Genomic DNA, 56,357 nt, shown 5'->3' on the forward strand with positions numbered 1-56,357 from the left:
GGGGGCGCGCCCGGCCCCGCGCCGGGGCGGCAACCAACTAATTGTGGGTCGCCCCCCGCGCCGCGGGCCCCCGCGGGGGTGGGGCGGGGGGGCGGCCGGGCCTCAGTCGAGGGACGGCGCGTTTTCGGTGATAGTGGCCAAGGTCGCCGCCACCGACATATCGGGCTCGATGACGAGGCCCTTCTCTCGAAGAAAGCCGTCGAACAACTGGACGACGGCATTGGTCGTCCGATCGACGAACAGTGCCGTCGGTTCCGGTCGCGGGACGGGATCGGTGTCGAGCCACAGGTCGGTGACGGCCATGACGAAACCGACGATGCCGCGCAGCAGATGATCGATACCGTCGGTATCGAGTGCGACCGAGGACAGCACGCTGCGGCTGCGCTCGGCCAGATCGTGCGAGAGGCGCCGACCGATGTCCAATGGCCGAGCGGACGGGTCGGCGCTCGACACGCTCTGGGTGAGGACGAGGAACCGGAACACATCGGGGTGCTCAGCGATGACCCCGGCGTAGGCAGTGAGGAACCGATGGATCGTGGCCCGTGGTGGCTGCATGATCAGCGAAAGATCCGGCGCGACGGCGGCGTAGATCTGCGCGACGAGCCAATCCGAGACCGCGCCGTCGAGTTCGGACTTATCGGCGAACATGCGGTACAGACGCGGTTTGGCAACACCCATCTCCCGGGCGAGCGTTTCCATGCTCACCTGGGGTCCATCGCGGTCGATGCACCGCACCGCACCCGCGATGACTTGTTCGCGGGTGAGCAACCGTACGGGCGACCGGCGAACCGGTCTAGACGATGTAGTCACTGTTCTCCCTGATCCGCCCTTCGCGTACGGCCAGGATAGCGGCGTTCGGCGATGGATCGGCCGCCGTATCGCGGGCGGACTCAGGGGTCCTGTTGACAGCGACCTTCCAGATCCTCAATATATTTCTGGTACCACGCGTACCAGACAATGGTACCGACGGTACTATTGATCGTGCACGGAGCAACGTAGCCCCGTGCGGAAGGAGTCTCGTATGACGCGCGAAACCGGTAACGACCATCCCGGGGCAGCGTCATCCAGAACACATCTGGTGCGCAACGGCGACATCTCGCTGGCGGTCTATGAATTCGGCCCCGAGGACGGCATTCCGGTCGTCCTCGTCCACGGCTGGCCCGACACCCACCACCTCTGGGACGGGGTCGTGGCGCTGTTGTCGGACAAATATCGGGTGATCTCCTACGACACCCGCGGTTATGGCGAGTCCAGCGCGCCGACCCAGGTCTCTGCCTACCAGCTGAGCAAGCTCGCGACCGACTTCTTCGCCGTGGTGGAGGCCGTGAGCCCCACCGAACCCGTGCACGTCGTGGCCCATGACTGGGGCTCGGTCCAGATCTGGGAAGCGGTGTGTGAGCCGGGCGCGAACCAGTACGTCGCGTCGTTCACCTCGATCTCGGGCCCGAACCTGGACCACCTGGCCACCTGGATGCGTCGTGGCGTGCTGTCGGGAACCCCGCGCGGGATCTGGGGCACGCTCAGCCAGTGCCTGTCCTCGGCCTACACCACGTTCTTCATGCTGCCGATCCTGCCGGGCCTGTTCTTCCGGCTCGTCGGCACCGAGAAGATCTGGAAGCTGTTCCTCCGCGTGGTCGAGGGCACGCCCGCTGATCAGATCTCGCTGGCACCGACGCTGAAGCAGGACATGATCTCGGGGCTGCGCTTCTACAAAGCCAACATCATCGCCCGCATGTTCGGGCCACGGGAACGCCGCACGACCGTGCCGGTGCAACTGCTGGTCAACACTCGTGACATCGCCGTGCGCTCCGCGAGCTACGACGACACCGCGAAGTGGGCCGATCAGGTCATCCGCCACGACCTGCCGCGCGGGCACTGGCTGCCCTACTCCGACCCCGCCGCGATCGCCGAATACGCCGACGCGTTCATCCAGGCCCAGCCCAAGTAACGACGAATGAGAGAAAAGCCAATGCTCGACTTCGACATCGTCATTACCGACGGACTCTGGTTCGACGGCACCGGAGCCGCGTCCGCACAGCGCAATATCGGCATCCGCGACGGCATCGTCGCGGCCGTCTCCGTCGATCCGCTGCCGATCGGCGCAGGCACCGAGGTGATCGACGCCGAGGGCAAATGGGTGCTGCCCGGTTTCGTCGATGTACACACCCACTACGACGCCGAGATGCTGATCAAGCCGGAGCTGTCGGAGTCGCTGCGCCACGGTGTCACGACAGTCGTCGTCGGTAACTGCTCGCTGTCGACCGTGCTGGCGTCCAACGCCGACTGCGCGGATCTGTTCAGCCGCGTCGAAGCCGTGCCGCGTGATGCGGTGCACGACGCCTTGGACAAGCACCGCACCTGGTCGGATCCGGGCGAGTACGCGAAGGCACTGGACTCGCTGCCATTGGGACCCAATGTCGCCGCGTTCCTCGGGCACTCCGATCTGCGCACCCATGTGCTCGGGCTCGGCCGCGCGGTCACCCGCGACACCAAACCCACCGCTGCCGAGATCGAGCAGATGACCACCCTGCTCGAATCGGCGGTCGACGCGGGCTTCCTCGGACTGTCGTCGATGACGAACAAACTCGACAAGATCGACGGCGACGAATACCGGTCGCGGTCGCTGCCGTCGACCTACACGCGCGGCAAAGAGGTGCGCGCGCTCAACAAGGTGCTGCGCAAGCGCGGCCGGGTTCTGCAGAGCGCCCCGACGGTCAGCCTGAATCCCAACATCGCCAAGTTCTTCCTCGCCAGTGCCGGCATCGGCAGGCCGAGGCTGCGCACCTCGCTGCTGTCGGCGGCCGATTCCAAGGCCTACCCGCCGCTGGTGTGGTTCATGCTCTACGCCGCGCCGCTGCTGAATCGGTTCGCCCGCACCAACTTCCGGTGGCAGCACCTGCCCGTGCCGTTCACCGTCTACGCCGACGGCATCGACCTGGTGGTGTTCGAGGAGTTCGGCGCCGGTGCCGCGGCCCTGCATCTGAAGGACCAGGTCGAACGCAACGAACTGCTCCAGAGCGAGCCGTACCGTCGCTGGTTCCGCAAGCAGTACGACAACAAGTTCACCCCCCGCATCTGGCACCGCAACTTCTTCGACGCCGAGATCATCGCCTGCCCTGACGAATCGGTGGTCGGCAAGTCGATCGGCCAGGTCGGCAAGGACCGTGGCCTGCACCCGGTCGACGCCTACCTCGACATGGTGGTCGCATACGGTCCCGCGCTGCGCTGGCGCACCACGATCGCCAACGACCGCCCCGACTATCTGAACAAGCTCGCCGCCAGCCCCGGCGTGCAGATGGGGTTCGGCGACGCGGGCGCGCACCTGCGCAACATGTCGTTCTACAACTTCCCGCTGCGCCTGCTCGAAAGGGTGCTGCGCGCACAGGAATCCGGCAAGCCGTTCCTGAGCACCGAACGTGCCGTCCACCGGCTCACCGGTGAGCTCGCCGACTGGTATCAGATCGATGCGGGCCACCTGCGTCAGGGCGACCGGGCAGACCTGGTCGTGATCGACCCCGCCGGGCTCGACGACGAGGTGCACCAGCTCCACGAAGCCGCACTGCCCGAGTTCGGGCTCGACCGCATGGTGAACCGCAACGACCGCGCTGTCGTCGCGACCGTCGTCAACGGCCGCCGGGTCTTCGGCGCGGGCGAAGTGACGCCCGGCATCGGCGCGGACTGGGGAACCGGACGGTTCCTGCGCGCCGGCCACGACAATTCCGCTCCCCTCGCACAGGAGACCCGATGAAACGCCCGTTCCGTCGCGCGCCCAGGACCGTGCGCGCACCTGATGTCGCCCTGCAGGCCCGCAATGTGAAGTTCGACTGGACCTCGGCACCACTGCACTGGATGCCGTCCGAGCCGATCGCCTCGCACCTGGTGAACTCGCTGAACCTACTGCTGCCCGAGGGCGAGCGGATGTTCTGCGCCACCTACCGCGATGCGCTGCCCTACGTGCGCGACGCCAAGGTACGCGAAGCCATGCTGGGGTTCATCGGCCAGGAGTCGATGCACGCCGAGACCCATGCCAAGGTGCTCGACCAGGTTTTCACGGCCCACCACATCGACACCGCGCCCTACACCCGCCAGATGGAATACGTCTTCCGTAACTCGCTCGGCGCGCGCGAGGGCACCCCACAGGCGACACAGACCCGCCTGGTCGAACGGCTGACGTTCATCGCCAGCCTCGAGCACTTCTTCGCCTGGCTCGGTGACTGGATTCTCAACGCCGACCTGGAATCCCACGGTGCCGAACCGCGCGTGCTCGACCTGTTCCGCTGGCACGGCGCCGAGGAGGTCGAACACCGCAGTGTCGCCCACGACGTCGCGATCTACTTCGGGGCCGGGTACCTGCGCCGTGCGGGGATGATGCTGATCGTCATTCCGATCCTGCTCAGTCTGCTTGTGCGCGGCACGAAATTCCTGGTCAATCAGGATCCCGAACTGCCGAACATGGGCTATCCCACACTGATCTGGAAGATCCTCGGGGCGATGTGGCGCGGGGCGCTGCCAGGTATTCCCGCGCTGCTGATCAGCGCCGGGTCCACGTTCAACCCGCGCTACGACCCGGCGTCGGTCGGGTCGACCGAACAGGCGATCGCCTATCTGGCCAAGTCGCCTGCGGCGAGGGCGGCGGCACAGTGACCGTTCATCCCGCGCCCACTGTGATCCCGCCGGACCTGTACGGCAAGCACGATCAGGATCCGACCACCAGGGCGATCGACGCCGTGGCCAACCTGCGCATTCGCTGGTCGACGTTGATCAATCGCCGTCCCATCCTCACCAGGACCGACGACGCTCGCTTCCCGGTGGTGGTCACCGACCGGCTGTTGGTGGCCGAGGATCAGGCCGTCATCAATCTGGGGTTGCGCGCCCCCGATGGTGCGCAGCTGCCCCGGTGGGCGCCGGGCGCGCACATCGACATCGAACTCCCGTCCGGCCGCCTACGGCAGTACTCGCTGTGCGGCGATCCGGCCGAGACCGGGGAGTACCGCATCGCGGTGCGTCGCATCCCGCACGGCGGCGGCGGGTCGATCGAGATCCATGACGAGCTGCCGATCGGGACCGAGCTGGTGATCCGCGGGCCACGCAACGCGTTCCCGTTCGCGCCGCCCGGGCGTGGGTCTTCGGCGAAACGGCTGCACTTCGTCGCGGGTGGCATCGGCATCACCCCGATCCTGGCGATGGCCCGTGCCGCCGACCGGCTCGGCATCGCCTGGACCCTGGTCTATTGCGGGCGAAGCCGCGACACCCTGCCGTTCCTCGACGAGCTCGCCGAACTCACCGGACACGTGGTGGTGCGGACCGACGACGAGCACGGAACCCCGAGTGCCACAGATCTTCTCGACGGCGTCGACCACGACACGGCGATCTACTGCTGTGGACCCACCCCGATGACGGCCGCCCTCGTCGCCGCGGTGCGCACGATGCCGGGCATCGAGTTCCACTCCGAGAGGTTCTCCCCCGCACCGGTTGTCGACGGCACCGCGTTCGAGGTGGAGCTGGCGAGCACCGGCGAGGTCGTCCCCGTCGCCGCCGACCAGACCATGCTCGACGCGCTGCTGGCGGTGCGCCCCGACCAGCCCTACTCGTGTCGCCAGGGCTTCTGCCGCACCTGCGTGGTCCGCGTCGTGGACGGCACACCCGACCATCGCGACGGCGCGCTGACCCCCGACGAACACGCCGCGGGAGTCACACTGGCGTGCGTCTCGCGCTGCGCGGGAAAACGCCTGGTCCTCGATCTCTGAGCAGCGACTCCACATCGGAGAACACCACTGTCCGCGTAGTGTGCGATGGGCTGGTCGCCGTGCTCCGGCTCAGCCGGCCAGCCCCTCCGGGTCGACGAGCAACCGCTTGAGCACCTTGCCGGTCTCGCCGCGTGGCAGCGCGTTGAGGAAGGTGACATCGCGCGGAACGGAGAAGCGGCTGAGGCGGTTCCGGACGTAGGTGCGCACCATCTCCGGATCGAGCCCCGAGCCTTCGTTCTTCACCAGGAACGCGGCCAGCCGCTGGCCGAATTCGTGGTCCGGCACGCCGACGACCGCGACATCGGTGACCTGCGGCAGATGCGCCAGCGCTTCCTCCACCGGCCGCGGGAAGACGTTCTCGCCGCCGGAGATGATCATCTCGTCGTCGCGCCCCGCCACGAACAGTCTGCCTTCGGCGTCGAGGTAGCCGAGATCGCCGGTGTCCATCATGCCGTCGGCTTCCTCGGGCGGTGAGTCGCTGACATAGCCGTCGAACAGCATGTGATTGCCGACGAAGATCCGCCCCACCACCCCGATCGGCACCGCTTTGTGCGCGGCGTCCAGGATCGCGATCTTGGTGCCGAGCGGCGGGCGTCCTGCCGTAGTCGGCGCGGCGCGCAGGTCGTCGGGCCCGGCCACGCTGGCCCAGGAGACCTCCGTGGAACCGTAGAGGTTGTAGAGGACGTCGCCGTAGTCGTCGAGGAACCGGTCGACGGTGACCGCCGCCAGCGGTGCGCCGCAACTGATCACCTGCCGCAGGCTGCTCAGGTCGTAGCGGTTTCGCACCTGCGCGGGCAGGTCGACCAGGCGCTGCACCATCGTGGGCACCGCGATGAGCGTGTGCACCCCGTGCTCGGCGACACGGCGCAGGCATTCCTCGGCGTCGAAGCCCTGCGTCAGCACGACCGTGGCCCGCACCGCGGTGCTCAATTGCAGCGCCGACAACCCCCAGGTGTGAAACAGCGGCGCCGGGATCATCATGGTGCTGCCCGCGTGGATCGGGATCATCGACAAGAGCGCGACCAGCGTGTCGAAGCCCTTCGGGTGCGGGCGCCTCGCCCCCTTGGGGGTGCCGCTGGTACCCGAGGTGAGCACGATCTGGCGTCCCGGCATCGTCGGGACGGGGAACTTCGTGTGGCGGGTCGCGATGAGGTCTTCGATCGTGATCCGGGTCGGGTCGGCGGGCGCGTCGTCGGTGAAGAAGCGTGGCAGATCGGTGTGCAGGTACTGCACGAGATGAGCCAGCTCGGTGTCGACGAACAATGCCGAAAGCCGGTGGCGCTGTACGACATCCTCGATCCGCCGCCCCGAGAGTCCCGAGTTCAGCAGCGCGACGTCGACACCGAGCTTGCCCGCCGCGACCATGGATTCGACCATGCCGCAATGGTTTCCGGCCAGCAGGCCCACCGCGTCACCCGCGCGCAACCCGACCTCGTACATCGCGCCCGCCAACGCGGTGGTCCGCTTGTCGGTTTCGCCGAAGGTGGCGGTGCTGCCGTCGTCGATCAGCGCGACCTGGTCCGGGCTGTGCGCGGCACCGGCGGCGTATCCGCCCGCCAGGTTGAATCCCCACCGGTACAGCGACCGCAGCTGCCGGGCCGAGGTCAGCGGCGGCGACACCTGACCGGAGTGCACCCACCAGCGCACGAGCTCGGACTTGCGCCGCAGCGGTGCCCGGTTGCCATTGGCCACCACCGAGGTGCGCGCGCCACCCACGACATCGGCCGCGCGCCGCAGACCGTCCTTGACCCACCCGATGACCACCGCGTTCGTCACGTCCGCCAGCGCCGGGTGCAGCCGCGGCGCCGCGAAGACGGTCACGCTCACCCGCGTGCGCTGCTCGTCCCCGGTGAGCCGGATCAGGGCGAAACCGCCGGATTCGGGATTGTGCAGTTCGAAACTCTCGTACCAGCGCCCGATGGTCAGGACCAGCCCGGTTCGCCGCACACCGACCGCCCGGTCACCGATCCTGACCTCCCACACGGTGCTCCCTTCGGGATTCAGCAGCCGATCACAACCCCCGATCCCGGCCCACAACCGCGGGTAACTCTGGGGCTCGAGCAGCACATCCCACAGCTCCCGGCGCGAGACGGAGAACTCCACGGACACATCGACGACATCACTCGGCATTGCTGCGCGCTTTCCTCGGCCCGGCCACACTGCCGGGTAGTGCCCGCTCGCCTCGGCCCCCGTGCCGTGACGGTGCCCGTCGTCAGGCACTGCACCAGAAGTCATCGTCGGCCTGCCTGCCCGTGGGCAAACGAAGTATCTGCGGATTTCTGGCAACCGGACGAACACCACACCCGGGAGCTGTGAGAGGTGCCAACGTGATGCCGCACGCACTGGTCGAGGTGTTCGCCCGAAGAACGGCACAATGGAGGTCGATGAAACCTTGGCAGCGCGATCCCAGCACCGGTGACAGCCCGCTCGGCAACGGCGAAGGCGTCGGCTTCGACGATCTGCGCGCGCTGCGCGAGCAGTTCGTCGACTTCATGCTCGGTTACAAGTTCGCGATCGACGAGGTGACCACCAAGATCAACATCTTGCGTGAGGACTTCAACAACACCCACGAGTACAACCCGATCGAGCACGTGGGCTCGCGGCTCAAATCGCCCGAAAGCGTCCTCGAGAAGGTCCGTCGCAAGAATTACGCGATGAATCTGGCCGCCATCAGGGAAAACGTGCTCGATATCGCCGGGGTCAGGGTGGTGTGCAGCTTCATCTCCGATATCGGCACGATCAGGGACATGCTGGCCGGTCAGGAAGACATCACGGTCCTCGAGGAGCGCGACTACATCACCAACCGCAAGCCGAACGGCTATCAGAGCATGCACTTGATCGTGTCGATCCCGGTGTTCCGCTCCGACCGCACCGAACGGATTCCGGTCGAGATCCAGATCCGCACCATCGCGATGGACTTCTGGGCCAGCCTCGAACACAAGATCTACTACAAATATCGCGGCGAGGTACCCCCGAACCTGCGCACCGACCTCGCCCAGGCAGCCGAGGTCGCCACCCAGCTCGACGAGAAGATGGAAGCCCTACACCGTCAGGTCGACCGCAGCGCACGCCCGAAGAAGCCGGCCACGGACGCACTCGACCTCAGCATCCTGTACAACAACCTCACCGCCGGGCACCCCGTCTACCTCCGTCCCACCGATCCGCCGACCTGAGCGGTCGATATCGAACTCACAACCTCTGCGACCCCACCGCATTTCCGCCGTCCCCGCATCGGCGATCGACGCTACTGTCCGAGCAGAGCCATCTCGAACAGCGTGGCGCGAAAGGAACCCGGTGTCGCTCTCACGTCGAACGTTGATCACCGCGGCCGCGGTCGGCGGCACCATGGCCGCGCTCGGAATGCCCGTGGGGCACGCTGAGCAGCGTGTGCTCGGTGCGGGTGAGTTCCAGTCGCTGGCCGCGCGCGGGTACAACCGGCGATTCCTGGCTCAACCGGCGAAGATCTATGCGCCGACCAGCGCCGAGGAGGTTCGTCGCGCGGTCGCCCAGGCGGTGGGCGAGGACTCGAGGATCGCGGCGCGCTCGGGCGGGCACTGTTTCGACGATTTCGTCGACAACGCGCAGACGCGTTCGATCATCGACCTCGGGCGGCTGAACGCGGTGTTCTGGGACGAGGACCACGGTGCGTTCTCGGTCGACGCAGGCGCCGACATCGGCACCGTATACCACGCACTGCACCGCTGGGGTGTCACGGTGCCGGGCGGGATCTGCCTCGGCGTCGGGATGGGCGGTCATGTCAGCGGTGGTGGCTATGGTCCGTTGTCGCGGCGATTCGGGCTGGTCGCCGATCATCTGGCCGGGGTGGAACTCGTCACCGTCGATGCCGATGGCACCGCGAAAGTGGTGGTCGCGACCAAGGACGGCCCCGACCACGACCTGTGGTGGGCGCACACCGGTGGTGGGGGCGGAAATTTCGGTGTGGTGACCCGGTTCCTGCTCCGCTCGCCGGACTCCGACGGCTCGGACCCGGCGCACGCCCTGCCGAAGCCGCCGGGCAGCATGCTGAACGCGCGACTGATCCTGCCCATCACGACCGAGGATTCGTTCGTCCGGTTGCTCGGTAACTACCTCGGGTTCTTCGAACGTCACAGTGCGCCCGGTAATGAATTCGCCGGTCTGTACGCGCCACTGATGATCCGGACGACCGGCACCGGCGCGGCCGAGATGCTGATCCTGTTGGATGCCGAAACACCTGACGCGCGAGCCCGTTTCGACGAATTCGTCGACGCGGTGAGCGACGGCGTTTTCCCGCCGGGAATACTCACCCCGGTCACCCAGCTGTCCTACCCGGACACCCTGGCCCAGGTGTATTACGCCAAGGGCGTGAACACGACACGGGTCAAAGTGAAAGCCGCCTATCTACGCAAGGCCTACTCCCCCGAACAACTCCGGATCTTCTACCGCTACATCACCGATCTCGGTTTCCTCGGCGAATCCCAGCTCGAATTCCTGCCTTTCGGCGGCGCGATCAATGCCGTCACCGCCGGCGCGACGGCGATGCCCGCGCGGGATTCGTTCATGAAGATGATGATCCACGCATCGTGGCGACTGCCCTTCGACGACGACCGCTATCTGCGCTGGGCTCGCGCGATGTATCGCGACGTCCATGCCGACACCGGCGGTGTCCCGGTGCCGAACGAGGCCTACGGCGGCAGTTACATCAACTATCCGGACCCGGATCTGGCCGATCCCGAGTGGAACACCTCCGGCCTACCGTGGCATGCCTTCTACTACGGCGACAACTATCGGCGACTGCTTCGGGTCAAGGCCGCCGCGGATCCGGGAAATGTTTTCCAGCACCGGCTTTCGATCGGTCGACCGGACTGGTGATGCCGGTCAGGTGAGCGCGAGCACCCGGCACGGTCCACCCGTGCCGCCCGCGTGTTTCGGCGCGCCGATGACGACCGTCGCCCCGCTCGGCGGTACCGCGGCGAGGTTGGCGAGCATCTCCACGCCGTAGCGACCCGCACCGAGAAGGGCGGTATGCGCACCGTATTCGGGATCGGCACCACAATCCAGGCTCAGCGTGTCGACACCGGCGCCGACGATCCCGCATTGCGCCACCAGGTATTCCGCGGCGTCGGCGGAGAAACCCGGCGCGTGCGGCATTCCGCGCTCGTCGAGATTGAGGAAGGTCGACGGTTGGGTGAGGCGGCGTTCCCACCCGGAATACATCGCGACAAAAGCCCGCTCCGGGAGGTCACCGTGCTGCGACCGCCAGCTGTCGATATCGGCAACGGTCACCACCGCATCGGCGTCGGCGGCGGCCTTGGCACTGATATCGATGACGACGAGCGGCGCGACGAGGTCGTCGACGGCGAGGGCCTCGGTCGTGGTGGCGCCGGGAATCCGATGGGCGGGCGCGTCGAGATGGGTTCCGGTGTGCTCCCAATACCCGAGCGCGTACTGCCCGAACCCACCCGACGCGTGCCAGGCCACCGGGACCATGACCATCGGCGGATTGCCCGGCCACACCGGCAGTTGCGGCGTCAGCGTGTGGGTGAGGTCGACGACGCCGGATCGCGGCGCGGCGACGGCGGGCGCGGGCGCCGCCACGGCCAGCGCGGTGAGCCCGGCGAGGCCGAGCACGGCCCGCCGACTCGGCTGTGGCGCACTCTCATGGGCGAGACGAACGATCTCGGGCGAGCACATCGGACTCAAGATAGCCGAGCGAACCGGTTCGGCGCAGGATCAGGGCCGATGCGGAAGGGCGGGATTTCCGGGTGGACGGCGCGACCGTCGCCGGACTACCTGTCGGCGCGCTGGTCGCGGTCGACGGCGGGTAGCGGACTGTCCGTCGGCGCGAGGGCTTGGTACAGGTTGGCGGGCCCCAGACCGCGGGACAGACCGAGAATCATGGCGGCGCACCCGAGCCCGGACAGCACGAGACCGGTGGCGAAGAGCGTGGGGTATCCGGCCAGCTCGCCGACGATGCCGGCGGCCATCCCCGCCACGCCTTGGACGACGACGATCGCGCAGGCGAGCAGGGTGTAGTCGCTGCCCGCGTGGTCGGGTTCGGAGGCGTCCATCATGAGGGCGAAGACAGCGACCGTGGCGGCACCGCCGAACACGTGCTCGGCCAGACTCGCGGTGACGAGAAGTTCGAACCCGCCGAGGCCGAGGGCGGCGAACAGATACAGCGCGATGCTCGCGGTCTGGGTGACACCGCCGATCAGCAGCGCCTTCCGCCGGCCGAACCGGTAGGCCAGCCAGCCACCCAGAGCCGCACCCGCCAGCGCGCCCGCCGAGGAGAGAACACCTTTGATCAGGGCGATCTCGCCGAGGTCGAGGCCCGCGTCGGACAGGAAGGGACCGGTGAGCGCCGCGGCCATCGAGTCACCGAATTTGAAGGCGCCGATCAACGCGATGAACGCGATGATGCCGGGGCGGCGCAATCTGGTCCACCAGGCGCCGAGCAGCCGCGCGGGCTTCACGCGTGGCGGACGGTCGACGACCCGCTCCCGTAGCAGCCACACCGGCACCGTGGTGAGCACGATCAGTGCCGCCATCGCGAGGAACAGCGCCCGCCAGCCCGCCAGCGCGTACAACCACAGCAGGGCGCCACCGCCGACGATCATCCCGACCCGATAGGCACCGACCTGGATGCCGTTGCCCAGTCCGCGCTGACGCGGACCCAGCAGCCGCACCGCCAAACCGTCGGTGGCCACGTCCTGGGTCGCCGAGAGCAGGTTCACCACGACGATGCCGACGAACATCCAGCGCAGCGAGGACGACAGATCCATGCAGGCCAGCACCATCGCCACCGCCGCCGACAGCAGTTGCAGCACCAGCAGCCAGGTGCGCCGGGTGCCGTACCGATCGACGTAGGGCGCCCAGAGGAACTTCAGCGCCCAAGGCAGGAACAGCACACCCGAGGCGCTGATCGCCACCAGCGAATAGCCCGATTCGCGCAGCACCACCGGCAGCGCCTGGGTGAAGAAGCCGAACGGCAGGCCCTGCGCGAAATACAGCGACGACAACAGAACCAGCGTGCCCGCGGTGATCACACCCGGTCGGGTGGTGGTGCTCATGGGCACATCGTCGCAGAGACTGCGTCCCGACGCCGGGCACGGGCTCGGCGATCGGCCGTCAGAGCGTGGGCTGTGGGCTGCGAATGTGCTCGAAGACCAGACTCGTCTCGGTCGACGCGAATTCGCGGGTCGCGCTGAGTTCCTGGGTCACGAACTCGCGCAACGCGTCCGGGGAGGCCGCCGACACCTGGATCAAGAAGTCGACGGTGCCCGCGAGGAAGTACACGTTCACCACACCGGGCAGCGCGGCGAGCTTGGCACTCAGCTCACCGATGCGTGCCCGAGCCGCCGGTTGCACCTGCACCGAGATCATCGCCTGGAGCGGCAGCCCCAGTGCCTCCGGGGCGATGTCGGTGTAGAAACCGCGGATCGCACCGAGTTCACGGAGCCTGCGCAGGCGCAGCGAACACGTCGACGCGGCGATGCCGACCCGCGCCGCCAGGACATTGTTGGGAACCCGCGCGTCTTCGGCGAGTTCGGCGAGCAGCCTGCGGTCGATGTCGTCGAGGTTCGACGGCAACCCCCGGAACGGCCGCACGGGTTGCGGGCGGTGTTGCTCTCGCGACGCCATGATCGCAGGATACTCGGCTCCGATATCGATATCCGCCGATTGTGCAGGAGTTATAGCCGATGGCCGTACTGATCCTCGATCCTCGGATCAGAACTCGATCATCCGTAAGGAGCAGCTCCCATGCGCATCGCTGTCCCCAAAGAAGTCAAGAACAACGAATTTCGCGTTGCGATCACGCCGATCGGTGTGCACGAACTGGTGTCGAACGGTCATCACGTGATCATCGAAGCCGACGCAGGGGTGGGATCGTCGATTCCCGACTCCGAATACCTCGCCGCAGGAGCACAGATCCTCGCCGAAGCCGACGCCGTCTGGGCCGAGGCGGAGCTGGTGTTGAAGGTCAAGGAACCCGTCGAACAGGAATATCACCGCTTGCGTGAAGGGCTGGTCCTGTTCACCTACCTGCATTTGGCGGCAGACCGGCCGTTGACCGAACAGCTACTGGCGCAACGGGTTACGGCGATCGCCTACGAGACCGTGCAACTGCCCTCCGGCACACTGCCGCTGCTGTACCCGATGTCGGAAGTCGCGGGTTGCCTTGCCCCGCAAGTGGGCGCGCACGCGCTGATGAAGCCCTACGGCGGTCGCGGGGTACTGCTCGGTGGCGTCGGCGGGGTCGACCAGGCCGAGGTGGTCATCATCGGGGCCGGAGTCGCGGGCCAGAACGCGGCCAACATCGCCTTGGGAATGGGCGCACATGTCACGCTTCTCGACACCGACCTCGACAAACTGCGAATGTCGTTCTGGCGCTACAACAACCGCGTGCGCGGGTTGGCATCGTCGAAGCTGGCGATCGCCGAGCAGGTCCGCGCGGCGGACATGGTGATCGGCGCGGTCCTTGTCCCCGGAGCCGCCGCGCCCAAGCTGGTGAGCAACGAGCTGGTAGCGCAGATGAAACCGGGTTCGGTGCTGGTCGATATCGCGGTCGACCAGGGTGGCTGCTTCGACGACACCCACCCGACCACCCACGCGGATCCGACCTATCAGGTCCACGGATCGACGTTCTATTGCGTGGCGAACATGCCGGGCTCGGTGCCGCACACCTCGACCTACGCACTGACCAATGCCACCTTGCCCTATGTGGTGGCCTTGGCAGGCAAGGGCTGGGAACGCGCCTGCGCGGAGGATCCCAGTCTCGGACTTGGCCTGAACACCCACGCGGGCAACGTCACCAACGCCCCGGTCGCCGCCGCGCACGACCTCCTGGCACAGGTCGGGTAGGGCACGCGCGGCGGCGACAGCCTTATCGCGGGCCGGGTATGTCGAGCAGATCCGCCAGGCGCGACCGATGAACGCCACCTGTGCCGAAGGCGATCTGGTCGGCCTTGGCACGCTTGAGGTACAGGTGTGCCGGGTGTTCCCAGGTCATGCCCATGCCGCCGTGCAGCTGCACTGCCTCCTCACCCGCGAGCACGGCGAGATCGCCGCAGAACGCCTGCGCCACACCGGCTGCCACCTGGGTGTCGGCGTCGCCCGCGGCGAGGGCTGCCGCGGCGTATCTGGCGGCGGCGTTGGCGGACTCGACCGCGGTGTAGAGGTCGGCCAGCCGGTGCTTGATCGCCTGGAAACCACCGACCACACGCCCGAACTGGCGCCGCTCCTTCAGGTAGTCCACGGTCTCGTCGAGACACCAACGGGCAATGCCGTATTGCTCCGAAGCCAGCAGGGCGGTGCCCGCCTCGAGCGCGCGACGCACCGAGGACTCTCCGTCGGAAACGATCTGCTCGCCCGCGACGCCATCGAAGGTGATGTCGGCCAGCTGCCGGGTCATGTCGAGCGAGATCACCGGGGTGATCTCGGCGTGCTCGGCCGAAACAGCATACACGGCAATGCCATCGGCAACGCTGACCGGAACCAGCAGCAGGTCGGCCTCGAGCGCACCGGCCACACTGGTGATGCTGCCGGTCAGGCCGTCCGGACCGAGGGACACGGTGGGAAACGCACCGTGGGCCGACGTTGACAGCGGTGTCACGAGGGCCGCGGTCCGCTCCCCCGCCGCCACCTGACCGAGCAACGGACCGTCGGTGTCGAGGAGCACGGTGGTCGCCACGACCGCGCTGGTCAAGAACGGCACCGGCGCGACGAAGCGGCCGAGTTCCTCGAGCACCACCGCGGCTTCCCGCGCCGACGCGCCCGCACCGCCGCGGTCCTCGGGGACCAGCAGCCCGGCCAGACCGAGGTCGACGGCGATGTTCTTCCACAGGCTTTCGACCAGCGACCGGTCACCGTCGTAGAAGGCCGTCACCGCGACCGGATCGCAGTGCGCGGCGAGCACAGCACGCACGACATTGCGCAGGTCGTCCTCGATGTCGGTGTAGAGCAGATCCAGGTCGGTCATCGGGCGACCTCCTTCCATGGTCGGTCCTTGTCGGTCCGTGGCTCGGGTGGCAGGCCGAGAATCCGCTCGGACACGATGTTGCGCAGAATCTCGGAGGTGCCACCTTCGATGGAGTTGCCCTTGGCGCGCAGGTAGCGGTAGCCCGCGTCGCGAGCGTTGAAATCGACCCGGTCGGGCCGCACCATGGTCCAGTCCGAGTAGCGCAAGCCTTCTTCGCCGAGTATCTCCAGTTCCAGACCGGACAGCTGCTGGGCGACCCGGGCGAAGGTCAGCTTCATCGCCGCCCCTTCCGGACCGGGTCGGCCCTGAGCCAGCTTCTGCCGCAGCCGCATACCGGTGAGCCGACCGACCTCGGCGTCGACCCACAGGCGCAACAGCCGGTCGTGCAATTCGGGCGTGCGCTGGTCGGGATGCGCGCGCCAGGTCTCGGTGACCACACCGACGATCCCGGACTCGCGGTCACTGGTTCTGCCGCCGATCGCCACCCGCTCGGTGTTGAGCGTCGCGTTGGCCACCCGCCACCCGTCACCTTCGCCACCGAGGCGCTGGGCGTCGGGAATCCGGACTTCGGTGAGGAAGACCTCGTTGAACTCGGCCTCCCCGGTGATCTGACGCAACGGCCGGACCTCCACCCCGGGATCGGTCATATCGCACAGGAAGTACGTCATGCCACGGTGTTTGGGCAGGCCGGTGTCGGTGCGGGCCAGGAGGATCGCGAACTGCGCGAGGTGCGCGCCCGAGGTCCACACCTTCTGCCCGTCGACGACCCAGCCCTCGCCGTCGCGCACCGCACGGGTGCTGACATTGGCCAGATCAGAGCCCGCGCCCGGCTCACTGAAGAGCTGGCACCAGATCTCCTCGCCGGTCCACAGCGGCCGCAGAAAACGTCGCTTCTGCTCGTCGGTCCCGTAGGCCAGGATCGTCGGCGCGGCCATGCCGAGCCCGATCCCGTTGCCATTGGGGTTGTTGTCGGGTGCGCCCGCCTCCTCGAACGCACGGTCCACCTCGACCTGCCTGGCATGCGGCAGACCGAGCCCGCCGTGGCCGGGCGGGAAGTACACCCAGGCCAGCCCCGCGTCGTAGCGGGCGCGCAGGAAGTCCAGGCGCTCGGTGGTGGCCGGGTCATGGGCGGCGAGGAACTCCTCGATCTTGCGCCCGAGTTCGTCGACTGTCATCGTGCCTCCCGTTCACCGCGCGGCTCGCTGCCGGCTGGAGTGTTCTCGTCGACCTCGAAACGTAGTGCGGCGAGGCCGGTTTCGAGCAACGGTTCGACCGCGGCGCCGATGGTCTCGAAGCCCGCGCCCACGGTCTGGCCGTGTAGGTAGCGGTAGTGCACGCCCTCGAGGATCGCGGCGAGCTTGAAGGCCGCCAGCCCCAGGTAGAAGCCGAAGCGGGACATGTCGCGGTCGCTGCGTGCGGTGTAGCGCGCGATGATCTCGGCTTCGGACAGGAAGCCGGGCGCGACGGACGCGTCCGCCACGTTCGCGCTGCTCGAGGTGCCGGCTGCGAGGCGGCCGTAGACGATCATCAACGCCAGGTCGGTGAGTGGGTCGCCGAGCGTGGCCATCTCCCAGTCGATGACGGCGGCGGGTCGGTCGTCGGCATCGGTCAGCACGTTGTCGAGGCGGAAGTCGCCGTGCACGATCCCGACGGCCGACTCGGCGGGGACGTCGGCGGCGAGGCGCGCGTGGAGCTCGACGGCCGCGGGCAGCTCGCGCGTGTGCGATGCGTCGAGCTGCTTGCGCCATCGGGCCACTTGGCGAGCGAGAAAACCTGCCGGCCTGCCGAAGTCCGCCAGCCCGACCGCCGCCGGGTCGACAGCGTGCAGCGCGGCGAGGGTGTCGACCAGACCGGTCGAGATCGCCCTGGTCCGTTCGGGTCCCAGCGCGACCAGCTCCGCGGCATCCCGGTACGGCGTGCCGTCGACCCGCTCCATCACGTAGAACGGCGCGCCGAGAACGTCCTCGTCACGGCACAGCGCGTACATCTCGGGCACTGGGACGGCGGTCGGCGCCAGCGCCGCCATCACCCGGTACTCGCGCGCCATGTCGTGTGCGGTCGCCAGCACATGTCCCAGCGGCGGACGCCGCACGATCCATCGCCGGGTGCCGTCGGTGACCTCATAGGTCAGGTTCGACTTCCCGCCTGCGATCAGCTCACCGCTGATCGGCGAGTCGACGCCGGGGATTTCGCTACGCATCCACGACGAGAAGCGACCGAGATCGAGCCCGGGGAGTTCCGTCTGAATCGCCATCAGGTCACCACGAGCGACACGGTCTCGACCACACACGCCGGCTTGTCGCCGCCTTCGCGTTCGACGGTGACCTTCGCGGTGACCAGATGTCCGCCACGGCCGGGCTCGACCGAGAGCAGCTCGACACCGGCGCGAACCTTCGAGTCGACCGGCACCGGGGCCGGGAACCGAAGCTTGTTGGCGCCGTAGTTGACACCCATTGTGACGCCCTCGACCCGGTAGATCTGCCCGACGAGGTCCGGCACGAGCGACAGCGTCAGATAGCCGTGCGCGATGGTGCTGCCGAAGGGGCCCTCTGCCGCCTTCGCCGGATCGACATGGATCCACTGGTGATCGCCGGTGGCATCCGCGAAAGTATCGATCTGGGCCTGGGCGACGGTGTGCCATTCGGAGTAGCCGAGATGTGTGCCGACAGCGGCTTCGAGCTCGGCGACGCCATGGAAGGTCCTCATGCCTTCGGCCCACCCGCCACGTAGAGCACCTGTCCGGAGACGAAACCGGCGCCCTCGCTGACGAAGAACGACACCGCGTGCGCGATGTCGTCGGGCACACCGGTGCGAGCGACGGGGATCTCCGCAGCAGTCCCTGCCTTGAGGTCCTCGAACGAGATACCAACGCGCGCGGCCGTCGCGGCGGTCATCTCGGTTTCGATGAAACCGGGCGCGACCGCATTGGCGGTGATGCCGAACTTGCCGAGCTCGAAGGCGAGGGTCTTGGTGAACCCCTGCAACCCGGCCTTGGCGGCCGCGTAGTTGGCCTGGCCGCGGTTGCCGAGCGCCGAGGTGCTCGACAGGTTGACGATGCGTCCGAAACGGGCTGCGGTCATGTGCTTCTGGACCGCCCGGCTCATCAGGAACGACCCGCGCAGGTGCACGTTCATCACCGTGTCCCAGTCGTCGGCGGTCATCCGGAACAGCAGGTTGTCGCGCAGGACACCGGCGTTGTTGACCAGCACGGTGGGCGCGCCGAGCTCAGCGGTGACCCGCTCGACAGCGGCTTCCACGGCAGCTTCGTCGGCGACGTCGGCGCCGATCGCGATCGCACGTCCACCGGCGGCCTCGATCTCGGCGACCACCGGCTTGCCCGCGGCTTCGTCGAGATCGATGACGGCCACGGCGAATCCGTCCGCGGCGAGGCGGCGGGCCACGGCAGCGCCGATTCCGCGGGCAGCACCGGTGACGATGGCGGTGTTGGTGGTACTCATCGAGTCATTCCTCCTTGGTTCGATATGTCTTCGGCTGTCCGAGCCGATATGTCAGACGCCGCCGGTCAGGGTCACGCCACCGTCGACGACCAGCAGCTGGCCGGTGATCCAGGCGGCGTCGGCGGAGAGCAGGAACGCCACCGCGCCGGCGATGTCCTCGGGCACGCCGAGCCGTTTGAGCGGGTAGGTGTCGGCGACTTCCTGCTCGCGGCCTTCGTAGAGCGCGGTGGCGAACTTCGTCTTCACCACCGCGGGTGCCACGGCGTTGACCCGGATGTTCGGGCCGAGTTCCACGGCCAGCTCCTGGGTGATGTAGGTGAGCATCGCCTTGCTGGCACCGTAGAAACCGATGCCCGGCGCGGGCCGCAACCCGGCGACCGAGGAGACGTTGACGATCGAGCCGCCGTGCTCGTCCATCCACGCCTTGTGCACCTGCTGAGCCCACGACAGCGCGGCGAGGCAGTTGACCTCGATGATCTTGCGGGCAGCCTGGAGGTCCATCTCGATCATCGGCCCGTACACCGGGTTGATGCCGGTGTTGTTGACCAGCAGATCGACGCTGCCGAACGCCTCGATCGCACGACCGACCACGTCGGCCTGGTGCTCGATGTCGTCGGCGCGTCCGGCCACGCCGAGCGCACGCCCAGCACCGCCCAACTGCTCGACCGCGTCATCGAGCGCGTCCTGTTTGCGCGCGGTGATCACGACGGTCGCCCCGTCGGCCACCAGTCGCTCGGCGATGCCGAACCCGATGCCCCGGCTCGCCCCGGTCACAATCGCGGTCTTGCCCGCGAATCGGCCGGTCACGACAGACGCTCCAGCACCATCGCCATACCCTGGCCGCCGCCGACGCACATGGTCTCGAGGCCGAACTGCTTGTCGTGGTAGCGCAGTGAGTTGATCAGGGTGCTGGTGATCCGCGCACCGGTCATGCCGAACGGATGTCCCACCGCGATCGCGCCGCCGTTGATATTGAGTTTGTCCTCGGGAATGCCGAGCTCGCGGGCCGAGCCGATCACCTGCACCGCGAAGGCCTCGTTGATCTCCACCAGGTCGATGTCGTCGATGGTGAGACCGGCCCGCAGCAACGCCTTCTTCGACGCTTCGATCGGGCCCAGCCCCATGATCTCGGGAGACAGCGCCGAGACACCGGTGCTGACGACCCGGGCCAACGGGGTGAGCCCGAGCTCCTTCGCCCGGGTGTCGGACATGATCACCAGGGCGGCCGCGCCGTCGTTGAGGGCACAACAGTTGCCCGCGGTGACCGTGCCGTCGGGCCGGAACACCGGCTTCAGCGTCGAGACCGCTTCCAGGGTGACCCCCGCGCGCGGACCGTCATCCGTGCTGACCACGGTGCCGTCCGGCAACGTCACCGGTGTGATGTCGGTGGCCCAGAAACCATTGGCGATCGCCTTCTCCGCCAGATTCTGCGACCGCACACCGAACGCGTCCTGCTCGGCGCGGGTGATGCCGGTGTGCTGGGCGACGTTCTCCGCCGTCTGCCCCATCGCGATGTACACATCGGGAACCAGTCCATCGATGCGCGGATCACCCCACGTCGAGCCACCCGCCGCCCGTCCTTCGGTGCGCGTCACGGCCTCGGCGAAGAACGGATTCTGGGTGTCGGGCAGACCGTCGGCGTTGCCCTTGACATAGCGGCTCACGGTCTCGACTCCGGCCGAGATGAAGACATCGCCCTCCCCGGCCTTGATCGCGTGCAGCGCCATCCGGGTGCTCTGCAAGCTCGACGAGCAATAGCGGTTGACCGTCGTGCCCGGCACCGCGTCGAGACCGGCCAGTACCGCGACCACCCGGGCCATGTTGAAGCCCGACTCCCCCGCGGGCTGCCCGCAGCCGAGCACCAGGTCCTCGATCTCGGCGGGATCCAGCGCCGGTACCTGCGCCAATGCGGCCTGCACCATCTGGGCGGTCAGATCATCAGGGCGCATGTCTTTGAGCGACCCCTTACCTGCCCGGCCTATCGGGGAACGGGCAGCGGCGACGATCACGGCTTCCGGCATCGAATCTCCTCAATTAAGTAAGCGCTTGCTTAGTCAGCATGGTGCAACAGTCCGGCGACGGACGTCAATATGCGAACACTTGTAATCCACGTCACACCACCTGATCCGAGGGATGCGATTACGGGGCGAGATAATGAGCCCGCGATGACCGACATGACAGAAGCCCGCTCCGATGCGACCCGTGCGCGTCTACTCGAGGCAGCCATCGCCGCATTCGCCGAGAAGGGCTTCAACGGCACCACCACGCGCGATATCGCCGCGGCCGCGGGCTTGAGCCCCGCCGCGGTGTACGTCCATCACAAATCCAAGGAAGAGCTGCTCTATCTGATCTCGCGATCCGGGCACGAAGCCACGCTCGACCTCGTACTGAGGGGGGTCGAGTCGTCCGGCGAACCGGCCACCGCGCTGCGAAATGTGGTGCGCGCCTTCGCTGTTCACCATGCCAGAGGGCACACCGGCGCCAGGATCGTGAACTACGAACTGTCCGCGCTCACCCCCGAGCACTACGCCGAGATCCTCGATATCCGCCACCGGATCGACCGCGAGATTCGCGCACTCGTCGAGCGCGGCGTCGCGGCAGGCGTCTTCGACACCCCCAGCCCCCGCATGGCCGGGGTCGCCCTGCTCTCGCTCGGCATCGACATCGCCCGCTGGTACCGCGACGAGGGCGACTGGAGCCCCGAGGACATCGGCGACGCCTACGCCGACATGGCCCTACGCATCGTCGGGGCCCGCTGAGCTGACGCGGTTCAGCGATCCAACGGGTTCAGCGCGATCGCTACCCGCATGCCCGAGTACCAGAGCGTCGCCGCTGTCGAACGCGGCCGGACGCGCGCCTCGTGTCGCATGGCCGCAGTGAACTCCGCGGCGAATCCGTTCCTGCTGTGGCGGGCGTCGATGGCGGCGAGCTGACGCGAATCCAATTGGTAGGCACGCAAACCCGTGACATCCAGATGGGCGGCGTCGTGCAGCAACGCCGCTTCCGCGCCACGGTCACGCGGAGTCGCCGGGTCGAGGTGGCGCGCGATGGCGGTATGGACGCACTCCCCCAGCTCAGGCGTGGCGCCACGGTCGAGGACGAACGTGCGGGCCCGGTGCGCGCCGAGCAGAGCGAAACACCCCACCGTGGGGTCGGCGGGCTCGCCCACGGCGACGTCGTGCAGCACGCAGGCGAGGTAGAGCGCCTCGGGGTCGGGCCGCAGATCGTCCACTTCCGCCAAGGCGATGCCGAACTCCCAGCATCGCAAGCTGTGGGCGAGCAGCGCGGGAGAGAGCGTCTCGGTGGCTTCTTCCAGCGCCGACCGACACAGTCGTGAATCCGGCGGCATCGGCGCCACCCAGCCCGAACCGTCTCCCTCTCGACGCAGCCCCCGGATCAGACGCGGCAGGGCCACTGTCTGTACACCCAATGCCGAACCCACAGTGCGGATCTGCCGCAGTCGGCTCAGTTCGCCTTCACGCCTCATGGTCATCTCCTACGTGGGAAAGCAGATCGGCTCGGGCGATGCCGAGCATGGCTCGCAGGGTTGTCTCGTCGACCATCCGGCGCTGGAACAGCGAGTAGGCACCGTTCACCGCGGCCCACGAAACCATCACCAGCGCCTGGGGTTCGACGTCACAGCCCACCAGTCGCACCGCGGCGGCGAAGGTTTCGATCAACCCGCCGAGTGCGTCGTCGATTCGCACCTTCGCTGTCGTCGCCAGTTCGGATTCACTGACGTCGACGTCGGTCAGCGCGAGGATCCGCAACGCGAGTGGGTTCTCCCGATGGAAGGCGACGTAGCGGTCGAAGATGGCGGCGACGTCGCCGCGTGGGGTCGATCCACGGCCGATCGGTGCGGACATCGCTTCCGTGTGGTGGGTTGCTGTGCGCCAAGCCAGCGCGGCGTACACGTCGGCCTTGCCCTCGCGGAAATTGGCGTAGATCGAGCTGACCGCCACGTCGGCCTCGGCGGCGAGCATGTCGATGGTGGTGCCGCGGTAGCCCTCTCGAAGGAACAGGACCTGCGCGGCGTCGAGCACGGCGGTGTGGGTCCGGCGTTTGCGTCGGTCGGTCGGGGGTTCCAACGTCATACAAATACCGTAATTGTGTTCCGATATCGTAGTCAAACTCTGATAGAGGCCGGATGACCGGCGGGATCCGGTACTGCGGGCACCCCGCCCAGCACCTGGCACACCGCCGAACATCGGGCCTAACCTCGACATCATGGAGTCCCGCAATACCGCGTTTCTCGTCGCGTCCGCCTTCGCTGTCGCCGTGCTGTGCGCATGCGCCCCGAGCGACTCCTCCGAGCAGCCGAGCACCCGGACCGGCTCCTCCGAGCGCAACTCGACCGTCACCGATGAGCTCGATGCCCCGTGGTCGATCGCTTTCCACGGCACCACCGCACTGGTGAGCGAGCGCGACAGCGCCCGCATTCTCGAAATCGGTGCCGACGGAACGCAACACGAGGTGGGCAGGATCGACGATGTCGAGGCCGTCGGCGAAGGCGGCCTCCTCGGCATCGCGGTGCGTGGGGAGCAGTTGTTCGCTTACTACACCGCCGACGACGACAACCGCATCGAACGATTCGACCTCACCGGACAGCCGGGCAACCTCGCTCTCGGCGGTGGCACGACGATCCTCACCGGGCTGCCTGCCGCGGCCAACCACAACGGCGGCCGGATCGCCTTCGGTCCCGACGGGATGCTGTATGCCACCGCCGGCGATGCGGGCGACCGACGCACCGCCCAGGATCGCGCCATTCTCGCTGGAAAGATCCTGCGCATGACACCGGACGGGCAAGCACCAGCCGATAATCCCGTCCCGGGCTCACTCGTCTACAGCTACGGTCACCGGAATCCGCAGGGCATCACCTGGGCGCCCGACGGCAGGATGTTCGCCAGCGAATTCGGCCAGAACACCTGGGACGAACTCAATCTCATCGAACCCGGCGGCAATTACGGCTGGCCCGAGGTCGAGGGCATCGCCAACCGAGCGGGCTTCATCGACCCCGTTCAGCAGTGGCGACCGTCCGAGGCCAGCCCGAGTGGGATGACGAACACCGGCGGGTCGCTCTACATCGCGAATCTGCGCGGCGAGCGACTGTTTCGAGTCCCGCTCGACAACCTCACCGAATCGACCGAATATCTGGTCGGCGAGTACGGACGCCTCCGCGACATCGCCGTGGCGCCCGACGGAGCACTCTGGCTGCTGACGAACAACACCGACGGTCGCGGCGACCCGAACCCCGGAGACGACCGCATCATCCGCCTCGAACTCGACCGATAGCCGTCAACCTCGAACCGAACAGTGCTGCAAGCATTTACCGCTGCGGATGCAATACCAATACGGTGATCTCACTCGGCGCGAACACCCGCATCGGCGGACCCCAATACCCCGTACCGCGACTGGTGTAGAGCTGGGTGCCGTTCGCGTGCCTGCTCAATCCCGCGACGACCGGCTGGTCGAGCCGGACCAAATAGTGGAACGGCCAGATCTGACCACCGTGCGTATGCCCGGAGATCTGCAATTCCACCCCGGCCGCGGAACTGTCGACCACCTGCTTCGGCTGATGCGCCAGCAGAACAGTCGGCAACCCGGGGTCGGTGCCCGCGAGCGCGGCAGGCAGATCGGGACCGTGACCGGGCACGTCAGCGGTCGGATCATCGATACCAGCGACAACCAACCGATCACCGTCACGCTCGACAACCCGATGCGCGTTGTGCAACGGCTGCCAACCGATCGAGGCCATGTAATCGATCCAGCCCTGGGCGTCGTCGAGGTACTCGTGATTACCGGTGATGTAGAACCGGCCCAACGGCGCCTCGACACCAGCGAGCGGAGCGACCTGATCAGCCCGCTTCTCCACCGAACCATCGACGAGATCCCCAGCCAGACCCACGATATCGGGCCGCTGCGCATTGACCACCTCGACAACCCGTCGCGACCAACCCTCCCGATCGATCGCGGCGAAATGCGTATCCGTCAGCACCACCACACGCAACCCGTCGAGCCCGTCCGCCAAACCCGGGATCGCGACATCGACGGTCCGAACCTGCGGCACCCGCCGCGCCTCGTACACCCCGTACCCGGTGAGCACCACCGAAACCACCACCACCGCAAGCGCCACACCCTGCGTAGCGCGCACCCCCTTGACCCCCGCGACACCCAACCCTGCCCGGACGACCCCACCGATCACCGACCAGACGAACACCACCCACAACACCCCGAGCAGCACATCACCGACGATCGCCGCAGGATCGAACTGCGGCGGCCCGTGCCCGAAGAACAGAGCCACGGGCAAACACAGATACCCCACCACACACGCCACGGTCCCGACCCGAAACAATGTCCCACTACGCCCGGTCGGCGCGGCAACGAGCACCCACCACGGCACCACGAACATCACCGCCGGAACCAGCACGACCGATATCACCAGCACAACGGAGTTCACGAGATCCCGTCCTGAACAAAGGCCGCCCCAAGTCGGGCCGCACCACATCAGATCATTTCAGCCCGCACTCGGCCCAGCGTGAACGACCCGTGGCGATCTCGCCGGATGCGACACCACGGCCGACCCGATCGGTGAGAATCATCGCGACCGTGCGGCACCGACCGCCGCGAAATCCGCGAATGTGCGTGCGGGCCTTCCCAATATGTCGGCGACATCGGTCGTCGTCGGTGCCGCGTACCCGTCCGCGATAGTCGAGAACAGCCCGAGCAACGTTTCGACGTACTCGGCGTCCCAGCCGAGTTCGAGGGTGAATCGTTCGAACTCCGAGGGTGATACCGGCTCATAGCGTTCCACGCCGATACCCGTACCGGCGGTCAGCGCGGCCAACTCACGGAAGGTGAGCGATTCCGGTCCCGTCAACCCGTACTCGTTGCCCGCGTGCCCCTCCGCTAGGAGTGACTCGGTCACCACTGCCGCGATGTCGCGGGTATCGACAAAGCTCACAGCGGCCTCGGCCACCGGAAGCCGCAAGGTGCCTGCCCCGGCAGCGGCGATATCTCGCAACGGCCCCTCGGTAACGTTCTGGTGGAACCAATTCGGGCGAACGATCGTCCAGTCGATCGATGAGGACTGCAGCCGCAACTCCAGTCGACGCTGATCGACCGTCTCCGGCGCGTACTCCATCCCCAGTGCGGTCATGAGCACTACCCGTTCGATATTCGATCGTTCGAGTACGTCCAGGAAAGTGACCGCGCCGTCGCCCAGACCTCGGACGGAGCGGTGGCCGTCGTCACCGCCGGGCAGAACAAGGAACATTTTCTCGACGCCGGCGAGGGCCTGTTCCCAACCGTGCGGGTTCTGCCAATCGAACGGCGGGTCGGACCGGCGGCCTGCGGCCCGTGCCTTCACATCGCGGCGGCCGAGTTCGGCGAGTACCCGCGAACCCACTTTGCCGGTCGCGCCGGTTACCAGAACTGTCACTGCTGTACCCCCAGTGTGGTGGCGAGCTGATCGAGCAGAACCGCCCGAAAGCCGTCGATCTCCGGGTACGGCTGTTGCAGCACCCGTGGAAAACAGAGCCCATCGAGGGCGGCGACCACGAGGTCGATGACGGACCCGATGTCGTGTTTCGGATGGAACACGCCATTGTCGACACCGAGTCGCAGCGTTGTTTCGAAAGGCGCCCGGTAACGGGCCTGCAGGCCGATGCTGTGGGCCCGCAACTCGTCGTCGTGCGCTGCGGCAGTCCAGAATTCCATCAGCATCCGCCACACCGGCGTCGGGGTATCGATGCCCCGATCGATCAACAGCACCACCCGCTGCCACGGGTCCTCTGTGCTTTCACCGACTCGAAGCATCTCGATGACCTCGCCGTCGGTCGCCGCCTGTAATGCCTCGACGAGCATGTCTTCCCGCGATCCGAAGTACCCCTGCAGAGTGCTGATCGCGACCCCGCTCGCGTGGGAGACATCCTGGAAGCGGGTGTTGTGATACCCCCGCTCCGCGAGGATCTCGACAACGTTCCCGAGCACAGCCTGCCGACGTTCGCCACCAGCACGCCTACGTCGAGGTCTGGCACCTGCGGACACGTCCATCGCGAATTCCTACCGATCAGTCGACTCGGCATCAAACTACCGTATGACGATACGTATCACCATACGGTGAAAGGTTTCAGGGTTAGCAAGAGCACTGCTCTTGCTTTGCAAGCGCGGGTGTGTGACCATAAATCTCAAGAAAGAGCACCGCTCTCTAATCTGGGCGGTGCATCCCAAAAGGAGTGTCATGTCCCTTCCCCCGCTCGCCTCACACCCGGACCGTCGCGCCCGCTGGGGCGCCGTCGCCTTCGCACTCGCGGGGATCCTGTTCGTGATCTACGAGGCCGCCGCCCCGCGCGTCACCGACCAGACCACACTCGACAGCGCCGAGTCATGGACGAGCATCGGCTGGGCGGTGGCGCATATCGCCGCGATCGTAGGACTCGTCCTCATCCCACTCGGATACGGCGCACTGCGCGGCCAGTTCCGAGGCACCCGCAACGAGAGCACAGTCGCTGCGGCCGCGACGATCGGCTACATCGGATCGGCTCTGACGATCTCGTACTACGGCGCGGAGGCCTACGGCCTCAAAGCGATCGGGCAGCGGGCGGTCGCCGACGGGGACGCCACGATGGCCGAGGTCGGCGATGCGTTCCGGTCCGACCCGACCGCGATGAGCGTGTTCGCGATCGGCCTCGCGCTGATCGCGGTCGCGGCGGTACTTGCCGCGGTGGCGGTGTGGCGTTCGGGCACTCTCAATCGCTGGAGCGGTGTCCCGCTCGCGGCACTGCTGGTCACGATGTTGCCGCAGTACTTCCTGCCGCACACCGGCCGAATCGTCTGGGGTGCACTGGTAGCAGTCGCGGCACTGTGGCTCGCGGCCGAGATGTGGCAGGTCCGTGCCCCGGCCTCGCGCGACGAACTGGAATCCTGACCGGCGATCGCTGTCACGAGCGGGTCGAAACCGACAACCGGCCTCGATCCACAGCATGATGGTGGGATGGCCGAGATGATGAACGCATGCGCGCACTGCTGATACTGATCGTCGTGCTGATGATCGCGCTGGTCGTCGGCGATCGCGTCGGGGTCGTCATGGCGCAGAACGAGATCGGTCGCAAGATCGCCGCCGAGTACGACCTCCCGCAGCAACCAGGCGTCGAGATCGGCGGCTTCCCGTTCCTGACCCAGGCCGTCGACGGCAACTACCGCACCATCGATATCCGGATCGGCGACTGGAGTGGGCAGAACATCTCCGTCCACAATCTCGATGTCGCGCTGACCGACGTCTCCGCACCGCTGTCCGACGTGATCGCCAACCGCACATCGAACCTTGTCGCGGGCACGGCGACCGCGACTGCCCTGGTGCCCTACGACATCGTGCAGAGCTTCGCCCCGGCAGGCGTCGAATCGATCTCCTATAGCCCGGAAGGACTTCGCGCTACCGGGACGTTCTCGGTGGCGGGAATCTCGGTGCCGGCCATCGTCTTCGTCACTGTCGCACCCACTGACGCCGGCATCGAGGTCACTCCGGTCTCCGTCCGACCCGCGGCCGGTGGACCGACGATCTCCCTGTCGCTGCTACGTCAGGCCCTGACCTTCACCGTGCCGCTGCGACAACTGCCGCTCGGTGCGCGCCTGACCGCCATCCAACCGGGCGCGGATGGTCTCCACGCCACCGCCGTGGCCCACGACGTGCGGTTCGACAGCCTGCCGTAAAGAATCAGCTATCGGTGAAGGTGATCCGGACGGAGATCGGCGCACTCTGCAGCGCCCGGAAGGTGGCGGCGGTCAATCCGGCGAAAGCGGGGTGCGACGCGAAAGTGCGCGCGCGAGCGTCGACATCGTCGTCAGGCACCAACTGCGCGGTACCGGTGCGCCAGCGGCCGCCTTGCCGAATTCGCACCTTCGGGTCGGCGGTGATGTTGGCGGTCCATCCGGAGCGGGTGCCGTGCTGGGAGATCACCCAGGCGCCGGACTCGTCGAAGGCCGCGGCGATCGGGACCAGGCGAATCGCACCGCTCTTTCGCCCGATCGTTTCCAGCTCGGTAGCGAGCGCGGTGTCGATCCCGACGCGGCGCAGCGCACGCACGGTGGGGTTGGCGATGTAGCGTCCCACGCCACGCTCGAAAAGAAACTTGCGCCGGGCGCGCTGATCGATCTGCTCGGTCATCGTTGTAGGCCTCTCTGGTCCAGGTGCGGAGAACTTTCAGAGTTCGAGAAGTTTGACGAGGTTGGCGCCCGCGTCATCGAGCGGCTGAAGAGATTTCACGCTTCGACATTGAATGATCGCGCCTTCGATCGTGCTGACGATGACGCTGCTGATCGACGCGGCCGCAGCAGAATCCGTACCGGCCGAGATCAGGTAATCGGCCAGCCGACGGGTCCAGTCGGCGAAAACAGTCGCCGACGCCGCTTGCACGGTCGGCGAGTCGCTGCCGCTCTGCGCGGCGGCCACGATCGGGCATCCGGCGGTGAACGAGGAAGTCTCGAGTACCCGCTTCCAGACTTCGACGAGTCCGAGAACGACCTCCGCCGGTGACGACGATTCGGTGACCAGCGCGTCGATCATCGCACTGATCTGCTGCCCGGCGTGCAGAGTGGCCTGCTCCATGAGTTCGCTCTTGCCGCCGGGGAAGTGGAGATATATCGATCCTCGGGCGGTCTTGCTGTGCGCGAGCAGGTCGGTCAGTCCGGTCGCCGCGACTCCATGTTCACGCATCATGAGAATCGCGCTGCGGATGAGACGTTCTCGTGGCCCCGCCACTGTGTTCATCGGCAACCCTTCGCCATAGACCGATCAGTTCATCATACGGTATCGTCACCGAAGATAGAACGACCGGTCTATCGAGTGAGAGGGCAAGATGACAACCGCGACGCACAACCCCGAAACGCCGGATTTCGCCACCATGAGCGGCCTCGAACTGCTGCGAGCGGCGAGCACGATGCCCGATCGAGCGGGAATCGGCACGCTGCTCGGGATGCAGGTCGAGGAACTGGAATTCGGCCGGGTGTCGTTCAGTCTCGTCACCCGCCCCGATTTCGCGAACCCGCTCGGCACTACCCACGGCGGTATCTGTGCGACCCTGCTGGACTCGGTGATGGGTTGTGCGGTGCACACCGCACTGGACGCGGGAGTCGGATACGGCACGTTGGAGCTGAAGGTCAACTACATCCGATCGGTTCCGATCGACGGCAGACGCCTCATCGGCACCGGCACGACGCTGCATGTCGGCCGCAGCACCGCGACAGCGGAAGGCAAGGTGTTCGACGAGGCGGGCAAACTCGTCGCCCACGCCACCACCACCTGCATCATTCATCGCTGACGGGCAGTCGATGCCGGTCGAGGAGGCTCACGTGACAAGCGGCAGCGAGGAATGGCAGGCCACCGCCTGCATTCTGTGCGAGAACAACTGCGGAATCACCGTCAAGGTCGACGGACGGCGATTCGCGAAAATCCGCGGCGACAAGGCCCATCCCGCGTCCGCCGGGTACACCTGCAACAAAGCGTTGCGGCTGGACCATTATCAGAACGGCGGCGCCCGGATCACCGCACCGCTGCGCCGGGAGAACGACGGCACCTACACCGAGATCAGCTGGGATGTCGCGATCACCGAGATCGCCGACCGACTGCGCGCGGTGCGCGACACCCACGGTGGGGAATCGATCTTCTTCTACGGTGGCGGCGGGCAGGGCAACCACCTGGGCGGGGCATACAGCGGCGCGTTGCTGCGCGCCGTCGGCGGGCGCTATCGCTCCAACGCGCTCGCCCAGGAAAAGCTCGGCGAGGCATGGGTCGATGCCCATCTCACCGGCGGACACACACACGGCGACTTCGAACACGCGCAGGTCAGCGTGTTCGTCGGGAAGAATCCGTGGCAATCCCACGGCGTTCCGCGCGCCCGCACCGTGCTCCAGAACATCGCCAAGGACCCCGCACGCACCATGATCGTGCTCGACCCGGTGCGCACCGAAACCGCCGACCTCGCCGACATCCACCTGCAGATCAGACCGGGCACCGACGCCTGGTGTCTGGCGGCGATCCTCGGTGAGATCGTTCAGCAAGATCTGGTCGACCACGAGTTCCTGACCGCGCACACCATCGAGGCCGAGCCGGTACTCGCCGCCCTGCGCACCGTCGACGTCGACGCGTATGCCCACCTGAGCGGCGTCGATCCCGCATCGGTCCGCGCAGCCGCGCAGTTGATCGGAACCGCCGAGAGCGTGTCGACCTACGAGGACCTGGGTGTGCAGCAGAGCCCGAACAGCACCCTGGTGTCGTATCTGAACAAACTGACCTGGTTGCTCACCGGGAACTTCGCCGCACCCGGCACCATGCAGATGCACTCGTGGTTGGCGCCGCTGATCAATTATTCGCTGAAGACGAAGACCACGCCGGTGACCGCAGCGCCGATGCCCGGTGGTCTCGTGCCCTGCAATGTCATCGCCGAGGAGATTCTCACCGATCATCCGAAGCGGTTCCGCGCGATGATCGTCGAGTCCTCGAATCCCGCACATTCCCTGGCGGATTCGCAGCGCTTCCGCGAGGCGTTCGACTCCCTCGAGCTGAGCGTTGTCATCGACGTCGCGATGACCGAGACCGCTCGTCGCGCCCACTATGTTCTTCCGGCTGCGAGCCAGTTCGAGAAGTGGGAAGCGACCTTCTTCAACCTCGAATTCCCGGTCAATACCTTCCAGCTCCGCGCCCCGCTGCTCGAGCCGCTGCCCGGTACGCTGGCCGAACCGGAGATCTATGCCCGCCTCATCCGTGAGCTCGGTGTCGCCAACCCACTGTCGTTGTCGGTGTTGAAAGGTGCCTTGCGCCTCGGCCGCAAGGCGTATGGGCTGACACTGCTCGCTGTGCTCAAACTGGATCGGAAGGCCGCCGGCCTGGCTCCTTACCTACTCTACGAAACGCTGGGCCCGACCTTGCCCGGCGGGGCACGCGCAGCAGCGGTGCTGTGGGCACTGGCGCAAGGCGTCGCGCGTCGGCACCCGCAATCGATGCGCCGCGCCGGGCACGCGGACCCCGAAGCGCTGTTCACCGCGATGCTCTCAGAGCGATCCGGCGTCCATATCACTGTCGACGAACTCGACGGCGGCAGCTGGACCTACGTCCCCGAAGGCAATCGGCCGATCCCGCTGTCCATCACTCCGTTGCTCGAATCCCTGCGCGGTCTCGACCGCATGGAGTGGGCGCACACCAGCGGCGAATACCCCTTCGTGCTCTCCGCGGGCGAGCGCCGCGCGTTCACCGCGAACACGATCTTCCGTGACGACAGCTGGCGGCGCCGCGACGCCACCGGCGCATTGCGTATCAGCCCTGCCGATGCCGAGCGCCTCGGATTGGCCGACGGCGGGCGAGCACTGATCACCACCAACCGCGGCTCCGCCACCGCGACAGTCGAACTCAACGACCGAATGCAGGACGGCCACATCTCCCTGCCCAACGGTCTCGGGCTCGATCTCCCCGGAAGTGACCAGCGCACCGGCGTAGCGCCCAACGACCTCACCGACCTGCGGCGGCGCGATCAGTATTCCGCCACCCCCTGGCACAAACACGTCCCCGCCCGGGTCGAACCCGTACCGCAGACGTAACCAGGGCCGCATTCATCGATTGCGTTGTGGCGCTTCGGCATCCGCGTGCTGATCGGGGCGGCGCAGGGGTGCGCCGACGTGGTGCAGGTGTGTCAGTGCCTCGCGGTACGAGGAGATCAGCCCGGTTTCGTGGTACGGCACGCCGATTTCGGTGCAGTAGTCGCGGACGATCACCTGGGCGTGCCGCAGGTTCGGTGTCGGCATGCTCGGAAACAGGTGGTGCTCGATCTGATAGTTGAGTCCGCCGAGGGCGAGGTCGGTCAACGGGCCGCCGCGCACGTTGCGGGAGGTCAGGACCTGGCGACGGAGGTAGTCGGGGCGGTCGTCGCCGGTCAAGGTCGGCATCCCCTTGTGGTTCGGGGCGAAGATGCAGCCCATGTACAGACCGAAAAGACCCTGGTGAACAGCGAGGAACACGAACGCTTTGTCGGCGGGCAGAACCGCGAACAGCGCGGTCAGGTAGAGGGCGAAGTGGCCCAACAGCAGCGCGCCCTCCCATCCACGGTGTTTGACCGAGCGATTCCTGAGCGCACGGACACCGGCCACATGGAGATTCAGGCCTTCCAGTAGCAGCAGCGGGAAGAACAAGTACGCTTGCGCCCGCCCGATGAGCCGGGGCAGACCGTGGCTTGACCGTGCCTGCCGCTGTGACCAGACCAGAATGTCGGGCGCGACGTCGGGATCGAGCTCCTCGTGGTTCGGATTCGCGTGATGGCGGGTGTGCTTGTCCTGCCACCAGCCGTAGCCGAGGCCGATGCCCGCGTTGCCGACGATTCGTCCCACGAGCTCCGTCGGCTGTCGTAACCGGAAGACCTGGCGGTGCGCGACATCGTGCATCACGAGTGCGACCTGCGCGAACGTCACGGCCATGAACGCCGCGACCAGCAGCGTCCACCACGAATCGCCGATGAGGACGAACGCCGCCCAGCCGCCCACCAACGCGATTCCGACGAGACTGAGCCGCACGGCGTAGTAGACGGGACGCCGGCCCATCAGCCCCGCGTCGGAGATTCGACGCAACAGACGGGCGTAATCGCCGTCGGCGCCACGCCGCGGTGACCGTGGAGATGGCCCGGGGACCAGAGCAGATGTCGTCATGCCCCGAAGCTATCGGCCGGATTCTCGTCGGCCGTAATCCCTTGGTATGAGATGGAATCGGACTGCGGGGTGATATCCGAGGCTCCAGCGAGGACCCGCACAGCACCGGTTCTCGAGTTCGGTGCGCGAAATCCGAGGGTTCGACCGTGACGATCGTGGGTAAAAAGATCTCGATGCTGTTCGCGAATCCGGCGGACAACAACGTCCTAGCAGGCGTTTCACAGTGTGGAGAACAGGTTGCTGAAACTGATCGAGCTCATACGCAGACCGGCGCAGTCGACGATCCCGACCCCGCCCCCCACCGCGGCCGGGTCGCTGCGGGCAGGTGACATCGTGCTCACCACCAAGCGCAGCTACCGGGTGGTGAGCACCAGCTTCGCCGACGACGCGCGCCGCGCCGGTCGTGTGGTCGCCGACACGGTCGACCTGGTCACCGGACGGCTGCGCGTGCTCGACTTCCCCAGCGCCGACACGATGGTCACCGTCAAAACGGCATAGTCCATCAGACGGGCCGATGCCGGACGTCGGTCGGGTGTTGTAGGCGGCGGGTAGCGGATTGCTTGCCGTCGGCGGGAACCACCTTCTCCTCGACCACCTGGCGCTGATCGGTGCCGACGACACGCGTGCGTTCGACGAAGGCGATGTCCCTGGCACTGCGCACCGACAGCCGTCCCAGCGAGCTCGCGGCGAAGAACAGGATCAGCGCGCCGAGCCCGTAGAAGAACGTGAGCTGCAGCAGCGCACGCTTCAGATCCGAGGTGGCGACCGGCTCGCCGATGTCGCCCAGTCGCAGCAGCGCGGCCAGGAACGGCCCGATCACGAACCACACACCCGCTGCCACCGCCAGCCAGCCGCCGAAACTGGCGACCACCCGGTTCCGGCTCATCAGCATGAGCAACCCACCGACTATCGCGACGACACCCGGCAGCACCTGGAGCCAGCCGCGAGCGGCCGTCCAGACCCATGCCTCGTCGGGGGTGTACGCGAAATCGAAGTACGGACCGACGAACGGGATGAGTGCGCCCCAGATGCCGAGGAGCAGCACCACCAGCCCGCCCAGCGCGCCCCGGCTACGCGGAATGCGCATCCGTCCGCCCGCCCCTGTCGGGGCTTTCTCGTCGATATCCACCATGACGCCTCCGATCATCGAGAACAGACGTAGGTAGCGCATACCCCGACCCGGGCCGAATACGCACCGGATTCGAAATCATCCGATGACCGGGTAGCTCAGCTTCCTCCGATCTCGGTTTCGCCGAGGAATCCCGAGAGCTGTTCGATGACCGGGAGTGGCTGTTCTTGCTGGACCCAATGGCCTGCGCCGGGTATCAGTACGGAGCCGGCGAACCGAGCGCAGACGACTTCCGCCATCGTGCGCAGCGCGCCGGGCGATTGCCACACACCCCAGTCACACTGTCCGGCGATGAACTGCGTAGGTACCTCGATACGCGAGTCGCGCTGCGATGCGGGATTCGGCAGCGTGAGCGCCCGGTACCAGTTGAGTGCGCCCTGGAATTCGGTTCGGCCGAATTCGCGTGCGTAGAAGTTCAATTCTTCGTCGGTCAGCCATTCACAAGTGGCCCGCTGCGGTAGGTGCGGCGCAACTGTTTCCGGCATGCCGACGTCGGCGTCCATGACGTAGTACCGCGGCAGCAGTGCCAAGTCTTGGGCGGTGGATCCCGGGAGTTCCCTGGCGTCCGTGTTTCCCGGCCAGTCCGCGCTCTTCATATGGAAATACGCGCGCAGAAAGTCGGCGATCCCCTGTGGGGCCTGCGCGATGTCCGACGCGCTCGACGTCCCCGCGAAATAGTGCTGATAGTGCCTGCGCGGCGGTGACAGTGCCCGAAGCGCGCTGTCGAGGTCGGTCGAGGACTTGGGGATTCCCGCGCCGGCGAACGGCGCGCTCATCATCGTCAGCGATCGGACCGCGTGTTGGTCGCCGAGGGTGGCCCAGCCCGCGACGACCGACCCGAAGTCGTGCCCGACCAGATGAGCCCGGTCGTAGCCGAGTGCGCGAACGAGGCCGAGAGCGTCCCGGGCCAGATTGTCGGTGCGGAAGGATTCGAGGTCGGTGACATCGCTGCCGGTGGTTCGGCCGTACCCGCGCTGGTCAGGCGCCACCACGTGAAATCCGGCACCGGCCAGTGGCGCCAGGATCTTGCGCCACGAGTACGCCAGCTCGGGAAATCCGTGCAGCAGCAACACCAGTGGACGACCGGAAGTGCTGTGGCCGGATTCGAGAATATGCATCCGCAACCCGTTGACGTCGTCGACGAAACGGGACCTGACTCCGTCCGGCAGCCCCGGAAAGTCGACATCCTGGCCCATAGTGCCCTCCTCCGGCTGCGAATGTAGTTGCGCCGCATTCATACACGGGCGCGGAAGATCCGGCCAGCCGTTCGATCACCGCTCCGAACCACAGATAGGTGTAGCTCGCCACACCATCGACCCGGTGGACAGCTCGATCGAATTTCCGCGCCGCGACGACAACGATGGAGTCATGACCGAGACCCCAGCCGAGCCGACTCTCGTGGTCGACATCGTCGGAGAACCGACCGCCGCGCACGACGAACCGACCCACCCGTCACCGCGCCGGACCGGCCCGCTCGCCGCGGTGCTGCGCGCGCCGATCGAAGCCAGGACCTGGAAGGAGCTCGCCTATCTGATCCTGTCGTTCGTCCTCGGCTGCGTTGCCGTGTGCTACCTGTTCTTCGGGTTCGGCGGGGGGCTGTACGCGTCGATCCTCCTCATCGGCATTCCGTTGCTCGCGGCAGTTCTGCTCGGCGGGCGGATCTGGGGCCGGATCTATCGGTTCCTCGGCCGCGAACTGCTCGGCGCCCGGGTCGAATCACCACCGGACTTCACCAGGGCGAGGGGCTTTTTCGGCTTCCTGAAGAGCGCGTTCACCGATCGGCCGAGCTGGCGGGTCGTGCTGTTCCTGATCGCGCAGTCCATACTCGGTGTCGCGGTCGGCTACGTCGTGCTCGTGGTGATCGCGATGGTCGGATTCACGGCGATCTCCCCCATCCCGTGGGTGCTGTTCGATCCGGTCCAGGTCGACGACAACGGCATCGAGCACCACAGTCTCGCCCAGTTCGGTTCGTTCTACATCGACACGTGGCCGCGAGCGCTCGCGCTGGCCGGTATCGGCCTCGTGCTGTGTTTCGCGCTGCCGTGGCTGGTCCGGGGCGTCTGCTGGTTGCATCGGATGCTGATCGTCCACCTGCTGGCGGCGACACCGCGCGACCGGCAACTGGCGGAACTGCGTGCCAGCAGACGGGCCGCGGTCGACGATGCGACCGCAACCCTGCGCCGGGTCGAGCGCGACCTGCACGACGGCACCCAGGCTCGGCTGGTCACCATCGCCATGGCGCTGGGCAGAGCCGAAGAACGCCTGGCCGCGGGCGGGGACGCCCGCGACCTCATCGCCGACGCGCGCGCCAATTCCAAGGAGGCGTTGACCGAACTGCGCGAACTGGTACGTGGCATTCATCCACCCGCGCTCGAGCTCGGCCTCGGCCCGGCGCTGGAGACGCTCACCGCCCGCTGCGCGGTGCCCGTCGACCTGCGTGTGCACATCCCCCAGCGGCCGAGCCCGGCCATCGAGGCGATCGCCTACTTCTCCGTCGCCGAGCTACTCACCAATGTGGTCAAACACGCGCACGCGAACCGGGCCACGGTGTCGGTGCTGCCCGACAGCCTGCGATCCATCGCGGTCACCGTGTGGGACAACGGAATCGGCGGCGCACCCCGCCCCGGCACCCACACCGTGACCGGCAGCGGGCTGGCCGGACTCGCCGCCCGTGCTCTCGCCGTCGACGGCACGCTCACCGTCGACAGCCCCGCCGGTGGGCCTACCGTAGTGACCATGATCCTGCCGAACGAGGGCCCGCAGTGACCGCGGGCGGTGCCCCGCACGGACCCCTGCGGGTGGTGATCGCCGAGGACAGCGCCATCCTCCGCGACGGGCTGGCTGGGCTGCTCACCGAACGCGGACACGAGGTGGTGGCGATGGTCGGCGACGCGACATCGCTGAGCGACGTGGTCGGCGCCCACCGCCCCGATGTCGCGGTGGTGGATGTGCGAATGCCACCCACCTTCACCGACGAGGGCCTGCTGGCCGCCATCGAACTGCGCAGGAAGTATCCCGACACCGGCGTGCTGGTGTTCTCACAATGGATCGAAACCCGGTACGCGACAGAACTTCTCGCCGCCGGAGCAAGCGGCGTCGGCTACCTCCTCAAGGACCGCGTCGCCGACGTCGGTGACTTCGTCGACGCGCTACACCGAGTCGCCACCGGCGGCACCGCACTCGACCCCGAGGTGGTGAGTCAGCTGATGGGTGCCTCCCGGCAACAGGATTCGCTCACCCGCCTCACCCCCCGCGAGCGGGAGGTGCTCGAACTGATGGCCCAGGGCCTCACGAACAACGCCATCGCGACCTCACTCACCGTCACCGAGCGCGCCGTCGAAAAGCACATCGGCAACATCTTCACCAAACTCGACCTGCCACCCTCGGATACGCGCCACCGCAGAGTGCTGGCGGTGCTGCGACTCAAAGGGTGAACCGCAGAGTCTTTGATTTCCAGGTCAGTGGGTCAAGATGACCTTCACCGCTACAACGGTGGTGGCGGCGCAGCCGAGCACAACCGCCCCGAGCAGTGTCGAACGGTCAGGGCGCTCGCCCTGGAGTCGGCGGATAACGAAGACGATGCCGGCGATCCGCACCAGCATCGCCACTTCCGCGAGCACCTGGGCGGTGCGTGGTTCGATCCACCCGACGGCCGCGCCCGCGAGGATCACACAGGGCAGCACCGCCGAACTGAGAATGGGGCGTGAATCGCGCAGGTCCGTCCATCGCTGCGAGGTGGAGGGGCTGTAGCTCTGACGTACCGATTGACCGACGCTCTCGGCGAAGGCATGGGCGATGAACGTGGAAAGCGCGGTCCCGAGGACGACCGCGATCCCGACGTCCTCGGCGGACGGCGAGACCGGAATCAACGCGGCGAGGATCAGGACGTTGCCGTAGATGTACGCGGTGATCCGGCTGGCCGCGTTTCGGCGGTCGAGCGGGATGCTTCGGGAGAACAACGGCCCGTGCAGGAGCAGTCTCTTGTGTTCCATCAGTCCTCACCCGATCGTCGGCGGTGCGGCGCAGCAGTGCAAGAAGGCTCCGCCGAACTATATGCGCGGTGCCGTTCGGATGCCGGTACTGGTGCACGGAGACGTCGCGACGACGAAGGACTGCCGTCAGACAGGCCGGATCGAGGCGATACCGCAGTTCTACAAAACCGGACAAGTACGGATAGCGTCGGGAGCCGTGTCACCAGAAAATGTAGCGCAGTCCAGCCATCTCACCGCCGCCATACGGGTGGTGGCAGGTCTGCTCGTGCTCGCGTCCATCGTGCAGACGGTGCTGCGCGTATTGAATCCCTACCCGGTGGTGGCACCGCTGTTGTCCAGCGATACCTACGGGGTGCACGTCGACTTCGACACCTTCTGGAACTCGGCCGTGGCCCTCACCCACGGCATCGACATCTACGAGACTCCGGCGAAGCTGAGCAATCTCAACCCGCCGCTGGTCTCGATGCTGCTCACGCCGTTCGCCGCGCTGGATGTGGTCACGGCCTACCGCGCCTTCGCGGTGCTGACACTGCTCATGATGCTGGGCTCGGTGTTGGCGGTATGCCTGGAACTGCGGCTGCGCCCGGCTGTCACCGCACTGGCCACGCTGGCTGTGCTCGCGTCCTCGCCGCTGTACGGAACGCTGATGCTCGGCCAGATCTACCCGATGCTGTTGGTCGGGCTCGTTGCCGGGTGGATCGCGCAGCGGCGGGGGCGGCCGGTGCTCGCGTCCGTGCTGTTCGGCATCGTGGTGGCGCTCAAGCCGTCGCTGGCACCGTTATTGCTGCTCGCGGCCGTGCAGCGGCAGTGGTTGCCGTTCAAGGCCGGAATCGCAGGCGCGGCTGTCGCCTCGCTGATCGGGGTGCTCGTCGCCGGGCCGTCGAGCGCGGGGGGCTGGCTGCGCATCGCCTTCTCCGAGCCGGTGTCGGGCTGGGTGGACAACGCATCGCTGCCGGGGCTCGCCGTGCGCTTCGGACTGCCCTCCGCGATCGGGGCGGTACTCGGGCTAGCGGTGCTGGCAGGCACGCTGTGGTGGTGTGGGCGCCACCGCGACCGCATCGACCCGGGCGGCACCGCCATGTGGGCGGTACTCGCCGCGGCCCTGCTGTTCTCGCCCATCGCGTGGCACAACTACCTGATGCTGCTGTGGCCGGGCGTGCTCGTGCTGATCACGCTCGGCCGCGCCGAGTTCACCGCCATCGCGCTCGCGGTGCCGGCCTTCCCGCTGTCGTTCACCGTGGAGTTGCCGCCCCACAGCAGCGTCACCGCCGCCGTGACACACTCGATCTACTGCGCTGTCCTCGTGGGCTACTGGGTGGTTCTGGTGCGCGGAGCGACACTGTCCGCGCCGGGCTCCTCGCGATCGTCCGGCAGGGCCACGAGCAAGCCAGATGCGATCCAGCCGACGGTGTTGAACTCGATTTCATCGAGCGCCGCTGGTTGATAGTTCGTCCAATTTCACCCGGGCAACCTCGAACGCCGCATCGCGCAGCGGCGCCGCGTCACCGCCGAGGGCCCTGGCCTCGGCCGCCGCAGTGAATGCTGTGCGCATTTCCCGACCAGGTGTGGACCACACGTCGCTCCCGAGTGTCATGAACGCATGCGCAACGTGTTCACCGAGATGCACTTGACAGGCAAGCGCAGTAATTCGGCTCCCGGGGCTCGGGACTTCTGTCGCCGGAGCGGCCGCGGTCGGTGCCGGGATACCCTCGCGAAGAGCGATAGCACGAGTTCGCAACGCGAATAGGGCTGCCGCGTCGTCCGCGCTGAGGGGCGGCCACACCTTCCTGCGAAATTCGCCTTCGATGACAGCCGTGAGGTCTCCGGCGATGACGGACTGTACAAGCCCTGCTAGCGACCGATCCGATGTGCGGCCGCGTTGGATTTCGACACATTGGCGCGCTGTCCGAAGCAGATCGCGCGGCAGCCCTCCCGACCACGCGTAGCAGAACAAGCGCAGAGACGGCGGGAATCCGACGGCCCGGCTCTCGAGTATGTCGTCAGCTTCCTTCCAAGTCAGCATTTCGACGCCGATGATCGTGTCGAATGACGAGTCGAATGCATCACGCGATGTCAGCCCGCGTTGTTCGAAACTTCGTAGCGCATCTGTCGATACCGAGACCACAAAATGGACTCCCTCGATATGGAAGAGGTCCTTCAGGCTGTTCACCGTGTCGATCAGGTCATCGGTGTTGCTGATCTTGTCGAGTTCATCGATGATAATCGCGATCCGGCGGGCAGGGTTGATGATGTCCTTTTCGGCCGGTCGAACGAAGGCCAGCAGGAGTTCTCGGAGGTTCTTGACGAGGTCGGTCTGCGACAGTTCACGGTCCTTTCGAGTCCAGCTGTCCTCATCCTCGATCGTGAACATTTTCGAAAACAGGTCGAGTGTGTTCTTGCTCCGGCGGACTCGCTCCGACGTGAAACTTGTCTGGTCGAGAGCATAGTCGGCGAGCGTATCAGCCGAGCCGGCCGGCGCTGGGCGGGCCAGTCGGCGGTACGAGAAGCAGGCATACGAAGTCATCAAAAATCCCAAGAACGCGAGGAATACGCCCGTCCAGCCCAGCCCACGTAGGTCGGCGGTGAACTGCGCCGTCATTCCGACCTTTTCGGTGGCGATCAACACCAGACCAGCGAACAAAACGGCAGCACCGACCAGCAGGCGTTGGGCCTGTGTACGGACCGGTCGCCGGATCCGCCCACGACGGCGCGACCGCGAATCGGGCAAACCGGTAATCATCAGCGCAACCTCGCGATACAGCCGCCGAATGAAATCCGTAGCGTCATAGTGAACGGGCGCGGTCATTGCCACACAATGAGGCAGGAGAACCTCATCATTCTCCAATTTCCGCAGCAATGTCGACTTCCCGCTACCACGCGGCCCGGCGATCCCTATTGCCGAAGAATCATGTCCCGCAATGAATTCCTGTAGAACCGTCAGCGAGTGGGATTGAACGATTGTCGCCGCGCCGATTTCGACCAACCGTGGTGCCGTCGTTGGGAACTCGACCTTTCCTTCGGGTCCGACAACGGCGTTCACCACGCCGATGTACGCTTCCTCGATCGCGGCCGCGGCGCGTTCGTCGAACCGACGGCCCGTCGCGGCCATTTCTGCTTCGAGTTGACGCCTCTTCTCCTCATCCTCGCTGGCCGGCGCACTGAGTCGGCCGAGAAGCCCGAAGCCGACGATCACGACTCCCCAATAGAACGCCGACCTATCGGAGAAGATAGCGATCATGAGCGCCACGCAGAAAACGACGGCCATCGCCGCGTCGATACACCACGACCGAAACCTCCGGATTTTCCACCAAGGCTTTAGGTTTTCGTAATCGATCTGCGCTTTCTCCGCGTCTTGCCTCACCCGCTCGTAGTCAACATTTTCCTTGAGAGCCGGCAGCCGCTGCTCGAATTCTTCCCTGATCGGTTTCTCGTAACTCCGGTACGGATCGAACCGAGATGATTCCAACTCTTTGTCGAACATCTTCTGCAGGTAGTCGGGGTCCGTCGGGTCAGCTCCGGACGTTCCACAATCCCCGTTCGATACCGGCACCGAGTCAACCGCAACATTTCGATCTGTCTCTGCGCACACTGGACGACCTAACGTCAGGGGATTCGACTCATCCCGGGATTCGACGAGCAGGGTTCCTTGCGAAGTCGCACGCACAACTCTTCAGCACCCATCTTCCACCCCAGTCAGGTGACTGCACACATTGGACACGATCGTGTTGGCACCAGACAACACCCGCGATCGGGTCGCCTACCGCTTCGGCGCCTGCCATCAGCCCGGCTGGGTTCCCGAACACCTCCCGCACCGCTGCCGCGAACTCAGGCAGTCGCCGAGGACGCCTCCGAGTCACGCGGCTCGATCCGGTCGGTAGCCCGCAGTCGAGCGCCGTCGTAGGGCGCCCGAAGTCAGTGCGATGATTGTGAGAATGTGGTAGATCAATTCATGAAGAAATATTCTGGAGTGAAAGTTGAGGTGACCTATGGCGCGTGACGATAGCAACCACGACATAGAGACCTTCAGTCGTGAGTTGATAGAGTCCGGATTTGCAACGAGCGACTCGATCATAGGGTGCGACTCAGCAGAGATCACACAGGTCTATTCCGTCGCACCCGAAGGCTTCCCTATCCCCGACGAGTATCAGGCGTTTCTTGAATATATGGGCAAGAAGGCTGGCACGCTCTTCAGAGGAACTGACCTATTCTTTCCGCGGATGCTCGATGCCATAGAGGCGGCCGAAGACGTCTTCGGCAAGGGATTAGCGTTGGAGGGCAAGTTTTTCTTCGGTCATCACCAAGGTTATAAAGTGTATTTCTTTAAGCGCGGATCTGGTGCAGTCTATGCCTACCAGGAGGGTTCTTCCGAGGATCAAAAGCTTGCAGATGGGTTTATCGAATTTCTTCGGCAGTCCTGGCGTATCCAGCAGAAGACTCGCGAATCTACGGAAGCGATGCGTAGGGAGAGAAATCAAATGTAGGGTGTCATGAGGGAAATCGCAACAGTCCTATTTCACGAGGTCCGCACCGCTCGGTCTGTTCCCGGAATACCTCCGTGTCGCCGAGCTGCCCGGCACGGGCGCGGAAGTTCTCGATTCCGCTGTCGCCGCCAACGACCGGCCAGCTCAAGGTGAGCCAGCCGTCGCGGCGCGGTACGGCCTCCGCGAATACCCGGGAGAGAGCCCATCGAGCGATACAACGACCATGGTGGCGGCCAGGTCGTTGATCAGAGCGCAGCGGTCGGTGTCACTCTCCCCCGGTCGGCGCCGTCGCGGCGATACGGCCGACGATTCCCTTGGCGATGGAGGCGGTGACCCGGTCTGTCACCGCGCTCGTCGAGCGCAACAGCAGTTGCAGGGGCTGTTTGCCCTCTACGGCGAAGGTCCATGTCAGCCGGGTTCCCGTGGCGGTCGGGGCCAGTTCGATGTCCTCGGCGAAGCGACGGAGTCCGGGGATCGAGGCGAAGTCGACGGTAAAGGTCATGCGCTGCTGGTCTTCCCAGCGGTAGAAGCGTTCGGTCAGGGCGGCGATGCGCCCGAGGGTGACGACGCGGACCGCGCCGACGCCGAACGGTCGCGGCGAGGTCCACCGCATGCCGGTGACCAGCCCGGACCACGACACCAGTGCGTCGTCGGCGGTCAGGGCCGCCCAGACCTCCGACGGCGGGGCGGGAATGTCGAGGATGTGGACGAAGCGGTTCGATGCGCTCGCGAGGAATTCGTCGTCGGATTCGATCAAGGCGAATGACTGAGCCATGGTTATCGGTGTTCTTCCTGTTGTCGATCCACTGTCGATAGTCCGTTCCAGCACAGGGCGGACGCAGTGTCGACCGCGTCCTTTTTCGGGATCGGCCGCCCGGCCTCCAGCCAGTGGCCTGCCGCGAGGCGGCTGAGGCCGACCAGTCCCCAGGCGTGGATGTCGGCCCTGTTCGCGTCCACACCCGCTGCCCTCAGTTCAGCGCTCACCGAGACGGCGCATTCGCGCATCGCGTTGCGCACCCGCCATTCGACGCACGGTTCGCTAGGCACCGCCGATTCGAACACCAGCACATACCCGCCCAGGTCGTGTTCGACGAAATCGAAATAGGCCTGCACCGCCCCACGCACCCGGTTTCGTGGCTCGGTGCCCGCAGCGAGAGCCGCGCGGACCCCGTCGACCATCCGGTCCAGATGAAGTTGCAGCACAACGAGATACAGATCCAGCTTGCTCGCGAAATGATCGTAGAGCACCGGCTTGCTGATCCCGGACCTGGCGCTGATCTCGTCCATCCTGGCGCCGTGGTATCCGTTGGCGACGAAGACCTCTTGCGCGGCGACCAGCATCGTCTGCCGCCGGTGGGCCCGCGCGACGGGCCCACGAAGGTCGGCGGCAGAGCTGGCCGATCCCCCGGCACCCAGGGTCACCGGGTGCCGGGTGTCGCCGCGCATCGTCGTCATCGGAAACCGGTGCTCAACCGAGCGTTTCGCCTGCTGCGGCCTTGGTGCGCAACGACTCCGGGACCTCGAAGCGGGCGCCGTAGGCCGCGCGTAGCTGGTCGGCCCGCGCGACGAATCCGGCGAGGCCGCCCTCGTACTGGTTGATGTACTGGATCACACCACCGGTCCAGGCGGGGAAACCGATGCCGAAGATCGATCCGATATTCGCGTCCGGCACCGTGCGGAGCACACCCTCGTCGAAACACCGCACGGTGTCGATGGATTCGGCGAACAGCATCCGTTCCTGCATGTCGATGAACGGGATGCCGTGGTCGCGGGTGTACTTCTCGGCAAGTCCCGGCCACAGGCCGAGCTTCTTGCCGTCGGCGTCGTAGTCGTAGAAGCCGCGGCCCTCGAGCCTGCCCGGCCGGTCGAAGTCGTCGACCATCGCGTCGACGAGCGGGTAGGCCTTCGAATCGGTCCAGTCGCGGCCCTCGGCGAGCAGGTTCTCCTTCAGGCTGCGCCGGATCTTCTGGGCCAGTTTCATATTGATCTCATCGGCCAGCGCGAGCGCGCCGACCGGGTAGCCCGCCTGGGTGGCGGCCTGTTCGACGCTGGCGGGGTGCACGCCCTCGGCGACCAGCGCGATGGCCTCGTCCATGAACTGGCCGATGACCCGGCTGGTGAAGAAGCCGCGGCTGTCGTTGACGACGATCGGGGTCTTCTTTATGGCGAGGGTGTAGTCGATGGCGCGGGCGATCGCTTCGTCGCTGGTCTGGTCGCCGACGATGATCTCGACCAGCGGCATCTTGTCCACGGGCGAGAAGAAATGCAGACCGATGAAGTCCGCGGGTCGCTGTACGCCGGTGGCCAGGTCGGTGATCGGCAGGGTGGAGGTGTTGGAGCCGAGCAGGGCATCCGGGTTCACCAGCGCCTCGATCTCGCCGAACACCTTCTTCTTCAGGCCAGGGTCCTCGAACACCGCCTCGACGACGAAGTCGCAACCGGCGGCGTCGGCCGGATCGGCGCTCGGGTGGATGCGGCCGAGGATCTCGTCGTACTTGTCCTGGGTCACGGCACCCTTGCTCAGCGCCTTGTCCAGCAGCTTGGCCGAGTAGGCCTTACCGCGCTCGGCCGCCTCGATGGTGACGTCTTTGAGCACGACCTGCATGCCGGCGCGGGCCTGCACATAGGCGATGCCCGCGCCCATCATGCCCGCGCCGAGCACGAGGACCTTCTCCGGCGTGCGCACGGGGAAGCCTTCGGGGCGGCTGCCGCCCTTGTTGATCGTCCCCAGATCGAAGAACAGGGACTTGATCATGTTGGTGGAGACCTGGCCGCAGATCAGCTTGGTGCAGTAGCGGGTCTCGACGGCGAACGCGGTGTCGATGTCGACCTGCGCACCCTCGACCGCCGTCGCCAGCACCGCGATCGGCGCGGGCATCGGCGCGCCCTTGAGCTGCTTGCGCACATTGGCCGGGAACGCGGGCAGGTTGGCCGCCAGCGCCGGGCTCGACGGGAGGCCACCGGGGATCTTGTAGCCCTTCACATCCCACGGCTGGGCTGCCTCGGGGTTGGCCGCGATCCAGGCGCGGGCCTGCGCGAACATCTCCTCGCGGGTGGCGGCGACCTCGTGGATGATCCCGACCTGCAACGCCTTTGCGGGTTTCATCCGCTGGCCCTGCCCGACGACATTGAGCACGGCGTTGGTGATACCGAGCAGCCGCACGGTCCGGGTGACACCGCCCGCGCCGGGCAGCAGCCCGAAGGTGACCTCAGGCAAGCCGAGCAGGCTGCCCTTGGCGTCGAGCGCGATCCGGTGGTGGGCGGCGAGCGCGACCTCGAAGCCGCCGCCGAGCGCGGTGCCGTTGATCGCGGCGACCACCGGCTTACCCAGCGTCTCGAGTCGACGGAACGCGGCCTTGTAGGTGTCGAGGCCGAGCGCGATCTGCGGCGCGGTCTCCGGTGTCGCGTTCATCAGCAGGTTCAGGTCGCCACCGGCGAAGAACGTGTCCTTGCCCGAGGTGAGGATGACGCCGTCGAAGGTGTCCTTCTCCGCCTCGAGCCGGTCGACGGTCGCGGTGAGGTCGCGCGCGAACGCCTCGGTCATGGTGTTCGTCGACTGGTTCGGGTCGTCGATGGTGAGCACGAGCACCCGGTCGGTGCCCAGCTCCCAGGCAATCATGTTCTCGCTCATGGTCTTTCCTCTGTATCCGGGTCCGGCGCTCAGACGCGCTCGATGATGGTGGCGATACCCATGCCGCCGCCGATGCACAGCGTGATCAGCGCGCGGCGCGCTCCCCGGCGCTCCAGCTCGTCGACCATGGTCCCGGTGATCATGGCGCCGGTGGCGCCCAGCGGGTGGCCCATGGCGATGGCGCCGCCGTTGACGTTGATCTTCTCGTCGGGCACGCCGAGCTTCTTCTGGAAGTTCAGCACCACCGAGGCGAAGGCCTCGTTGAGTTCGAACAGGTCGATGTCGTCGACGGTGAGTCCCGCGACGGCGAGCGCCTTCTCGGTCGCCGGGACCGGTCCGGTCAGCATGATCGTGGAGTCGCTGCCGCTGACCGCGGAGGCGATGATCCTGGCGCGCGGGGTGAGACCGGCTGCGCTGCCCGCGGATTCGCTGCCGATGAGCACCAGCGCCGAACCGTCGACGATGCCGGAGGAGTTACCGGCGTGGTGCACGTGGTCGATCTTCTCGATGTGGTGGTAGCGCTGCAGGGCGACCGCGTCGAAGCCACCCATCTCCCCCATCGCCGCGAACGACGGTGTGAGCCCGGCCAGGCTGTCGACGGTGGTGCCCGGCCGCATGAACTCGTCGTGGTCGAGCAGCACGGCGCCGTTGATATCGCGCACCGGGACAACCGATTTGGCGAAGTAGCCGCCCGACCAGGCCGCTGCCGCCTTCTGCTGCGACCGCACCGCGAAGGCGTCGACGTCCTCGCGGGTGAAACCCTCGATCGTGGCGATCAGATCGGCGCTGACGCCCTGCGGCACGAAGTAGGACTGGTAGTTCGTGATCGGGTCGAGCGCCCACGCGCCGCCGTCGGAGCCGAGCGGAATCCGCGACATCGACTCCACGCCACCGGCGATGACGAGCTGCTCCCAGCCCGACCGCACCTTCTGCGCGGCGGTGTTGACCGCTTCCAGGCCCGAGCCGCAGAACCGGTTGAGCTGGACGCCGGCGACGGTGTCGGGCAGTCCGGCCGCGATCGCGGCGGTCTTGGCGATGTCGGCGCCCTGGTCGCCCACCGGCGACACCACGCCGAGGACGATGTCGTCGATCGCTGCCGGATCGAGGTCGGGATGGCGGGTCTTGAGTTCATCGATGAGCCCGACCACCAGGTCGAGCGGCTTGACGCCGTGCAGGGCGCCTGTCTTCTTGCCGCGGCCGCGCGGGGTGCGGATCGCGTCGTAGATGTATGCCTCGGTCATGGTTCCTCGAAAAGTGTGTGGGGTGATGCCGGGTCAGCGATGGGTGAAGTTCGGTGGCCGCTTGTCGACGAAGGCGTTCATGCCCTCGGTCTGGTCCTCGATCGCGAACAGCGAGTGGAAGACGCGGCGCTCGAAGCGGATTCCCTCGGCGAGGGTGGTCTCGAAGGACCGGTTCACTGCTTCCTTGGCGATCATGGTGACCGGCAGCGACTTCGCCGCGATGGTCTCGGCCACCTCTGCCGTGACGTCGAGCAGGTCGTCGGCGGCCACGATGCGCGAGACGAGGCCGGCGCGTTCGGCTTCCTCGGCGCCGATGGTGCGTCCGGTCAGCACCATGTCCATCGCCTTGGCCTTCCCCACCGCGCGGGTGAGTCGCTGGGAGCCACCGATGCCGGGGATCACGCCGAGCTTGATCTCGGGCTGACCGAATTGCGCGGTGTCGGCGGCGATCAGGATGTCGCAGAGCATGGCGAGCTCGCAGCCCCCGCCCAGCGCGTATCCCGCGACCGCGGCGATGGTGGGCTTGCGGAACTGCGCGAGCCGGTCCCAGCGGGCGAAGAAATCGTCCATGAACATGTCCATGTACGACTTGGGCGCCATCTCCTTGATGTCGGCGCCCGCCGCGAATGCCTTGGCGGAGCCGGTGATCACGACGGCGCCGACCTCGTCGTCACGCCCGAGTTCGTCGAGCGCGGCGACGATGTCATCGAGCACCTGGGTGTTGAGCGCGTTGAGTGCCTTTGGCCGGTTCAGCGTGATCCAGCCGACGCGGTTCTTGGTCTCGACCAGGATGGTTTCGTAGTCGTTCACGCGGTGGCCTCGCCGGATCGGTCGCGGATGTCGGTGACGATGGCGGAGAAGTCGCGATGTGCGTCGGTCTGGTTGAACCGCGCGTAGATCGCGGCGGCGAGTTCGCCGAGCTGACCGTCGATCCCGTTGGCCTGCAACGCGTTCGCGGCCAGGGTGAGGTCCTTCGACATCAGCGCGGTGGCGAAGCCGGGCAGGTAGTCGTTGTTGGCCGGGCTGGCGGGCACCGGGCCTGGCACCGGGCAGTAGCTGGTCAGCGCCCAGCTCTGGCCCGACGCGGTGGACACCACGTCGAAGAACGACTGGTGGCTCAGGCCGAGTCGCTCACCGAGCACCAGCGCCTCCGACAGCCCGATCATGGAGATCCCGAGCAGCATGTTGTTGCAGATCTTGGCGGCCTGACCGACCCCGGCGTCACCACAGTGCACCACCTTGCCGCCCATCACCCCGAGCACCTCGCTCGCGTCGGCGAAGTCGGCGGCCGCGCCACCCACCATGAAGGTGAGGGTGCCCGCGGTGGCACCGGCGACACCACCGGAGACCGGCGCGTCCAGCGGGCGGTGACCCGCCGTGACGGCCAGTGCCGCAGCTGCTTTCGCGTCGGCGACGTCGATGGTGGAACAGTCGATGAACAGCGTGCCCGGCGTGGCGGCGGGCAGCAGTTCGGCGTAGACGTCGAGGACGAGTTTGCCGTTGGGCAGCATGGTGATCACCACGTCACGGTCGGCGGCGGCCGCGGCGGCGGTGTCCACCACGGTCGCGCCGTCGGTGCGGGCCTGCTCCTGCGCGGCGGGCACCGGGTCGTAGGCGAGCACTTCGTAGCCCGCCCGCACCAGGTTCGCCGCCATCGGGCCGCCCATGTGGCCGAGCCCGAGGAAACCGATCTTCTTGCTCATCGCTGCGCCTTCGCTGTCGTCGAACCCAGTTCCGCCGCACCGAGATCGGCGAAGTAGGCCGCCACCTGGTCGTCGGTTACCTCGGCGAGCGTTGCCGGCCGCCACTGGGGATTGCGGTCCTTGTCGATCACCTGGGCGCGAATGCCCTCGACCAGGTCGTGTGAGCCGAGCGCGGCGACCGAGACCCGGTATTCCTGGTCGAGCACCGCCTCGAGGCTGGTCAGTTCGCGCGCAGCGCGCAGCGACCGCAGCGTGACCTTCAGCGCCACCAGCGATTTCGCCAGCAGGTCGTCGGCGGCCTTCGCGGCATCGGGTGACTCGTGGGCCCGCAGCCTGGCCGCGATCTCCTCGACGGTGTCCGCGCTGTAGCAGGCATCGATCCAGCTCTGCTGGGCGAGCAACTCCGAAGCCGGTGCGGGCGTGGCGAACTGCGCGATCGCCTCGTCGGCACTCACTGTGCGCAGCGCGTCGAGCAGGCCGTCGAGATCGCCGGAAGGCACGTAGTAGTCGGCGAATCCGGCCGCGATCGCATCGCCTGCGCCCATGCGGGCGGTGGTCAGCGCGACGTGGGTGCCGAGCTCACCGGGCGCGCGCGAGAGCAGGTAGGTGCCGCCGACGTCGGGGATGAAACCGATACCGACCTCGGGCATCCCGATCTTGGACCGCTCGGTGACGACGCGGTGGCTGCCGTGCCCGGACAGGCCGACCCCGCCGCCCATCACGATGCCGTCCATGATCACCACATACGGCTTGGGATAGCTGCCGATCAGCGCGTTGAGATGGTACTCGTCGCGCCAGAACCGCCCGGTCGGCGAATCAGCGCCGGCCGTACCGCCTTTCGCGTCGGCGTGGATGGCGACGATGTCGCCGCCCGCGCAGAGCCCGCGCTCGCCCGCGCCGGTGAGCACGACGGTGCGCACCGCGTCGTCGTCGGCCCAGGACCGCAGCGCGTCGGTGATGGCAAGGGTCATCGCGTGATTGAGCGCGTTGATGGCCTTGGGCCGGTTCAGGGTGATCAGGCCGAGACCGTCACGGACGGTGATCAGGACTTCGGGCTCGTCGGTCATGCTGCTCCGATCAGTGAGCGGGCGACGACCACCCGCATGATTTCGTTGGTGCCCTCGAGGATCTGGTGCACTCGCAGGTCGCGCACGATCTTCTCCAGGCCGTATTCGTGCAGGTAGCCGTAGCCGCCGTGCAATTGCAGTGCCTTGTTGGCGACCTCGAAACCGGTGTCGGTGGCGAATCGCTTCGCCATCGCGCACAGGGATACCTTGTCCGGTGCGTCGGCGTCCAGCGCGGCGGCGGCCCGCCACAGCAGGGTCCGTGCCGCCTCCAGCTCGGTGCCCATATCGGCCAGCTCGAACTGCAGAGCCTCGTTGCGCACCAGCGGTTTACCGAAGGCGTGGCGTTCGGTGAGGTAGCGGACCGTCTTGTCGAGCGCGGCCTGCGCGCCGCCGATCGAGCAGGCGGCGATATTGAGCCGCCCGCCGTTGAGTCCGTTCATCGCGATCGTGAAGCCGTCGCCCTCGGCCCCGAGGCGGTTGGCGACCGGCACCCGGGCGCCGTCGAGCAGGACCTGACGGGTCGGCTGGGCATTCCAGCCCATCTTCTTCTCATTGGGACCGACCGTCAGACCCGGTGTGTCGGCCGGGACGATCAGCGCCGAGATACCGCGCGGGCCGTCCCCGCCGGTGCGCACCATCATCACGTACACGTCATTGGCGCCGGCGCCGGAGATGAACTGCTTGGCGCCGGTGAGGATGTAGTCCTCGCCGTCGCGAACGGCCTTGGTACTCAGGGCCGCCGCGTCGGAGCCGATGCCCGGCTCGGTCAGGGCATAGCTGCCGAGCAGCTCCATCGACGCCATCCCCGGCACCCACCGCTGCCGCTGCTGCTCGGTGCCGTAGGCATCGATCATCCAGGTCGCCATGTTGTGGATCGAGATGTACGCCGCCACCGAGGGGCACCCGGTCGAGAGCTGTTCGAAGATCCGGACCGCGTCGAGCCTGCGCAGTTCGGAGCCGCCGACGTCGCCGCGCACCGAGATGCCGCCGAGCCCGAGCGGGCCTGCCTTGCGCAGCACATCGACCGGGAAGTGTTTGCGCTCATCCCAATCCAGCGCGTTCGGCGCCAGGAACTCGTCGGCGAACTGGCGCGCGGTCTCACCGATCGCGCGCTCGTCCTCATCGAGGGTGAACATCACCGCATCAGTCCATCGTCGGGATGACGAACGCGTTGGACTCCTTGAGCCCGGCAGGCCAACGCTGGGTGACAGTCTTGGTCTTGGTGTAGAACCGGATCGAGTCCGGGCCGTGCTGGTTGAGGTCGCCGAAGCCCGAGCCCTTCCAGCCACCGAAGGTGAAGTAGGCGATCGGAACCGGGATCGGCACGTTCACGCCGACCATGCCGACCTGCACGCGGGCGGAGAAGTCGCGGGCCGTGTCGCCGTCGCGGGTGAAGATCGCGACACCGTTGCCGTATTCGTGCTCGTCGACAAGCCGCAGCGCTTCTTCGTAGTCGCCCGCGCGCACCACGGTGAGCACCGGGCCGAAGATCTCTTCTTTGTAGATCCGCATGTCGGCGGTGACGTTGTCGAACAGGCTCGCACCGACGAAGAAGCCGTCCTCGGCGCCGTCGACGGTCAGTCCGCGGCCGTCGACCAGCAGCTGCGCGCCCTCGTCGACACCGATCTGCACGTAGTCGTTGACCCGGTTCACACCGTCGAGCCCGACCAGCGGGCCGAAGTCGGCGCCCGGGTCGTCGGAGCGGCCGACATTGAGCTTGTGCACGCGCTCGGTGAGCTTCGCGACCAGCCGATCCGCGGTCTCCTGACCCACCGGCACGGCCACCGACAGCGCCATGCAGCGCTCACCCGCCGAGCCGTAGGCCGCGCCGATGAGCTGATCGGCGACATCGTCGAGGTCGGCGTCGGGCATCACGACCGCGTGGTTCTTGGCCCCACCGAAGCACTGCGCGCGCTTGCCGTTGGCGGTCGCGGTCTCGTAGATGTACTGGGCGATCGGGGTCGAGCCGACGAATCCGACCGCCTTGATCCGCGGGTCGTGCAGGATCGCGTCGACGGCTTCCTTGCCACCGTTGACCACGTTGAACACGCCCGGCGGCAGACCCGCCTCGAGGAACAGCTCGGCCAGGCGCAGCGGCACCGAGGGATCACGCTCGGACGGCTTGAGCACGAAGGCGTTGCCGCAGGCCAGCGCCGGGCCCGCCTTCCACAGCGGGATCATCGCCGGGAAGTTGAACGGCGTGATCCCGGCGACGACACCGAGCGGCTGACGCATCGAGTACACGTCGATGCCGGTGCCCGCGCTGTCGCTGTACTCACCCTTGAGCAAGTGCGGAATGCCGATGGCGAACTCGATGACCTCGAGTCCGCGCTGGATGTCGCCCTTGGCGTCGGCGATGGTCTTGCCGTGCTCGGCCGAGAGCAGCGCGGCCAGGCTGTCCATCTCGTCGTTGACCAGGTTCACGAACTTCATCAGCACCCTGGCGCGCTTCTGGGGGTTGAACGCCGCCCACACCCGCTGGGCCTCGGCCGCGTTCGCGATCACCGCGGCCACTTCGGCGGTGTTCGCCAGCGGAACCCTGGCCTGGACCTGTCCGAGGTTGGGATCGAAGACGTCGCCGTAGGCGCCGGAAGTGCCGGTGACGTGCTTGCCGCCGATGAAGTGCGTGAGTTCGCGAACCATGCCAGTCCTACTCCGTTGATGTCGGTTGCGCGGTGCGCGCAGTTGGAGGTTATCCAATAGTTGGATGTCCAAGCAATTGGAACCTTCGCAGTACGGTTGATGTTTGTCAATGCCCTACCCTCACTATTGACAGATTGCCAACAGAGTGTCCACTCTGGTGCGCAGTCCATCGAAACAAGGAGAGGAACTCGATGAGCACCGTCGACACCGACGCCGAGTCGGAGCTGCAGGGCCTGGCCGAGCTGGCCCGCAACTTCTTCGTCAACACCGTCGCGCCGCACCGCGAGGAGTTCGCCGCGCAGGGATACCCCAGCCGTGAGGTCTACCGGCAGGCTGGCGAGCTGGGCCTGCTGTGCATGTCGGTTCCCGAGGAATACGGCGGCGGCGGTGGCACTTTCGCGCACGAGGCCGTGCTGTTCACCGAGCAGGTCAAAGGCGGCGACTCCGCGATGCAGCTGGGTGTGCACACCGGCATCGTGCCGCACTACATCCTGTCCTACGCCTCGGAGGAGAACAAGAAGCGCTGGCTGCCCAAGCTCGCCTCCGGCGAGTGGATCGGCGCCATCGCCATGACCGAGCCGGGCACCGGCTCGGATCTGCAGAACATCGCGACCAAGGCGGTGAAGGACGGCGACGACTACGTGATCAGCGGCGCCAAGACCTTCATCTCCAACGGCCGCAACTGCGATCTGCTGATCATCGCCGTCAAGACCGACCCCAGCCTCGGCGCCAAGGGCGTGTCGCTGGTGGTCGCCGAGGTCGCCGACGACACCCCCGGATTCGAGCGCGGCAGACTGCTGAAGAAGGTCGGCCAGAAGGGCCAGGACACCACCGAGCTGTTCTTCGACGGGCTCCGGGTGCCGCAGGCGAACCTGCTCGGCGACGCCGAGGGCCAGGGCTTCATCCAGCTCATGCAGCAACTGCCGCAGGAACGGCTGATCTGTGGGGTCGCCGCCGCGGCCGCGATCGAGGCCGCCGTCGACGAGACGCTCGCCTATGTCAAGCAGCGCAACGCATTCGGCAAGCCGCTGTTCGCCCTGCAGAACACCCGCTTCGAGCTGGCCGACTGCGCGACGATCGCGACCGTCGTGCGCACCTTCGTCGACGATGCGGTGGCCAAGCACCTGCGCGGCGCGCTGGATGTGAAGACCGCCGCGATGATCAAGTACTGGACCACCGATCAGCAGTCCCAGGTGATCGACCGGTGCGTCCAGCTGCACGGCGGCTACGGCTACATGGAGGAGTACCCGATCGCGCGCCTGTGGATCGACGGGCGCATCTCACGCATCTACGCGGGCGCCAACGAGGTCATGAAGGACCTGATCGCCCGCTTCCTCTGACGCGCCGGCCCGCGTCTACGAGCCGGTCACCAGAATCGGGACCACGTAGGCGCGGGCGAACGCCGCCAAGGCCTGTTCCGAGCCGGTATCGATGGTGCCGACCGGCTGCAGGATCAGCGAGTGCACCACCCGGCAGACCACTTCGACGCGCGCACTGAGATCGGGGATGTCGGGGAATCGACTGTCCTCGAGCACCTTTCGGATGATCTCCGTGGACGCGGCGACCGAGAGCAGGAAGAACGACGCGCCGTCGACGGTGAGCTGCGGCAGCAGCCGGTCGGCCTCCAGGGTCAGCAGCCGCTCGACCAGTGGGTGCGCCCGCCAGCGCGTGATCACGGTGGTGAAGATGTCGACGACGATGTCGTCGAAGGTGTCGTGGCGCGCCGGGATCTCCCCCAGGTCGGCGAGCAGCCTGCGCACCTCCCGTTCGAACGCCGCGCTCACCACGTCATCGCGCGACCCGATGCGCCGGTAGACGGTGGCGCGGTCGACGTCGGCGGCCCTTGCGATGTCCTCGATCGTCGTCTTGCGCACGCCGACCCGCTCGAACTGCACGAGGGCGGCATCGAGAATTCGTTCTTCGACCGAGTCGGCGGTGGGCGAATTCCCCGAGGTCGCGGCGGTAGAGAGCACGGTTCGACGGTAGCAGGCGCGGCGAGCCACGGTCACAGACGTGGATCAGATCACTGTGCAACATTGCGAAGATATTTGTTGCACTGTACGGTCTCCATATGGCTGATAACGGTGCAACGGCGCGCTCCTATCAGGAAGAAGCGCACGCAATTCACGCGCGGGATGTGCATTTCGACTTCACGTCGGTGCCCATGCACTACATCCCGGGCGAAGTACTCGCGACACATGTCACCAATGTGATGCATCTCGTACTTCCCGAGGGCGAACGAGCGATGGCCACGTGCCTCGCCGAGGCCCTGCCCTATATCCAGGACGAGCGGCTGCGGGAGGAGGTCACCGGGTTCATCGGCCAGGAGTCGATGCACGCCAGCAGCCACGAAGGCGCGCGGCGGCATCTGCAGTCGATCGGGCTCGATGTGGAGTCCTATGTCGCCAAGATCGCCTGGATGGTCGATCGGATCCTCGGCGACCAGGGCCTCACCGGCCGCGCCAAGGAGGAATGGCTCAAGGAACGCCTCGGCCTGTTCGCCGGGATGGAACACTTCACCGCCGTCATCGGCGAATGGCTGCTGGAATCGGATGTGCTGGCCGAGCTCGGGATGGACCCGACGATGCTCGATCTGGTGCGCTGGCACGGCGCCGAGGA

53 protein-coding genes and 1 pseudogene (1 of these 54 running past the window's edge) are annotated in these 56,357 nt (G+C 66.7%); 20 read left to right on the forward strand and 34 right to left on the reverse strand.

Annotated features, from left to right (window positions below; genetic code table 11):
- Positions 1-102: 102 nt before the first annotated feature.
- Positions 103-810: a TetR/AcrR family transcriptional regulator gene (locus tag ACFWPX_RS07790; RefSeq protein WP_378926703.1), complete on the reverse strand. Its 708-nt coding sequence runs from the start codon at positions 808-810 to the stop codon at positions 103-105.
- Positions 811-1,021: 211 nt separating this feature from the next.
- On the opposite strand from ACFWPX_RS07790, the gene ACFWPX_RS07795 reads away from it, so the two are divergent.
- The 4 genes from ACFWPX_RS07795 to ACFWPX_RS07810 are packed head-to-tail and all read left to right on the forward strand — an operon-like array spanning position 1,022 to position 5,747.
- Positions 1,022-1,948: an alpha/beta fold hydrolase gene (locus ACFWPX_RS07795; RefSeq protein ID WP_378926705.1), complete on the forward strand. Its 927-nt coding sequence runs from the start codon at positions 1,022-1,024 to the stop codon at positions 1,946-1,948.
- Between the two features lie 21 nt (positions 1,949-1,969).
- Positions 1,970-3,748, forward strand: a complete 1,779-nt coding sequence (locus tag ACFWPX_RS07800; protein ID WP_378926966.1) for an amidohydrolase family protein — start codon at positions 1,970-1,972, stop codon at positions 3,746-3,748.
- On the forward strand, positions 3,745-4,644 hold the full coding sequence (locus ACFWPX_RS07805) for a metal-dependent hydrolase (RefSeq protein ID WP_378926706.1): 900 nt from the start codon (positions 3,745-3,747) through the stop codon (positions 4,642-4,644). Before ACFWPX_RS07800 ends, ACFWPX_RS07805 begins: the two co-directional genes overlap by 4 nt.
- Positions 4,641-5,747: a PDR/VanB family oxidoreductase gene (locus ACFWPX_RS07810; protein ID WP_378926707.1), complete on the forward strand. Its 1,107-nt coding sequence runs from the start codon at positions 4,641-4,643 to the stop codon at positions 5,745-5,747. The genes ACFWPX_RS07805 and ACFWPX_RS07810 overlap by 4 nt, the downstream gene beginning before the upstream one ends.
- A 69-nt stretch (positions 5,748-5,816) precedes the next feature.
- Here the strand turns inward: ACFWPX_RS07810 and ACFWPX_RS07815 are convergent, their stop codons facing one another.
- Positions 5,817-7,877 (reverse strand): AMP-binding protein, encoded by a 2,061-nt coding sequence (locus ACFWPX_RS07815; protein WP_378926708.1) that lies wholly within the window; start codon positions 7,875-7,877, stop codon positions 5,817-5,819.
- 254 nt (positions 7,878-8,131) lie between these two features.
- On the opposite strand from ACFWPX_RS07815, the gene ACFWPX_RS07820 reads away from it, so the two are divergent.
- Both ACFWPX_RS07820 and ACFWPX_RS07825 read left to right on the forward strand, forming a co-directional pair.
- Positions 8,132-8,920, forward strand: coding sequence for a GTP pyrophosphokinase family protein (locus ACFWPX_RS07820; protein ID WP_378926709.1), 789 nt, complete (start codon positions 8,132-8,134; stop codon positions 8,918-8,920).
- Between the two features lie 121 nt (positions 8,921-9,041).
- Positions 9,042-10,598: an FAD-binding oxidoreductase gene (locus tag ACFWPX_RS07825; protein WP_378926710.1), complete on the forward strand. Its 1,557-nt coding sequence runs from the start codon at positions 9,042-9,044 to the stop codon at positions 10,596-10,598.
- Positions 10,599-10,604: 6 nt separating this feature from the next.
- Here the strand turns inward: ACFWPX_RS07825 and ACFWPX_RS07830 are convergent, their stop codons facing one another.
- The 3 genes from ACFWPX_RS07830 to ACFWPX_RS07840 form a co-directional block, all read right to left on the reverse strand.
- Positions 10,605-11,420 (reverse strand): cyclase family protein, encoded by an 816-nt coding sequence (locus ACFWPX_RS07830; protein WP_378921296.1) that lies wholly within the window; start codon positions 11,418-11,420, stop codon positions 10,605-10,607.
- 95 nt (positions 11,421-11,515) lie between these two features.
- Positions 11,516-12,799: an MFS transporter gene (locus tag ACFWPX_RS07835; RefSeq protein WP_378926711.1), complete on the reverse strand. Its 1,284-nt coding sequence runs from the start codon at positions 12,797-12,799 to the stop codon at positions 11,516-11,518.
- 58 nt (positions 12,800-12,857) lie between these two features.
- A complete protein-coding gene (locus ACFWPX_RS07840; RefSeq protein WP_378921292.1) occupies positions 12,858-13,370 on the reverse strand; it encodes an Lrp/AsnC family transcriptional regulator in 513 nt (170 codons plus the stop codon).
- A gap of 120 nt (positions 13,371-13,490) precedes the next feature.
- Between ACFWPX_RS07840 and ald the strand changes: the two genes are divergently transcribed.
- A complete protein-coding gene (gene ald, locus ACFWPX_RS07845) occupies positions 13,491-14,591 on the forward strand; it encodes an alanine dehydrogenase (RefSeq protein ID WP_378926712.1) in 1,101 nt (366 codons plus the stop codon).
- Positions 14,592-14,613: 22 nt separating this feature from the next.
- Here ald and ACFWPX_RS07850 read toward each other — a convergent pair whose 3' ends face one another.
- Genes ACFWPX_RS07850 through ACFWPX_RS07880 form a run of 7 tightly spaced genes read right to left on the reverse strand, consistent with a single transcriptional unit; the run spans position 14,614 to position 21,187 of the window.
- The gene (locus ACFWPX_RS07850; protein WP_378926713.1) at positions 14,614-15,708 is read right to left on the reverse strand and encodes an acyl-CoA dehydrogenase family protein; all 1,095 of its coding nucleotides are present in this window, start codon (positions 15,706-15,708) and stop codon (positions 14,614-14,616) included.
- Positions 15,705-16,883, reverse strand: coding sequence for an acyl-CoA dehydrogenase family protein (locus ACFWPX_RS07855; protein ID WP_378926714.1), 1,179 nt, complete (start codon positions 16,881-16,883; stop codon positions 15,705-15,707). The genes ACFWPX_RS07850 and ACFWPX_RS07855 overlap by 4 nt, the downstream gene beginning before the upstream one ends.
- On the reverse strand, positions 16,880-17,962 hold the full coding sequence (locus tag ACFWPX_RS07860) for a phosphotransferase family protein (protein ID WP_378926715.1): 1,083 nt from the start codon (positions 17,960-17,962) through the stop codon (positions 16,880-16,882). Before ACFWPX_RS07860 ends, ACFWPX_RS07855 begins: the two co-directional genes overlap by 4 nt.
- Positions 17,962-18,414: a MaoC family dehydratase gene (locus tag ACFWPX_RS07865; protein ID WP_378921282.1), complete on the reverse strand. Its 453-nt coding sequence runs from the start codon at positions 18,412-18,414 to the stop codon at positions 17,962-17,964. Before ACFWPX_RS07865 ends, ACFWPX_RS07860 begins: the two co-directional genes overlap by 1 nt.
- Entirely contained in the window at positions 18,411-19,166 is a 756-nt protein-coding gene (fabG, locus tag ACFWPX_RS07870; RefSeq protein ID WP_378926716.1) for a 3-oxoacyl-ACP reductase FabG, read from the reverse strand. The genes ACFWPX_RS07865 and fabG overlap by 4 nt, the downstream gene beginning before the upstream one ends.
- A gap of 51 nt (positions 19,167-19,217) precedes the next feature.
- Entirely contained in the window at positions 19,218-19,973 is a 756-nt protein-coding gene (locus tag ACFWPX_RS07875) for an SDR family oxidoreductase (protein ID WP_378926717.1), read from the reverse strand.
- Complete coding sequence (locus tag ACFWPX_RS07880) at positions 19,970-21,187, reverse strand: acetyl-CoA C-acetyltransferase (protein WP_378926719.1); 1,218 nt, start codon at positions 21,185-21,187, stop codon at positions 19,970-19,972. The genes ACFWPX_RS07875 and ACFWPX_RS07880 overlap by 4 nt, the downstream gene beginning before the upstream one ends.
- 144 nt (positions 21,188-21,331) lie before the next feature.
- Here ACFWPX_RS07880 and ACFWPX_RS07885 point away from each other — a divergent pair, with 144 nt between their 5' ends.
- Entirely contained in the window at positions 21,332-21,925 is a 594-nt protein-coding gene (locus ACFWPX_RS07885; protein WP_378921274.1) for a TetR family transcriptional regulator, read from the forward strand.
- 11 nt (positions 21,926-21,936) lie between these two features.
- Here the strand turns inward: ACFWPX_RS07885 and ACFWPX_RS07890 are convergent, their stop codons facing one another.
- Positions 21,937-22,653 (reverse strand): hypothetical protein, encoded by a 717-nt coding sequence (locus ACFWPX_RS07890; protein WP_378926720.1) that lies wholly within the window; start codon positions 22,651-22,653, stop codon positions 21,937-21,939.
- The gene (locus ACFWPX_RS07895; RefSeq protein WP_378926721.1) at positions 22,643-23,260 is read right to left on the reverse strand and encodes a TetR/AcrR family transcriptional regulator; all 618 of its coding nucleotides are present in this window, start codon (positions 23,258-23,260) and stop codon (positions 22,643-22,645) included. Before ACFWPX_RS07895 ends, ACFWPX_RS07890 begins: the two co-directional genes overlap by 11 nt.
- Before the next feature lie 133 nt (positions 23,261-23,393).
- Between ACFWPX_RS07895 and ACFWPX_RS07900 the strand changes: the two genes are divergently transcribed.
- Entirely contained in the window at positions 23,394-24,458 is a 1,065-nt protein-coding gene (locus ACFWPX_RS07900) for a PQQ-dependent sugar dehydrogenase (protein ID WP_378926722.1), read from the forward strand.
- Positions 24,459-24,492: 34 nt separating this feature from the next.
- Here ACFWPX_RS07900 and ACFWPX_RS07905 read toward each other — a convergent pair whose 3' ends face one another.
- From ACFWPX_RS07905 to ACFWPX_RS07915, 3 genes are all read right to left on the reverse strand, one after another.
- Positions 24,493-25,623 (reverse strand): metallophosphoesterase, encoded by a 1,131-nt coding sequence (locus tag ACFWPX_RS07905; RefSeq protein WP_378921267.1) that lies wholly within the window; start codon positions 25,621-25,623, stop codon positions 24,493-24,495.
- 138 nt (positions 25,624-25,761) lie between these two features.
- On the reverse strand, positions 25,762-26,604 hold the full coding sequence (locus tag ACFWPX_RS07910) for an NAD(P)H-binding protein (protein ID WP_378926723.1): 843 nt from the start codon (positions 26,602-26,604) through the stop codon (positions 25,762-25,764).
- On the reverse strand, positions 26,601-27,218 hold the full coding sequence (locus tag ACFWPX_RS07915) for a TetR/AcrR family transcriptional regulator (protein WP_378926724.1): 618 nt from the start codon (positions 27,216-27,218) through the stop codon (positions 26,601-26,603). Before ACFWPX_RS07915 ends, ACFWPX_RS07910 begins: the two co-directional genes overlap by 4 nt.
- Before the next feature lie 187 nt (positions 27,219-27,405).
- On the opposite strand from ACFWPX_RS07915, the gene ACFWPX_RS07920 reads away from it, so the two are divergent.
- Entirely contained in the window at positions 27,406-28,092 is a 687-nt protein-coding gene (locus tag ACFWPX_RS07920; protein ID WP_378926726.1) for a hypothetical protein, read from the forward strand.
- A gap of 86 nt (positions 28,093-28,178) precedes the next feature.
- Positions 28,179-28,874 carry a DUF2993 domain-containing protein gene (locus ACFWPX_RS07925; protein WP_378926728.1) on the forward strand — a complete coding sequence of 232 codons (696 nt, stop codon included), beginning with the start codon at positions 28,179-28,181 and terminating at the stop codon, positions 28,872-28,874.
- 4 nt (positions 28,875-28,878) lie between these two features.
- On the opposite strand, the pseudogene ACFWPX_RS07930 reads toward ACFWPX_RS07925, so the two are convergent.
- Positions 28,879-29,313, reverse strand: a pseudogene (locus tag ACFWPX_RS07930) (nitroreductase family deazaflavin-dependent oxidoreductase); the annotation flags it as partial.
- A gap of 51 nt (positions 29,314-29,364) precedes the next feature.
- On the reverse strand, positions 29,365-29,931 hold the full coding sequence (locus ACFWPX_RS07935) for a TetR/AcrR family transcriptional regulator (RefSeq protein WP_378926730.1): 567 nt from the start codon (positions 29,929-29,931) through the stop codon (positions 29,365-29,367).
- An 88-nt stretch (positions 29,932-30,019) separates the two neighbouring features.
- Here ACFWPX_RS07935 and ACFWPX_RS07940 point away from each other — a divergent pair, with 88 nt between their 5' ends.
- Positions 30,020-30,481 carry a PaaI family thioesterase gene (locus ACFWPX_RS07940; RefSeq protein ID WP_378921255.1) on the forward strand — a complete coding sequence of 154 codons (462 nt, stop codon included), beginning with the start codon at positions 30,020-30,022 and terminating at the stop codon, positions 30,479-30,481.
- Positions 30,482-30,491: 10 nt separating this feature from the next.
- On the forward strand, positions 30,492-32,753 hold the full coding sequence (locus tag ACFWPX_RS07945) for a molybdopterin-dependent oxidoreductase (RefSeq protein WP_378926732.1): 2,262 nt from the start codon (positions 30,492-30,494) through the stop codon (positions 32,751-32,753).
- A 12-nt stretch (positions 32,754-32,765) separates the two neighbouring features.
- On the opposite strand, the gene ACFWPX_RS07950 is transcribed toward ACFWPX_RS07945, so the two are convergent.
- Positions 32,766-33,851, reverse strand: a complete 1,086-nt coding sequence (locus ACFWPX_RS07950) for a fatty acid desaturase family protein (protein ID WP_378926734.1) — start codon at positions 33,849-33,851, stop codon at positions 32,766-32,768.
- Between the two features lie 237 nt (positions 33,852-34,088).
- Here ACFWPX_RS07950 and ACFWPX_RS07955 point away from each other — a divergent pair, with 237 nt between their 5' ends.
- Complete coding sequence (locus ACFWPX_RS07955) at positions 34,089-34,349, forward strand: hypothetical protein (RefSeq protein WP_378926736.1); 261 nt, start codon at positions 34,089-34,091, stop codon at positions 34,347-34,349.
- Positions 34,350-34,353: 4 nt separating this feature from the next.
- Here the strand turns inward: ACFWPX_RS07955 and ACFWPX_RS07960 are convergent, their stop codons facing one another.
- The gene (locus ACFWPX_RS07960; protein WP_378926967.1) at positions 34,354-34,983 is read right to left on the reverse strand and encodes a hypothetical protein; all 630 of its coding nucleotides are present in this window, start codon (positions 34,981-34,983) and stop codon (positions 34,354-34,356) included.
- A gap of 95 nt (positions 34,984-35,078) precedes the next feature.
- On the reverse strand, positions 35,079-36,176 hold the full coding sequence (locus tag ACFWPX_RS07965) for an alpha/beta fold hydrolase (protein WP_378926738.1): 1,098 nt from the start codon (positions 36,174-36,176) through the stop codon (positions 35,079-35,081).
- A gap of 172 nt (positions 36,177-36,348) precedes the next feature.
- Here ACFWPX_RS07965 and ACFWPX_RS07970 point away from each other — a divergent pair, with 172 nt between their 5' ends.
- Positions 36,349-37,746, forward strand: coding sequence for a sensor histidine kinase (locus ACFWPX_RS07970; protein WP_378926740.1), 1,398 nt, complete (start codon positions 36,349-36,351; stop codon positions 37,744-37,746).
- Between the two features lie 26 nt (positions 37,747-37,772).
- Positions 37,773-38,414: a LuxR C-terminal-related transcriptional regulator gene (locus ACFWPX_RS07975; RefSeq protein ID WP_378921349.1), complete on the forward strand. Its 642-nt coding sequence runs from the start codon at positions 37,773-37,775 to the stop codon at positions 38,412-38,414.
- 24 nt (positions 38,415-38,438) lie between these two features.
- Here ACFWPX_RS07975 and ACFWPX_RS07980 read toward each other — a convergent pair whose 3' ends face one another.
- The gene (locus ACFWPX_RS07980; RefSeq protein ID WP_378926741.1) at positions 38,439-38,972 is read right to left on the reverse strand and encodes a hypothetical protein; all 534 of its coding nucleotides are present in this window, start codon (positions 38,970-38,972) and stop codon (positions 38,439-38,441) included.
- Positions 38,973-39,168: 196 nt separating this feature from the next.
- Between ACFWPX_RS07980 and ACFWPX_RS07985 the strand changes: the two genes are divergently transcribed.
- Complete coding sequence (locus ACFWPX_RS07985) at positions 39,169-40,416, forward strand: glycosyltransferase family 87 protein (RefSeq protein ID WP_378926742.1); 1,248 nt, start codon at positions 39,169-39,171, stop codon at positions 40,414-40,416.
- Here ACFWPX_RS07985 and ACFWPX_RS07990 read toward each other — a convergent pair.
- Positions 40,396-42,453, reverse strand: coding sequence for a P-loop NTPase fold protein (locus tag ACFWPX_RS07990; protein WP_378926743.1), 2,058 nt, complete (start codon positions 42,451-42,453; stop codon positions 40,396-40,398). The genes ACFWPX_RS07985 and ACFWPX_RS07990 overlap by 21 nt on opposite strands.
- 505 nt (positions 42,454-42,958) lie before the next feature.
- On the opposite strand from ACFWPX_RS07990, the gene ACFWPX_RS07995 reads away from it, so the two are divergent.
- Positions 42,959-43,453, forward strand: coding sequence for an SMI1/KNR4 family protein (locus tag ACFWPX_RS07995; RefSeq protein ID WP_378926744.1), 495 nt, complete (start codon positions 42,959-42,961; stop codon positions 43,451-43,453).
- Between the two features lie 265 nt (positions 43,454-43,718).
- On the opposite strand, the gene ACFWPX_RS08000 is transcribed toward ACFWPX_RS07995, so the two are convergent.
- Genes ACFWPX_RS08000 through ACFWPX_RS08040 form a run of 9 tightly spaced genes read right to left on the reverse strand, consistent with a single transcriptional unit; the run spans position 43,719 to position 53,738 of the window.
- A complete protein-coding gene (locus ACFWPX_RS08000) occupies positions 43,719-44,228 on the reverse strand; it encodes an SRPBCC family protein (protein ID WP_378926745.1) in 510 nt (169 codons plus the stop codon).
- Between the two features lie 2 nt (positions 44,229-44,230).
- Positions 44,231-44,908, reverse strand: coding sequence for a TetR/AcrR family transcriptional regulator (locus tag ACFWPX_RS08005; protein ID WP_378926746.1), 678 nt, complete (start codon positions 44,906-44,908; stop codon positions 44,231-44,233).
- 13 nt (positions 44,909-44,921) lie between these two features.
- A complete protein-coding gene (locus ACFWPX_RS08010) occupies positions 44,922-47,084 on the reverse strand; it encodes a 3-hydroxyacyl-CoA dehydrogenase NAD-binding domain-containing protein (protein WP_378926747.1) in 2,163 nt (720 codons plus the stop codon).
- Between the two features lie 29 nt (positions 47,085-47,113).
- Complete coding sequence (locus ACFWPX_RS08015) at positions 47,114-48,325, reverse strand: acetyl-CoA C-acetyltransferase (RefSeq protein ID WP_378926748.1); 1,212 nt, start codon at positions 48,323-48,325, stop codon at positions 47,114-47,116.
- 33 nt (positions 48,326-48,358) lie between these two features.
- A complete protein-coding gene (locus ACFWPX_RS08020; RefSeq protein WP_378926749.1) occupies positions 48,359-49,135 on the reverse strand; it encodes an enoyl-CoA hydratase in 777 nt (258 codons plus the stop codon).
- Positions 49,132-50,028: a 3-hydroxyisobutyrate dehydrogenase gene (mmsB, locus tag ACFWPX_RS08025; protein ID WP_378917893.1), complete on the reverse strand. Its 897-nt coding sequence runs from the start codon at positions 50,026-50,028 to the stop codon at positions 49,132-49,134. The genes ACFWPX_RS08020 and mmsB overlap by 4 nt, the downstream gene beginning before the upstream one ends.
- Entirely contained in the window at positions 50,025-51,095 is a 1,071-nt protein-coding gene (locus ACFWPX_RS08030; protein ID WP_378926750.1) for an enoyl-CoA hydratase/isomerase family protein, read from the reverse strand. The genes mmsB and ACFWPX_RS08030 overlap by 4 nt, the downstream gene beginning before the upstream one ends.
- Entirely contained in the window at positions 51,092-52,231 is a 1,140-nt protein-coding gene (locus ACFWPX_RS08035; RefSeq protein WP_378926751.1) for an acyl-CoA dehydrogenase family protein, read from the reverse strand. Before ACFWPX_RS08035 ends, ACFWPX_RS08030 begins: the two co-directional genes overlap by 4 nt.
- A gap of 7 nt (positions 52,232-52,238) precedes the next feature.
- Positions 52,239-53,738 (reverse strand): CoA-acylating methylmalonate-semialdehyde dehydrogenase, encoded by a 1,500-nt coding sequence (locus ACFWPX_RS08040; RefSeq protein ID WP_378926752.1) that lies wholly within the window; start codon positions 53,736-53,738, stop codon positions 52,239-52,241.
- A 191-nt stretch (positions 53,739-53,929) separates the two neighbouring features.
- Between ACFWPX_RS08040 and ACFWPX_RS08045 the strand changes: the two genes are divergently transcribed.
- Positions 53,930-55,078: an acyl-CoA dehydrogenase family protein gene (locus ACFWPX_RS08045; protein WP_378926753.1), complete on the forward strand. Its 1,149-nt coding sequence runs from the start codon at positions 53,930-53,932 to the stop codon at positions 55,076-55,078.
- A gap of 15 nt (positions 55,079-55,093) precedes the next feature.
- Here ACFWPX_RS08045 and ACFWPX_RS08050 read toward each other — a convergent pair whose 3' ends face one another.
- The gene (locus ACFWPX_RS08050) at positions 55,094-55,711 is read right to left on the reverse strand and encodes a TetR/AcrR family transcriptional regulator (RefSeq protein WP_378926754.1); all 618 of its coding nucleotides are present in this window, start codon (positions 55,709-55,711) and stop codon (positions 55,094-55,096) included.
- A gap of 98 nt (positions 55,712-55,809) precedes the next feature.
- On the opposite strand from ACFWPX_RS08050, the gene ACFWPX_RS08055 reads away from it, so the two are divergent.
- Positions 55,810-56,357 carry the 5' portion of a metal-dependent hydrolase gene (locus ACFWPX_RS08055; RefSeq protein ID WP_378917905.1) on the forward strand. The gene runs 334 nt beyond the window's last position, so the window shows 548 of its 882 coding nt (coding positions 1-548); it begins with the start codon at positions 55,810-55,812; the stop codon falls past the right edge of the window.

This window comes from Nocardia sp. NPDC058518 (assembly GCF_042719655.1).
Lineage (GTDB): Bacteria > Actinomycetota > Actinomycetes > Mycobacteriales > Mycobacteriaceae > Nocardia.

What these genes read in the sequence shown, in the direction of transcription:
- ACFWPX_RS08015 (WP_378926748.1), bottom strand. Translation starts at nt 48,325, where the DNA reads ATGACCGAGGCATACATCTACGACGCGATCCGCACCCCGCGCGGCCGC.
- ACFWPX_RS07925 (WP_378926728.1), top strand. Translation starts at nt 28,179, where the DNA reads ATGCGCGCACTGCTGATACTGATCGTCGTGCTGATGATCGCGCTGGTC.
- ACFWPX_RS08040 (WP_378926752.1), bottom strand. Translation starts at nt 53,738, where the DNA reads ATGGTTCGCGAACTCACGCACTTCATCGGCGGCAAGCACGTCACCGGC.
- ACFWPX_RS07960 (WP_378926967.1), bottom strand. Translation starts at nt 34,983, where the DNA reads ATGGTGGATATCGACGAGAAAGCCCCGACAGGGGCGGGCGGACGGATG.
- ACFWPX_RS07840 (WP_378921292.1), bottom strand. Translation starts at nt 13,370, where the DNA reads ATGGCGTCGCGAGAGCAACACCGCCCGCAACCCGTGCGGCCGTTCCGG.
- ACFWPX_RS08030 (WP_378926750.1), bottom strand. Translation starts at nt 51,095, where the DNA reads ATGACCGACGAGCCCGAAGTCCTGATCACCGTCCGTGACGGTCTCGGC.
- ACFWPX_RS07915 (WP_378926724.1), bottom strand. Translation starts at nt 27,218, where the DNA reads ATGGACGTGTCCGCAGGTGCCAGACCTCGACGTAGGCGTGCTGGTGGC.
- ACFWPX_RS07805 (WP_378926706.1), top strand. Translation starts at nt 3,745, where the DNA reads ATGAAACGCCCGTTCCGTCGCGCGCCCAGGACCGTGCGCGCACCTGAT.
- ACFWPX_RS07970 (WP_378926740.1), top strand. Translation starts at nt 36,349, where the DNA reads ATGACCGAGACCCCAGCCGAGCCGACTCTCGTGGTCGACATCGTCGGA.
- fabG (WP_378926716.1), bottom strand. Translation starts at nt 19,166, where the DNA reads ATGAGTACCACCAACACCGCCATCGTCACCGGTGCTGCCCGCGGAATC.
- ACFWPX_RS07865 (WP_378921282.1), bottom strand. Translation starts at nt 18,414, where the DNA reads ATGAGGACCTTCCATGGCGTCGCCGAGCTCGAAGCCGCTGTCGGCACA.
- ACFWPX_RS08045 (WP_378926753.1), top strand. Translation starts at nt 53,930, where the DNA reads ATGAGCACCGTCGACACCGACGCCGAGTCGGAGCTGCAGGGCCTGGCC.
- ald (WP_378926712.1), top strand. Translation starts at nt 13,491, where the DNA reads ATGCGCATCGCTGTCCCCAAAGAAGTCAAGAACAACGAATTTCGCGTT.
- ACFWPX_RS07795 (WP_378926705.1), top strand. Translation starts at nt 1,022, where the DNA reads ATGACGCGCGAAACCGGTAACGACCATCCCGGGGCAGCGTCATCCAGA.
- ACFWPX_RS07945 (WP_378926732.1), top strand. Translation starts at nt 30,492, where the DNA reads ATGCCGGTCGAGGAGGCTCACGTGACAAGCGGCAGCGAGGAATGGCAG.
- ACFWPX_RS07950 (WP_378926734.1), bottom strand. Translation starts at nt 33,851, where the DNA reads ATGACGACATCTGCTCTGGTCCCCGGGCCATCTCCACGGTCACCGCGG.
- ACFWPX_RS07890 (WP_378926720.1), bottom strand. Translation starts at nt 22,653, where the DNA reads ATGAGGCGTGAAGGCGAACTGAGCCGACTGCGGCAGATCCGCACTGTG.
- ACFWPX_RS07885 (WP_378921274.1), top strand. Translation starts at nt 21,332, where the DNA reads ATGACCGACATGACAGAAGCCCGCTCCGATGCGACCCGTGCGCGTCTA.
- ACFWPX_RS07835 (WP_378926711.1), bottom strand. Translation starts at nt 12,799, where the DNA reads ATGAGCACCACCACCCGACCGGGTGTGATCACCGCGGGCACGCTGGTT.
- ACFWPX_RS07940 (WP_378921255.1), top strand. Translation starts at nt 30,020, where the DNA reads ATGACAACCGCGACGCACAACCCCGAAACGCCGGATTTCGCCACCATG.
- ACFWPX_RS07815 (WP_378926708.1), bottom strand. Translation starts at nt 7,877, where the DNA reads ATGCCGAGTGATGTCGTCGATGTGTCCGTGGAGTTCTCCGTCTCGCGC.
- ACFWPX_RS07935 (WP_378926730.1), bottom strand. Translation starts at nt 29,931, where the DNA reads ATGAACACAGTGGCGGGGCCACGAGAACGTCTCATCCGCAGCGCGATT.
- ACFWPX_RS07980 (WP_378926741.1), bottom strand. Translation starts at nt 38,972, where the DNA reads ATGGAACACAAGAGACTGCTCCTGCACGGGCCGTTGTTCTCCCGAAGC.
- ACFWPX_RS07820 (WP_378926709.1), top strand. Translation starts at nt 8,132, where the DNA reads ATGAAACCTTGGCAGCGCGATCCCAGCACCGGTGACAGCCCGCTCGGC.
- ACFWPX_RS07830 (WP_378921296.1), bottom strand. Translation starts at nt 11,420, where the DNA reads ATGTGCTCGCCCGAGATCGTTCGTCTCGCCCATGAGAGTGCGCCACAG.
- ACFWPX_RS08005 (WP_378926746.1), bottom strand. Translation starts at nt 44,908, where the DNA reads ATGACGACGATGCGCGGCGACACCCGGCACCCGGTGACCCTGGGTGCC.
- ACFWPX_RS08000 (WP_378926745.1), bottom strand. Translation starts at nt 44,228, where the DNA reads ATGGCTCAGTCATTCGCCTTGATCGAATCCGACGACGAATTCCTCGCG.
- ACFWPX_RS07965 (WP_378926738.1), bottom strand. Translation starts at nt 36,176, where the DNA reads ATGGGCCAGGATGTCGACTTTCCGGGGCTGCCGGACGGAGTCAGGTCC.
- ACFWPX_RS07800 (WP_378926966.1), top strand. Translation starts at nt 1,970, where the DNA reads ATGCTCGACTTCGACATCGTCATTACCGACGGACTCTGGTTCGACGGC.
- ACFWPX_RS07860 (WP_378926715.1), bottom strand. Translation starts at nt 17,962, where the DNA reads ATGGCGATTCAGACGGAACTCCCCGGGCTCGATCTCGGTCGCTTCTCG.
- ACFWPX_RS07880 (WP_378926719.1), bottom strand. Translation starts at nt 21,187, where the DNA reads ATGCCGGAAGCCGTGATCGTCGCCGCTGCCCGTTCCCCGATAGGCCGG.
- ACFWPX_RS07895 (WP_378926721.1), bottom strand. Translation starts at nt 23,260, where the DNA reads ATGACGTTGGAACCCCCGACCGACCGACGCAAACGCCGGACCCACACC.
- ACFWPX_RS07850 (WP_378926713.1), bottom strand. Translation starts at nt 15,708, where the DNA reads ATGACCGACCTGGATCTGCTCTACACCGACATCGAGGACGACCTGCGC.
- ACFWPX_RS07900 (WP_378926722.1), top strand. Translation starts at nt 23,394, where the DNA reads ATGGAGTCCCGCAATACCGCGTTTCTCGTCGCGTCCGCCTTCGCTGTC.
- ACFWPX_RS08010 (WP_378926747.1), bottom strand. Translation starts at nt 47,084, where the DNA reads ATGAGCGAGAACATGATTGCCTGGGAGCTGGGCACCGACCGGGTGCTC.
- ACFWPX_RS07855 (WP_378926714.1), bottom strand. Translation starts at nt 16,883, where the DNA reads ATGACAGTCGACGAACTCGGGCGCAAGATCGAGGAGTTCCTCGCCGCC.
- mmsB (WP_378917893.1), bottom strand. Translation starts at nt 50,028, where the DNA reads ATGAGCAAGAAGATCGGTTTCCTCGGGCTCGGCCACATGGGCGGCCCG.
- ACFWPX_RS07995 (WP_378926744.1), top strand. Translation starts at nt 42,959, where the DNA reads ATGGCGCGTGACGATAGCAACCACGACATAGAGACCTTCAGTCGTGAG.
- ACFWPX_RS08035 (WP_378926751.1), bottom strand. Translation starts at nt 52,231, where the DNA reads ATGTTCACCCTCGATGAGGACGAGCGCGCGATCGGTGAGACCGCGCGC.
- ACFWPX_RS07920 (WP_378926726.1), top strand. Translation starts at nt 27,406, where the DNA reads ATGTCCCTTCCCCCGCTCGCCTCACACCCGGACCGTCGCGCCCGCTGG.
- ACFWPX_RS07990 (WP_378926743.1), bottom strand. Translation starts at nt 42,453, where the DNA reads ATGTTCGACAAAGAGTTGGAATCATCTCGGTTCGATCCGTACCGGAGT.